At 66.6% G+C, this 57,007-nt stretch carries 49 protein-coding genes and 3 pseudogenes (1 of these 52 cut by a window edge); 21 read left to right on the top strand and 31 right to left on the bottom strand.

Features of this window, described 5'->3' with window-relative positions; translation table 11 throughout:
• Nucleotides 1-854, top strand: the 3' portion of a protein-coding gene (locus ACFVJ3_RS02020) for a PucR family transcriptional regulator (RefSeq protein ID WP_378450458.1). 307 nt of this gene lie to the left of the window's left edge; 854 of the gene's 1,161 nt are visible here — the last part of the coding sequence; its start codon lies beyond the left edge, outside the window; the stop codon is at nucleotides 852-854.
• 44 nt (nucleotides 855-898) lie between these two features.
• On the opposite strand, the gene ACFVJ3_RS02015 is transcribed toward ACFVJ3_RS02020, so the two are convergent.
• From ACFVJ3_RS02015 to ACFVJ3_RS02000, 4 genes are all read right to left on the bottom strand, one after another.
• Nucleotides 899-2,161, bottom strand: coding sequence for a M20 family metallo-hydrolase (locus ACFVJ3_RS02015; RefSeq protein WP_378450457.1), 1,263 nt, complete (start codon nucleotides 2,159-2,161; stop codon nucleotides 899-901).
• A gap of 275 nt (nucleotides 2,162-2,436) precedes the next feature.
• A complete protein-coding gene (locus tag ACFVJ3_RS02010) occupies nucleotides 2,437-3,348 on the bottom strand; it encodes an NAD(P)-dependent oxidoreductase (protein ID WP_378450456.1) in 912 nt (303 codons plus the stop codon).
• A gap of 1 nt (nucleotide 3,349) precedes the next feature.
• Nucleotides 3,350-4,156: a class II aldolase/adducin family protein gene (locus ACFVJ3_RS02005; protein ID WP_378450455.1), complete on the bottom strand. Its 807-nt coding sequence runs from the start codon at nucleotides 4,154-4,156 to the stop codon at nucleotides 3,350-3,352.
• Nucleotides 4,157-4,190: 34 nt separating this feature from the next.
• Nucleotides 4,191-5,513 (bottom strand): MFS transporter, encoded by a 1,323-nt coding sequence (locus ACFVJ3_RS02000; protein ID WP_378450454.1) that lies wholly within the window; start codon nucleotides 5,511-5,513, stop codon nucleotides 4,191-4,193.
• Nucleotides 5,514-5,806: 293 nt separating this feature from the next.
• Between ACFVJ3_RS02000 and ACFVJ3_RS01995 the strand changes: the two genes are divergently transcribed.
• Nucleotides 5,807-6,967: a PucR family transcriptional regulator gene (locus tag ACFVJ3_RS01995; protein ID WP_378450453.1), complete on the top strand. Its 1,161-nt coding sequence runs from the start codon at nucleotides 5,807-5,809 to the stop codon at nucleotides 6,965-6,967.
• A 5-nt stretch (nucleotides 6,968-6,972) separates the two neighbouring features.
• On the opposite strand, the pseudogene ACFVJ3_RS01990 reads toward ACFVJ3_RS01995, so the two are convergent.
• Nucleotides 6,973-9,047 (bottom strand): annotated as a pseudogene (locus ACFVJ3_RS01990) (MMPL family transporter).
• Nucleotides 9,048-9,162: 115 nt separating this feature from the next.
• Here ACFVJ3_RS01990 and ACFVJ3_RS01985 point away from each other — a divergent pair.
• Nucleotides 9,163-9,476 (top strand): annotated as a pseudogene (locus ACFVJ3_RS01985) (MarR family transcriptional regulator); the annotation flags it as partial.
• Between the two features lie 8 nt (nucleotides 9,477-9,484).
• Here ACFVJ3_RS01985 and ACFVJ3_RS01980 read toward each other — a convergent pair.
• Nucleotides 9,485-10,288, bottom strand: coding sequence for a hypothetical protein (locus tag ACFVJ3_RS01980; protein ID WP_378450452.1), 804 nt, complete (start codon nucleotides 10,286-10,288; stop codon nucleotides 9,485-9,487).
• A gap of 97 nt (nucleotides 10,289-10,385) precedes the next feature.
• Nucleotides 10,386-10,928, bottom strand: coding sequence for a lipoprotein LpqH (locus ACFVJ3_RS01975; RefSeq protein WP_378450451.1), 543 nt, complete (start codon nucleotides 10,926-10,928; stop codon nucleotides 10,386-10,388).
• A 208-nt stretch (nucleotides 10,929-11,136) separates the two neighbouring features.
• Between ACFVJ3_RS01975 and ACFVJ3_RS01970 the strand changes: the two genes are divergently transcribed.
• The 7 genes from ACFVJ3_RS01970 (at nucleotide 11,137) to ACFVJ3_RS01940 (ending at nucleotide 19,554) form a co-directional block, all read left to right on the top strand.
• A complete protein-coding gene (locus ACFVJ3_RS01970; protein ID WP_378450630.1) occupies nucleotides 11,137-12,462 on the top strand; it encodes a hypothetical protein in 1,326 nt (441 codons plus the stop codon).
• Nucleotides 12,459-13,490, top strand: coding sequence for a hypothetical protein (locus tag ACFVJ3_RS01965; protein ID WP_378450450.1), 1,032 nt, complete (start codon nucleotides 12,459-12,461; stop codon nucleotides 13,488-13,490). Before ACFVJ3_RS01970 ends, ACFVJ3_RS01965 begins: the two co-directional genes overlap by 4 nt.
• A 1-nt stretch (nucleotide 13,491) precedes the next feature.
• Entirely contained in the window at nucleotides 13,492-15,018 is a 1,527-nt protein-coding gene (locus ACFVJ3_RS01960; RefSeq protein WP_378450449.1) for a tetratricopeptide repeat protein, read from the top strand.
• Nucleotides 15,019-15,261: 243 nt separating this feature from the next.
• Nucleotides 15,262-15,825 (top strand): alkyl hydroperoxide reductase subunit C, encoded by a 564-nt coding sequence (gene ahpC, locus ACFVJ3_RS01955; RefSeq protein ID WP_378450448.1) that lies wholly within the window; start codon nucleotides 15,262-15,264, stop codon nucleotides 15,823-15,825.
• A 174-nt stretch (nucleotides 15,826-15,999) separates the two neighbouring features.
• The gene (gene ahpF, locus ACFVJ3_RS01950) at nucleotides 16,000-17,592 is read left to right on the top strand and encodes an alkyl hydroperoxide reductase subunit F (protein ID WP_378450447.1); all 1,593 of its coding nucleotides are present in this window, start codon (nucleotides 16,000-16,002) and stop codon (nucleotides 17,590-17,592) included.
• Nucleotides 17,593-17,778: 186 nt separating this feature from the next.
• Complete coding sequence (locus ACFVJ3_RS01945) at nucleotides 17,779-19,050, top strand: CHAT domain-containing protein (protein ID WP_378450446.1); 1,272 nt, start codon at nucleotides 17,779-17,781, stop codon at nucleotides 19,048-19,050.
• A 90-nt stretch (nucleotides 19,051-19,140) separates the two neighbouring features.
• Nucleotides 19,141-19,554 (top strand): VOC family protein, encoded by a 414-nt coding sequence (locus tag ACFVJ3_RS01940; RefSeq protein ID WP_378450445.1) that lies wholly within the window; start codon nucleotides 19,141-19,143, stop codon nucleotides 19,552-19,554.
• On the opposite strand, the gene ACFVJ3_RS01935 is transcribed toward ACFVJ3_RS01940, so the two are convergent.
• Entirely contained in the window at nucleotides 19,519-20,730 is a 1,212-nt protein-coding gene (locus ACFVJ3_RS01935; protein WP_378450444.1) for an FAD-dependent monooxygenase, read from the bottom strand. The genes ACFVJ3_RS01940 and ACFVJ3_RS01935 overlap by 36 nt on opposite strands.
• A gap of 92 nt (nucleotides 20,731-20,822) precedes the next feature.
• Between ACFVJ3_RS01935 and ACFVJ3_RS01930 the strand changes: the two genes are divergently transcribed.
• Nucleotides 20,823-21,539 carry a TetR/AcrR family transcriptional regulator gene (locus tag ACFVJ3_RS01930; protein WP_378450443.1) on the top strand — a complete coding sequence of 239 codons (717 nt, stop codon included), beginning with the start codon at nucleotides 20,823-20,825 and terminating at the stop codon, nucleotides 21,537-21,539.
• 16 nt (nucleotides 21,540-21,555) lie between these two features.
• Here ACFVJ3_RS01930 and ACFVJ3_RS01925 read toward each other — a convergent pair whose 3' ends face one another.
• Both ACFVJ3_RS01925 and ACFVJ3_RS01920 read right to left on the bottom strand, forming a co-directional pair.
• Nucleotides 21,556-21,882 (bottom strand): hypothetical protein, encoded by a 327-nt coding sequence (locus ACFVJ3_RS01925; protein ID WP_378450442.1) that lies wholly within the window; start codon nucleotides 21,880-21,882, stop codon nucleotides 21,556-21,558.
• Nucleotides 21,883-21,946: 64 nt separating this feature from the next.
• Nucleotides 21,947-22,957 carry a GlxA family transcriptional regulator gene (locus tag ACFVJ3_RS01920; RefSeq protein ID WP_378450441.1) on the bottom strand — a complete coding sequence of 337 codons (1,011 nt, stop codon included), beginning with the start codon at nucleotides 22,955-22,957 and terminating at the stop codon, nucleotides 21,947-21,949.
• Between the two features lie 104 nt (nucleotides 22,958-23,061).
• On the opposite strand from ACFVJ3_RS01920, the gene ACFVJ3_RS01915 reads away from it, so the two are divergent.
• The 3 genes from ACFVJ3_RS01915 to ACFVJ3_RS01905 all read left to right on the top strand — a co-directional run bounded on the left by ACFVJ3_RS01915 (nucleotide 23,062) and on the right by ACFVJ3_RS01905 (nucleotide 26,484).
• On the top strand, nucleotides 23,062-23,358 hold the full coding sequence (locus ACFVJ3_RS01915) for a putative quinol monooxygenase (RefSeq protein ID WP_378450440.1): 297 nt from the start codon (nucleotides 23,062-23,064) through the stop codon (nucleotides 23,356-23,358).
• Nucleotides 23,359-23,440: 82 nt separating this feature from the next.
• A complete protein-coding gene (locus tag ACFVJ3_RS01910; RefSeq protein ID WP_378450439.1) occupies nucleotides 23,441-24,622 on the top strand; it encodes a zinc-dependent alcohol dehydrogenase in 1,182 nt (393 codons plus the stop codon).
• Between the two features lie 281 nt (nucleotides 24,623-24,903).
• Nucleotides 24,904-26,484 carry an FAD-binding oxidoreductase gene (locus ACFVJ3_RS01905; RefSeq protein ID WP_378450438.1) on the top strand — a complete coding sequence of 527 codons (1,581 nt, stop codon included), beginning with the start codon at nucleotides 24,904-24,906 and terminating at the stop codon, nucleotides 26,482-26,484.
• A gap of 13 nt (nucleotides 26,485-26,497) precedes the next feature.
• Here the strand turns inward: ACFVJ3_RS01905 and ACFVJ3_RS01900 are convergent, their stop codons facing one another.
• The gene (locus ACFVJ3_RS01900) at nucleotides 26,498-26,989 is read right to left on the bottom strand and encodes a MarR family winged helix-turn-helix transcriptional regulator (protein ID WP_378450437.1); all 492 of its coding nucleotides are present in this window, start codon (nucleotides 26,987-26,989) and stop codon (nucleotides 26,498-26,500) included.
• A gap of 158 nt (nucleotides 26,990-27,147) precedes the next feature.
• Between ACFVJ3_RS01900 and ACFVJ3_RS01895 the strand changes: the two genes are divergently transcribed.
• Entirely contained in the window at nucleotides 27,148-28,629 is a 1,482-nt protein-coding gene (locus ACFVJ3_RS01895; RefSeq protein ID WP_378450436.1) for an aldehyde dehydrogenase family protein, read from the top strand.
• A 26-nt stretch (nucleotides 28,630-28,655) separates the two neighbouring features.
• Nucleotides 28,656-29,759 (top strand): NAD(P)-dependent alcohol dehydrogenase, encoded by a 1,104-nt coding sequence (locus ACFVJ3_RS01890; RefSeq protein ID WP_378450435.1) that lies wholly within the window; start codon nucleotides 28,656-28,658, stop codon nucleotides 29,757-29,759.
• Here the strand turns inward: ACFVJ3_RS01890 and ACFVJ3_RS01885 are convergent, their stop codons facing one another.
• Complete coding sequence (locus ACFVJ3_RS01885; RefSeq protein ID WP_378450434.1) at nucleotides 29,760-30,716, bottom strand: AraC family transcriptional regulator; 957 nt, start codon at nucleotides 30,714-30,716, stop codon at nucleotides 29,760-29,762. It abuts the gene before it with no gap.
• Nucleotides 30,717-30,917: 201 nt separating this feature from the next.
• On the opposite strand from ACFVJ3_RS01885, the gene ACFVJ3_RS01880 reads away from it, so the two are divergent.
• A complete protein-coding gene (locus ACFVJ3_RS01880; protein WP_378450433.1) occupies nucleotides 30,918-31,073 on the top strand; it encodes a hypothetical protein in 156 nt (51 codons plus the stop codon).
• A 19-nt stretch (nucleotides 31,074-31,092) separates the two neighbouring features.
• Here the strand turns inward: ACFVJ3_RS01880 and ACFVJ3_RS01875 are convergent, their stop codons facing one another.
• The 9 genes from ACFVJ3_RS01875 to ACFVJ3_RS01835 form a co-directional block, all read right to left on the bottom strand.
• A complete protein-coding gene (locus tag ACFVJ3_RS01875) occupies nucleotides 31,093-32,388 on the bottom strand; it encodes a Glu/Leu/Phe/Val dehydrogenase (RefSeq protein ID WP_378450432.1) in 1,296 nt (431 codons plus the stop codon).
• A 56-nt stretch (nucleotides 32,389-32,444) separates the two neighbouring features.
• Complete coding sequence (locus tag ACFVJ3_RS01870; RefSeq protein ID WP_378450431.1) at nucleotides 32,445-33,116, bottom strand: 4-carboxy-4-hydroxy-2-oxoadipate aldolase/oxaloacetate decarboxylase; 672 nt, start codon at nucleotides 33,114-33,116, stop codon at nucleotides 32,445-32,447.
• Nucleotides 33,117-33,149: 33 nt separating this feature from the next.
• Nucleotides 33,150-34,358 carry an aspartate transaminase gene (locus tag ACFVJ3_RS01865; protein WP_378450430.1) on the bottom strand — a complete coding sequence of 403 codons (1,209 nt, stop codon included), beginning with the start codon at nucleotides 34,356-34,358 and terminating at the stop codon, nucleotides 33,150-33,152.
• Between the two features lie 139 nt (nucleotides 34,359-34,497).
• Complete coding sequence (locus ACFVJ3_RS01860; RefSeq protein ID WP_378450429.1) at nucleotides 34,498-35,562, bottom strand: L-idonate 5-dehydrogenase; 1,065 nt, start codon at nucleotides 35,560-35,562, stop codon at nucleotides 34,498-34,500.
• An 8-nt stretch (nucleotides 35,563-35,570) separates the two neighbouring features.
• Nucleotides 35,571-36,326, bottom strand: coding sequence for an SDR family oxidoreductase (locus tag ACFVJ3_RS01855; protein ID WP_378450428.1), 756 nt, complete (start codon nucleotides 36,324-36,326; stop codon nucleotides 35,571-35,573).
• A gap of 95 nt (nucleotides 36,327-36,421) precedes the next feature.
• Nucleotides 36,422-37,771, bottom strand: coding sequence for an MFS transporter (locus ACFVJ3_RS01850; protein WP_378450427.1), 1,350 nt, complete (start codon nucleotides 37,769-37,771; stop codon nucleotides 36,422-36,424).
• Nucleotides 37,768-38,811, bottom strand: a complete 1,044-nt coding sequence (locus tag ACFVJ3_RS01845; protein ID WP_378450426.1) for a biotin-dependent carboxyltransferase family protein — start codon at nucleotides 38,809-38,811, stop codon at nucleotides 37,768-37,770. Before ACFVJ3_RS01845 ends, ACFVJ3_RS01850 begins: the two co-directional genes overlap by 4 nt.
• Entirely contained in the window at nucleotides 38,804-39,526 is a 723-nt protein-coding gene (locus ACFVJ3_RS01840) for an allophanate hydrolase subunit 1 (RefSeq protein ID WP_378450425.1), read from the bottom strand. The genes ACFVJ3_RS01845 and ACFVJ3_RS01840 overlap by 8 nt, the downstream gene beginning before the upstream one ends.
• On the bottom strand, nucleotides 39,514-40,332 hold the full coding sequence (locus tag ACFVJ3_RS01835; protein ID WP_378450424.1) for a LamB/YcsF family protein: 819 nt from the start codon (nucleotides 40,330-40,332) through the stop codon (nucleotides 39,514-39,516). Before ACFVJ3_RS01835 ends, ACFVJ3_RS01840 begins: the two co-directional genes overlap by 13 nt.
• Nucleotides 40,333-40,602: 270 nt before the next feature.
• Here ACFVJ3_RS01835 and nac point away from each other — a divergent pair, with 270 nt between their 5' ends.
• Nucleotides 40,603-41,520 carry a nitrogen assimilation transcriptional regulator NAC gene (gene nac, locus ACFVJ3_RS01830; RefSeq protein WP_378450629.1) on the top strand — a complete coding sequence of 306 codons (918 nt, stop codon included), beginning with the start codon at nucleotides 40,603-40,605 and terminating at the stop codon, nucleotides 41,518-41,520.
• On the opposite strand, the gene ACFVJ3_RS01825 is transcribed toward nac, so the two are convergent.
• The 10 genes from ACFVJ3_RS01825 to ACFVJ3_RS01780 form a co-directional block, all read right to left on the bottom strand.
• Entirely contained in the window at nucleotides 41,514-42,443 is a 930-nt protein-coding gene (locus ACFVJ3_RS01825) for a D-isomer specific 2-hydroxyacid dehydrogenase family protein (RefSeq protein ID WP_378450423.1), read from the bottom strand. The genes nac and ACFVJ3_RS01825 overlap by 7 nt on opposite strands.
• A gap of 26 nt (nucleotides 42,444-42,469) precedes the next feature.
• Entirely contained in the window at nucleotides 42,470-43,243 is a 774-nt protein-coding gene (locus ACFVJ3_RS01820) for an SDR family oxidoreductase (protein ID WP_378450422.1), read from the bottom strand.
• Nucleotides 43,240-43,773, bottom strand: a complete 534-nt coding sequence (locus tag ACFVJ3_RS01815; protein ID WP_378450421.1) for a gluconokinase — start codon at nucleotides 43,771-43,773, stop codon at nucleotides 43,240-43,242. The genes ACFVJ3_RS01820 and ACFVJ3_RS01815 overlap by 4 nt, the downstream gene beginning before the upstream one ends.
• A gap of 127 nt (nucleotides 43,774-43,900) precedes the next feature.
• Nucleotides 43,901-46,123, bottom strand: coding sequence for a thiamine pyrophosphate-dependent enzyme (locus ACFVJ3_RS01810; RefSeq protein ID WP_378450420.1), 2,223 nt, complete (start codon nucleotides 46,121-46,123; stop codon nucleotides 43,901-43,903).
• 124 nt (nucleotides 46,124-46,247) lie between these two features.
• Nucleotides 46,248-47,225, bottom strand: coding sequence for a LysR family transcriptional regulator (locus ACFVJ3_RS01805; RefSeq protein ID WP_378450419.1), 978 nt, complete (start codon nucleotides 47,223-47,225; stop codon nucleotides 46,248-46,250).
• Nucleotides 47,219-47,965, bottom strand: coding sequence for a hypothetical protein (locus ACFVJ3_RS01800; protein ID WP_378450418.1), 747 nt, complete (start codon nucleotides 47,963-47,965; stop codon nucleotides 47,219-47,221). Before ACFVJ3_RS01800 ends, ACFVJ3_RS01805 begins: the two co-directional genes overlap by 7 nt.
• Nucleotides 47,962-49,260 carry an MFS transporter gene (locus ACFVJ3_RS01795; RefSeq protein WP_378450417.1) on the bottom strand — a complete coding sequence of 433 codons (1,299 nt, stop codon included), beginning with the start codon at nucleotides 49,258-49,260 and terminating at the stop codon, nucleotides 47,962-47,964. The genes ACFVJ3_RS01800 and ACFVJ3_RS01795 overlap by 4 nt, the downstream gene beginning before the upstream one ends.
• 125 nt (nucleotides 49,261-49,385) lie before the next feature.
• Nucleotides 49,386-51,143: a thiamine pyrophosphate-binding protein gene (locus tag ACFVJ3_RS01790; protein ID WP_378450416.1), complete on the bottom strand. Its 1,758-nt coding sequence runs from the start codon at nucleotides 51,141-51,143 to the stop codon at nucleotides 49,386-49,388.
• A 45-nt stretch (nucleotides 51,144-51,188) separates the two neighbouring features.
• Nucleotides 51,189-52,346, bottom strand: a complete 1,158-nt coding sequence (locus ACFVJ3_RS01785; protein ID WP_378450415.1) for an NAD(P)/FAD-dependent oxidoreductase — start codon at nucleotides 52,344-52,346, stop codon at nucleotides 51,189-51,191.
• Nucleotides 52,347-53,177: 831 nt separating this feature from the next.
• Nucleotides 53,178-54,101, bottom strand: a complete 924-nt coding sequence (locus ACFVJ3_RS01780; protein WP_378450414.1) for a LysR family transcriptional regulator — start codon at nucleotides 54,099-54,101, stop codon at nucleotides 53,178-53,180.
• A gap of 100 nt (nucleotides 54,102-54,201) precedes the next feature.
• Here ACFVJ3_RS01780 and ACFVJ3_RS01775 point away from each other — a divergent pair, with 100 nt between their 5' ends.
• From ACFVJ3_RS01775 to ACFVJ3_RS01765, 3 genes and pseudogenes are all read left to right on the top strand, one after another.
• Nucleotides 54,202-55,353 (top strand): Glu/Leu/Phe/Val dehydrogenase, encoded by a 1,152-nt coding sequence (locus ACFVJ3_RS01775; RefSeq protein WP_378450413.1) that lies wholly within the window; start codon nucleotides 54,202-54,204, stop codon nucleotides 55,351-55,353.
• Between the two features lie 28 nt (nucleotides 55,354-55,381).
• Nucleotides 55,382-56,785 carry a 2-oxoadipate dioxygenase/decarboxylase family protein gene (locus ACFVJ3_RS01770; protein WP_378450412.1) on the top strand — a complete coding sequence of 468 codons (1,404 nt, stop codon included), beginning with the start codon at nucleotides 55,382-55,384 and terminating at the stop codon, nucleotides 56,783-56,785.
• 25 nt (nucleotides 56,786-56,810) lie between these two features.
• Nucleotides 56,811-57,007 (top strand): annotated as a pseudogene (locus ACFVJ3_RS01765) (aldehyde dehydrogenase family protein); the annotation flags it as partial.

Here is a 57,007-nt window from a genome sequence, read left to right as displayed (position 1 = left end):
TTCTGTGGTCGGGACTGCTGTCCACGGCCGGCCGGAGTGAAGCGCACGTGCTCGCCGCGCACGCCGAGGAGGTGTGGAACGTCGTCGACACCTTCGCCCGCTTCGCTCTGGCCGCGTACCTGGCGGAACAGGACCAGTTGACCCGCGAACGCCAAGACCTCCAGCGGCAGCAGATCAGCCTCCTGTTCGACGCCGTCGGCCAGTTCGAGGTCAACCATGTGCAGATCGCCCGCGCTCTCGGCGTCTCGGTGTCGTCCTACTACCGTGTCGTGGCAGTGCCCAGCGAGTCGGCGGTGACGCTGCGGCACAATATCGACAAGGCGCACTTCACCGAACGGGTCTTCACGCACGAGCAGGGGCGCCACCTCATCGCGTTCTGGCAGATTCCCGCCACCTCACCGATGGTGGTGACGACCCGTGAACTGGCGCTACTCGACAAGGTTCGAGCGGCGGTGGCGCCGATCGCCCGCGCGATCGCGGACATCCCCCTGGCAGCGCTGGCCGCGAGCAGAATGGTCGATCAGCTCGGGCCGGACGAGGAACGCGTCACCGATCTGAAGGCCTCGTGGCCGATGCTGGCGAAGACGTATATCGCCGAGATCGGTTGCGATCTAGGGCAATACGTTCTGGTCCCTCTACGCGAGGCGACCGAGCGGGAGAACGAGCGGCTGCTGGAGACAATGGCGGCCTATCTGCACACCGGCAGCCTGCTGGGAACGGCCTCGACCATCTACTGCCATCGGAACACCGTGCTGAACCGGCTTCACCGAATCGAGGAGCTGACCGGGCTCGACATCACGAAACCGGCCGACGCGGCGCTCGCCATGGTCGCGCTCGCGGCGCAGCAGAGCTGAATCAACCGCGCCGGCTGGGCCGGCGCGGTTGATTCGGATTCCGATTACGCGGTCTCGTCGAGTTCTCCGACGGCGAGGCGGCCGACCACCTCGGTCAACAGGTCCACACCGGCGCACACATCGTCGTCGGTCGTGAATTCGTGCTCGTTGTGCGAGATTCCGTCGACGCTCGGCACGAACAACATCACCGTCGGAACAACATCCTTCATGTTCACCGAATCGTGCCCGGCGACAGTCATGATCTGCCGATATGTCAGACCCAGGTCTTCCGCGGCGGCCATCGAGAGCTTCACACCCTCGGGCTGGTAGCCCGCCACTCCCCAGGAATGCGCGGTGGCTTTCTCGATGCGCACCTGAGCGCGGGATTCGATCTCGGCGAACCGGGCCATCAGTCGCTCGTTGGCGAGATCGACGACCGATTCGTTCGGCGATCGCAGGTCGAGGTGCATCCGCACTTCCCGGGCGATGACGACCGGGGAGTTGGGCTCGATGGTCATCTGGCTGACGGAGGTGTGCAGCGGCGCGGCCGCGAAATCCTCCGCCAGCTCGCGCGCCGCCACCACCAGCAGGGAGGCACCGAGGAGCGCGTCCTGCCGATCGGGCATCGTCGCCGACCCGGTATGGGACTGATCGCCGTGGACCACCAGTTCGTACTTCTGCGCCGCCCACGTGGAGTCGACCACGCCGATGGTGATTCCGTCGTTCTCGAGATTTCGGCCCTGCTCGATGTGGATCTCGGCGTATGCGGCGGCCTGCGGTCCGGCACCCGATCCCAGGCAGCCGACACTGGACAGTGCCTCCGCGACCGAGACTCCGTCGCGATCGGTGGTCGACAACGCCTGCTCCACATCGAGTTTGCCGGTGAAGACGGAACTGCCCATCATGCTCGGCTTGAACCGGCAGCCTTCCTCGTTGAACCAGTTGACCACCGCGAGGTTGTACTTCGGCGCGATGTTGCCCTCCCGCCACTTCTGCGCGACGCGCTGAGCGGCGTGCGCAGAGGCGAGCACCCCGTACGCGCCGTCGTAGCGGCCACCGAGCGGCTGACTGTCGAGATGCGAGCCCGTCAGAACATAGGGGGCACCGGGATGGATTTCCAGCAGGCCGAACTGGTTGCCTGCACGATCGTATTCGACACGAAAGCCTCGGGCGACGAGCCACTCGGCGAGCCAGGCCCGCTGGGCCCCGTCGGCATCGGTGGCGGCCTGCCGGTCGACGCCGCCACCCGGTGTCGCGCCGAACTGTGACAACTGCTCGAAGTCCGCGACCACGGAACGATCCAAATCGGTCTTGCTGGCGGTGGTCATGTGGATTCCTCCCGGGAGTGGATCTGCGTCCGCCGGCCCCGGCGTCCGGGTAGCGGAGTCGACATCGTGTGCGACTGCGGATGCATCAATACAAGCACGTCCAGGCATGATTTCGGGATGACGAACCTCAACCGGTTCGCGCAGGATCGTTGTGCATTCCCACAGGCATCCCCTGCGGCGGATTCGCTCGGGCGTGACACGTATGCCCACCCACACGACTTGCGTCGTGTGGGTGGGCATACACATGTCTTCGACCGCTCAGGCTACCGGTCCGGTTACTCCGGAAGCGCTGCCACAGCCTCGGCGAACATGCGGAACGGGGCGTGGATCGACAACTCGGAGATCCACGCTGCGTGTGGTGTGATGACCAGATTCGGTGTGGAGGAGAGAACGTGACCCTCGGCGGGCGGTTCGGTCCTGAGCACGTCGACCGCGGCTCCCGACAGGTGGCCGGAGCGCAACGCGGCGTCGAGGGCCACTTCGTCGACGATTCCGCCGCGAGACACGTTGACCAGATAGCTGTCCCGCCGCATGGACCGCAGCGCCGGTGCGTCCAGCCGGCCCCGCGTCTCGTCGCTCAACGGCACGTGCACGGACAGAACGTCGCTGGTGGTGATCAGCTCGTCCCAGCTCACCTGTGTGTAGTCCGGAAAGTCTCCGCCGATCGGCCCGCGCGAATGTATCTGCACACGCATGCCGAGGGCATGTGCGCGGTGTGCGACCGCACGCCCGATCGCACCGAAACCCCAGATCCCCAGGGTTGCACCACGTACGAACCGGGGACGGGGGGTGCCCACCGTCCAGCCGCCGAGGTGAACCGATCGGTCGAGGCGGTGCGTCTGGCGGAGAAGCCCGAGGACGAGCGCCGTGGTGTGGTCGGCGACCTCGTCGGTGCAGTAGCCCGGGGTGTTCGTGACGGTGATACCGCGGCGGCGTGCCTCCTCGACGTCGAGATGATCGGTGCCGGCGGACGTCGCGGCGAGCAGCCGCAGATTCGGGACCCGATCCAGGTCCTCCGGCCCGACCTGAGCGGTCTCCGGATTCACCGCCATGGCGATGACGTCGTCACCGTGCGGCAGGTGCGGCAACACGTCGAGCATCCAGAGGTCCGGCAGCAGTGCGGGATCGGCGACGAGCGTACCGACCCCGTCCACCACCACGGCACGGCGTTTCGTGTTGTGCGCCATCTCAGGACCGGTAGTCCGGGGCGATGCGATCGACCAGACGCAGCAGCGCAGACCAGGCGAGGTCCCAATTGTCGCTGTTGTCGTGGTCATCGGTTGCGCCGACTCGGTTTTCGTTGTTCAGCTGTCGAGCGGTGTGCTCGCAGACCTCCGGCGAGGGAACGATCAGTTCCTGGCCGGTGGACTGCGCTGCGACCTGCATCTCGCATGCCCGCTCGAGATAGAACATGCGCAGGAAGGTCCGGCGCGCGCTGTCCCCCACCGTCAGGAGGCCATGGTTGCGGAGGATCATCGCGTTCTTGTCACCGAGGTCCGCGACGAGTCGGACCTTCTCCGCATCGTTCAGTGCGACACCCTCGTAGTCGTGGTACGCGATCCGGTTGTAGAACTCCATCGACGTCTGGTTGACCGGCTGAAGGCCGTTCTTCTGAGCTGCCACCGCACAACCGTTGCGGGAGTGGGTGTGTAGCACGCAGTGCGCATCGGGCCGGGCGGCGTGGATGGCACTGTGAATGACGAACCCGGCCGGGTTGACCCGGTACTCCGACGGGGTGAACAGCTCGCCGTCGAGACCCACCTCGACGAGGTTCGACGCGGTGATCTCCTCGAACAGCAGTCCGTACGGATTGATCAGGAAGCGAGGTTCCTCGCCCGGAAGTCGTTGTGAAATATGACTGAAGATGAGATCGGTCATCCGGAAGTGCGCGACGAGGCGGTACACGGCCGCCAACTCGACGCGCAGGTCCCATTCGCTCTGCTCCTGCGTCGCGGCCGGGCCGGACGCGGGAATCTGCTGCTCTGCTGTGCTCATGACGACTGTTCCTTCTGTGGGTCGAGAGTGAATGTCAGTGCTTGAGGCCGTCTTCGACAACACTCCATCGCGGTGCGAGAACGCCGCCGGCCAGAGCGATCACGCCGATGGCAACGAGAATGATCGCTGCGGGCCAGAGGTGGTCGCCGGTGACGGTCAGCACGGCGGTCGCGATCAACGGGACGCAGCCGGATACCAGTCCGGCGATGTTCGACGAGACGGCGACGCCGCTGTACCGCACCTTCGCGGGGAACAGACTGGTGAGTACGGCCCCGCTGACCGCGTACGGATAGGACACGGCAGCAACGCCCACGCTCATCCCGAGTACCACGAGTAAGGGGTTCGCGGTGCCGATCGCCCAGAAGATCGGGAACGCGAGGACCATTGTGGCGATGGCACCGCCGATCACTACGCGACACGAACCGAATCGCGAACCCCATCGTCCGCCCGAGATGATGACGGGAATCTCGATCACCGCCGCGATGACGGTCGCAAGAAGAAGCATCGAAGCTTCCAGGCCGAGAACCCGCTTGCCGTAGCTGATGATGAACGTCGTGATCAAGTAGAAGCCGCCTGCGCCGATGAGCATGACGGAAGCACCGACGAGCAGCTGCCGCCACGCCCCGACGAACACCTGGCGCAGTGGTGCCTCCGCAACGGCATCCTCCTCCTGCAAGGCCTCGAATTCGGGGGACTCCTCGAGTTGACGACGGATCAGGATGGACACTCCCAGCAACGGCAGGGCCAGCAGGAAGGGAATGCGCCAACCCCAGGAATCGAAGACGTCCTCCGACAGCAGGGCCGAGGTCAGGAAGAAGGCACCCGAGGACAGGATCGTGCCGACCGGGGATCCGAGCTGCGGGATGGACGCGTATTTCGCCCGTTCCTCCGGTGAGGCGTTCTCGGCTGCAATCGTGACCGCACCGCTCCACTCGCCTCCGACGGCCAGTCCTTGAAGCACGCGCAGCACGATGAGGGCGATCGGCGCGATGACACCGATCGAGTAGTAGTTGGGCAGCATGCCGATCAGCACGGTGGCGACCCCGATACCGACGATGGTGGTCATCAAGATCTTCTTGCGACCGATCCGGTCGCCGAGCCATCCGAACAGAAGTCCACCCACCGGACGCGCAACGAATCCGACCGCCAGCGTGCCGAACGAGGCGAGCGTCGCCGTCAGCGCGTTGTCGGAGACGAAAAACTGCACATTGAACACCAGCGCGGCGGCCGTGGTGAACAGAAAGAAGTCGTACCACTCCATCGCCGTTCCCACGAATGCAGCGAACGCCACGCGACGGGACGTGTCTCGTGGAATCGGGGTCGGGGGGCCGACCTGTCGGGTTGCCGAGGGGCTCATGGTGTTGCTCCGAATGTCGCGGGTGAAGGGCAGGAAAGTCCAATTGGCGTGTCTTCAATCAAACCGCACCCCGCAGCAGGAGGAAATCGCAATCTGCCTCGAGGAAGGGCAGGATTATTGTGTATGTGCATAATGTGACGGCGAAGGAGCAACGATGTCGGTCGAGCTGCCCCAGGTGATTCGCCCACCGCGACGAGAGCCGATGAACGAATCTCCAACGACGTGTTACCCCGATGCTCGAATCGGAGATCTCGACGAAACCTGACCGCAAACTCGGGCGAAAGGACGTTGCCGTGAGAAACCTCGCCAAGCGGAAGCAGGAGACTCTGCCTCGTTGGCGTGAACTGATCGTCGGAACCATGCGCAACACGGACGATCTGGCTGCCGCCTTCCTCGACAGACTCGAATCTGTCGAGGCCTACCAGTCCGGGCTGGTCGACCAGGGCGGTCTGCGCGATTCCGCTCGCGAGTCGATTCGGTTGATACTCGAAGCCGTCACCGCCGGCGCGACGACGACTCAGCTCAGTTCGCTGCCCTCGGACCTGGGTCGTCTGCGCGCGCGGCAGGGAATACCCGTCGAAGATCTGGTCACTGCGGTCCGTCTCGACTTCGGCATCATCTGGTCTGCTCTGCTGTGGCGCGCGAACTCGGCAGACATGGCCGTCCTCGCGTTGCACGTCGACAGCCTGTGGAACGTGGTCGACGACTACGCTCGCGCCGTCCACCAGAGCTACCTCGAGGAGAAGGCCGCGATGGCCGCCTTCACCCGCGACGAGCAGCAGACGTACCTGGCGGAACTGTTCGGGCCGGCAGGCCTCGTCCCCAGCAAGATCGAACAGATCGCCCGGGCGCTGAAGGTCGACGCCGACGCGACGTTCCGAGTCGTCGTCGTGGATCCCGAAGCATCCCAGGCAGTGCACAGGATCGCGAACACTCTCGCGGCCGGTGGCGAACAACTCTTCGTCCTGAATCAGTCCGGCCGCGTGGTGGTTCTGTGGCCGGCGCCGCGGACACCCACCCGGGGGCTCGAGACACAGCATCGGCAACTGCAGGACGTGGCCGGCGGCATGGTCGCGGCGGTATCCGGCCTCGCCGCGGTACCGGCGGCCGCGAACACCGCCCACGAGATCTTCCGGACGATCCGCCCCGACGAACACGGCCTGACGACGCTGACGGACGCGTGGGCCCGGGTCACCAAGGGCCGGCTCGACGATCAGACCGATTTCTCGGCCCACCTACTGTCCGGGCTCGCCTCGATCACCGACGAGGAACGCGAACGCATCCTCGAGACCGTGCGCGCCTACCTCGCGACGGGAAGCGTCACCGACACCGCGGCGCAATTGTTCTGCCACCGCAACACGGTGCTCAACCGGCTCGGCAGATTCGAGAAGCTGACGAGCCTGAACGTCACCGTGCCCGACCAGGCAGCACTGGCACTACTCGCGTTGGCGTGACGCGCTCACGTACGACTCGAATCCAATTCAGGCTCCGCAGAGACGTTCTCGTCGGCCTCCGATGCCGACGCGAGCTTGCTCGGCCACCAGATCTTCTGCCCGATGTCGACGGTGAGGGCGGGCACCAGGAGTGACCGCACGAGGAGTGCGTCGAGGAGCACACCGAACGCCACGATGAAGGTGATTTGCGCGAGGAAGATCAGCGGGATCACTGCGAGCGCCGAGAAGGTCGCCGCCAGAACCACTCCCGCCGACGTGATCACTCCGCCGGTGACGGTCAGGCCGCGGAGCGCTCCCCGGCGCGTGCCGATGCGCCGTGCCTCTTCCCGGCCCCGGGTCATGAGGAAGATGTTGTAGTCGATTCCGAGGGCGACGAGGAACACGAACGCGAACAGCGGGACGACGGGGTCGGCACCCGGGAACCCGAAGATGTGCTCGAAGACCAACGACGAGATGCCCAGCGTCGCAGCGAAGGACAGGACCACCGTTCCCATCAGCAGCAGCGGCACGAGTAGCGAACGCAGCAGCAGGCACAGGATCGCGAACACCACGAGGATCACGACGGGGATGATCAGGGTGCGGTCACGCGTCGACGTGGTCTTGGTGTCGAGGTCCGTGGCGGTGGTGCCACCGACCAGGGCGTCGGCGCCGTCGATCGGGTGTACGGCGTCACGCAGGCGGACGATGGTGTCCTCGGCCGCGAGGGAATCGGCCGGATCGGTCAGAGTGGCTTCGATCGCCACCCGGCAGTCCACCACCAGTGGGTCCTGCGTGCCGGGGGTCGACAGCACGGTGATGTCGCCGACCCCGTCGACCCGGGCAGCGTCGACCACCGCGTCGCGGGAGCCCTCGTTCGCGATGATCACCGCCGGCGAACCGGAACCGGCGTCGAAGTGGTCGCCGAGGATCTGCTGGCCCGCAACGGAATCGACGTCGAGAAGGAACGTCTCGGACTCCGCGACCCCGCTCGCCTCGAACTGGGGCATCAGGAGCGCGAAGAGCACCAGCACCAGGCCGGACGCCACCCAGAATCGGCGCGGGTGCGCACCGATCCGCGCCGCGAGCGCGGCCCAGAACTTGTGGTCTGCGGCCTCGTCCTTCTCGGCGTGCCGCGCGTCGAAGGCGGGCCGGGTCGGCCAGTACGCCGTCCGGCCGAGGAGCACGAGCACCGCGGGGAGGTACGTCATGGACGCGACGAACGACGCCGCGATGCCGATGGCCGCCACCGGTCCGAGTCCGCGGTTGGAGTTGAGATCGGACAGCAGCAGGCAGAGCACGCCGGCGATGACCGTGCCCGCGGAGGCGGCGACGGGTTCGAGCGTCGCCCGCCACGCGGTCCGCATCGCGCGGTACTTGTCCTGCTCGATCCGCAGTTCCTCGCGGTAGCGGGACACGAGCAGCAGTGCGTAGTCGGTCGCGGCGCCGAATACCAGGATGAACAGGATTCCCTGGCTCTGCCCGTTCAGCGCGATCACGCCTGCGTCGGCGAGCAGGTAGACGAGGAGACTCGACAGTCCCAGCGCGAAGACGGCGGAGGTGATCATCGCGAACGGGGGGATCGGACTGCGGTAGACGACGATGAGGATGAGGATCACGACGACACCAGCCACCAGGAACAGCAGCCCGTCGATGCCTGCGAACGCCGCGGACAGGTCCGCCACCTGACCGGCGGGCCCGGTGACGAGGACGGTGAGACCTCCCGGTGCGGCGCCGAGCGCGTCCCGGAGTTCCGTGACACTGTCGCCGACCTCCCCCGAGCTGTCGACGGGCACGAACATCTGCAGCGCCCGACCGTCGACGGACGGGATCGGCGGCGACACCTCGTCACCGAACCCCTCCGAACCGGCGAGGGAGGCCGCGGTTCCCGAGAGGAACTCGGTGTCGGTCGCGGTGATCCCCGACGTCCGCTCGGCGACGACGATCGCGGGCACGAACCGCGTGTCGATGAAGCCTTCTGCAGCGCGGACACCTCGGTGGCCTCGGCCGACGCGGGCAGAAACGACGTGCTGTCGTTCTGGACCATGGAGAGTTTGCCGGCGAACGGACCACCGAAACCGCCGACGGCCAGCCAGACGATCACCAGCAGGGCTGGCAGAATCCACCGAAGGCGACGAACCGGGCGTGGGCGGGGCAGTTGTGGTCACGTGCTCTCCAATGCGGGACGGTTCGACGACCGGATGCCCGGATTGCGATGTTCGATCTCCGACCGGCCGGCCTCGCAACGGGACATCGCGAAGGCCTCGCGGGTGACGGACCAGACCATCAGCCGCACCATCGACCGACTCGAGCGAACCGGGCACGTCACCGGGAGATCGATCCGCGCGACGAGCGGCGCAAGCGGGTCGCGATCACCGAGTCGGGTCGCGCGATCTACCGCCACCTACTGACCCTCGAGAAGGAGGATGCGGCCCTCACCGCCGCGGTCGGTGACGTCGGGTCGCTGCGCGACCAACTCCTCCTTCTCGTCCGGTCGCTGGGACTACCGCCCCGGGACGGTGCCGGGGACTGATCCCGTCATTACACGTTCGCCGGCAGGGCGATGACGACCTCCTGCTCGTTCCCCGGCAGATAATGGACCGTCACCACCCGGCCGACCTGGACGTGCCCGACACTGCGCGGCGGCAGGAACTTCTCGACACGCGTCGTGAACGTCGTGCCGTCGGGCCGCGTGACCACCAGCCCGAGATCGACCTTCGAGTTTCCGTCGCGGATCTCGCCGGGCACACTGAGCGACTGCACCACCGCCTGCGCGGGAACGCCGCGGGCCGCGATGTCGAGCTTGCCCGGGGTGGTGAGGCCCTGACGAATCATGGATCGGTTCAACGCGTCCTGCGCCGTCGACGTGTCTCCCGAGCGGTCGATCTCGACCTTGTCGGTGCGGCCCGGCAGGTAGCGGACGGGGAGAACGACACCCGGACGGAGAAGCGCCAACTCGGTCAGCGGCACGATCATCCTGGCGTGCGATTCGAAGATCGTGCCGTCGGCGCCCTCCACCACGAGGTCGATCCGCACTTCCGGTTGATCGTTGAGCGTCATCCCCGTCTGACGCACCGACCGCACCGTCCCGATCCCGACCGCTCCGTGCCGGAACGCGGCACTGTTGCGTCCCGTGAACGCTGCCAGCACGCTGTCGCCGGTGACGGCGAAACAGACCACGACCACGCTGACCGCGACGATCGGCCAGATCATCTGCGGGCCGACCCACGACAGCGCTTCGATTCCGTAGTTCGACCGTCCCCGATCGCCGAGGCAGTACCACAGGTAGTAGCCGACCGACCCGACGAGAAACACCAGAGCGGCGGTGCGCACGAGCTTCTTCATGATGTGTCCTTTCCGTGCCTGAACTGGGGTGGAAGAACTGGAGGGACGCGCGCGAACTCGGTTGCCGCAACTTCGCGCGCGTCCCCGGCGAGCCGGCTCAGCCGCCCACGACGGTCGAGCATGCGAACGTGATGTCGAACTTCGCCGAACTCGGCGCGGTCGGGTTGCTCATGTCGGGCGCACCGACGCCTTCACCGGTGACCGTGTAGATATCGCCGTCTTTCACGACCGTCGCGGAGCCGCCGGGCATTCCCTGCCCGAAGCCGAGGGCGTACGGGAGGCCGTTCGACCCGCCCTTGCTGCCCGCGATTCCGACGGCCTGCACCGTGTCGGTGCCGGTGATCGTCGCGGAGACCGCCAGGTCGCCGTACGTCGCGTTGGCGGTGTCCGCCAGTGCCAACGCCAGCATGTCGCCCTGCTTGGCGCAGGTGGCGTCGAAGTCCGCGTCCAGTGCCTTACCGTCGACCGCGGCCGAGGACGCACCCGCCGGGCTCGCGGCGGCCGGGGACTGTTCGGAGCTTCCACCACCGGAACTGCTGTCACTGGTGTCGCTGCAGCCCGAGACGAGCAGGGCGACAGCGGCGACCGCCACGATGCCGGCGGTGTAGACGCGCTTCTGAGTCCGAACGATCTTGTTCATGATCCGTCCTTCACGTTTCGTGAGGGGCGCACGGCGCCCGTCGTCGATTCCTTCGGCTCGCGGACTGGAGCCGATGTGAGAAAGGTAGGAACTACTCGTGCCCTACCGATCCCAGATTTGTCGACACGTCGACGGGGCATCCCTGCGGTAACCTGCTCGAATGCGGACGGCATCGAGGAGCTCAGTGGCTGCTCGGCGACCGCGGGCGATGGTCCTCGACGAGGTGTGGCGCGAGCTGGACGGCGTCGAACCGCTCAGTGGGCCGGACGGCGGACCGCTGAGCCGCACCGTGAAACTGATCCTCGATCCGCTGGTCATCCGCCCGGTGCAGAACCCGCTGTGCGCCGGTCCGATCGTCTCGTCCGACGGGGCGCAGTTGCTCGCCACCCGGGTGCACGCCTCCGCTGACGCGCTCCGGGCCACCGCCGCCTGGTTCACCCTGCTCAAACGGGTTCGCCGGGCGCTGCGGATCACGGACGGCAACCCCCAGGACCTGTACTTCCAACGCTGTTTCGAACTCGCGACCGGTTCGGGCGCCCCCGACCCGCTCCGGGACGAATCCGTCGCCGAGGACACGCTGCGCAACGTGCACGATTTCGCGGCCGGCCGCACCACTCAGGCGTTGAAAGCGCACATCACCGACCCGGCGCGGGCACGCGAACTGAACGCTCTGATCGACGTCGCGTGGGGACGGCGACCGCTGTCGGGCGCGGCCACCGGCGACCACACCGCCGAGATCGACATGGTCCTCGACGCCTGTCCCGGGGCGCGCCTCGAGCAGGACGGTGACAACGGGCGGTGGGCTCTCGACAGCCTGGTCGCCGGTCATGCGGGCACTCACCACGGGATTGCGTTGTGGACGACCGAGGTCTCGGCTCACCGGTTCGGCCTGACGGTGCATCCCCTCCCCGGACCGCCACGTCTCGGAACGTCGGCGTCCACTACGGCGCTCGCGCTCCCGTTCGACCGGTCCGTCTACGAACGCGTCTTCACGGTGCTCCGCGCGTCGACCGATCGTGCGGAGCTGCCACCGATCCACGAACTGGTCACCACCGAGATCGCCCGAAGCTGCTCGCCCTGGGCGCTTCTCGACGAGTCTCTGCGGGTCGCGGCGACGACGGGCGCCGCACTGGCGACCGGTCTCCGCCCGATCGGAACGGCGTCCTCTCCTGCGGCCACGGACACGACCGCCGTCCGGGTGATCAACGGCCGCTGGCGACGGGAGGCGTACGTCCTGCAGGCACGCCGCCTCATGGTGAACGCCGACGCCGCGTCGCTACCCGAAGCGAATCCGCTGACGGCCATCGCCGCCGAACTCCTCGAGCCCTGGCGGCCCTACCTCCGCCGCCTGTGGGTCCGCCTCCACGGCCGCGACGTGCGCGAGTTCTCCGTCCACGAACCGGACGAGCTCTGGGACCTCCTCGACGGGGTGGCGCGATCGGTCATCCTCGATCACCGCATGCGGGTCAAGCAGGCGCTCAGCGCAATTCCGCTCGCTGATGCGGCGGCTGCTGCCGAATCGAGGGCGAGTTGACGACCGGCACGGTGCGGATCGAGCGCGCGCCCGACGGGGTCTGGATCATCGCCCCCGGCGACGCACCGAGCGTCCTCGACGACGCCGCAGGCATCGACGTGGCAGTACTGGAGGTCCACGGCGGGCACCTGTCGTGGAGTGTGCTCGCAGACCACACGGTCCCGGTCGCGGTGCTCGACGACGTCGAATCGGCACAGAACTGGGTGTGGGCCGTGTTCGGCGCGGAAGTCGCGCTCGCCGTGGCGGCCGGCTCCGGACGCGACGTCACGGTCGCGCCGGCAAGACCCCGGGTGGCTGCAGCCGCACGGCGACTCGCGTACGCGCACTGGGCGGCGCGGTGGTGGCCGACCTCGACGGTCGACGCCGTCCCGCCGCTCGACGAGGGGCTGTTGAACGGCGAGATCGCCACCCTCGTCGAGAAATGCGATCTACTCGTCGACGGGGACGACGCCGTCGTGCCGACCGGCCCGGTCCTCGCCGACCGTCCCGCGCGGGCAGACGACTACGCCCTCGCGGCCGGCGCGGCGGCCGCGACGCTGCCGAGCACGCTCGTCCTGGCGCGGGGTACCACCGGATCCGACTGGCGCCGGTACCCACCCGGGCTCGTCGACGCGTCCGAGCGTGCGGTGTCGTGGGAGGTGGTGCGCGCCGCCGGGAGCACGACCGTGCGGGTGAATGTCGTTGCGATACCGGGTCTCTCCGAACCCGTTCCGGAACATGTGCGTCCACACGCGCTGCTCGGCACCGCTTCGGGCACCGTCGACGTCGCGCTGCGACTGTCGGGGGATGTCTGGTTCGGCGAGTCGGCCGCACCGCAGGGCTCGGAGGCGGGGGTGTCCGTGGACGTGTATCTGCCCGGGTTCGGCGTGAACGGTTCCGCGGACGGTGGCGGCCCGGAGGTCCGGGAGCGGGTTCGGGCCCTGGTCCGCCGGCGGCTACGTCGGGCTTCGGAGATGGCGGCGGACGACGGGTCGGACGCATCCCTGCTCGCCGAGACAGCGGCGGCTGCCTCGGATTCGGACTTCTGACGTGGGAGAACAGACGCTCGGCCCGGACGAAGCGCGTGACCTCCTCGCCACGGGGGCCGCAGCGTATTCGCGGGGAGACGTCGGCGAGGCACTCCGGACGTTCGAGCAGGTTGCCCGATCGACCACCGGCGATTTTCGGACGAGCGCGATCATCAACGCGGCCAGTATGTCCGACGAGCTGGGCGATCACACGAGGGCCGTCGAACTCTACCGGGAAGCCCTCGCGGCAATGCCGGCCGACGCGATCCGGATGCGTCCCGCGGCGCTGGTCAACCTGTCGCAGGCATTGCAGCACATCGGCGACCTCGACGGCGCACAGGACGCGCTCGAGCAGGCGCGGGGACTGCTCGCGGCAGCCGACGATCAGGGCGACCTGCGGGTAGCGTGCCTGCTGTCACTGACCGCGGTCGCGATGCACCGGCAGCAGTGGGCGCACGCGGCCGACATCGCCACCGAGTCCCTCGACGCGGCAGTGCGCTTCGCCCCCGCGCTGGCGGGTCACCCGCTCATGAACCTGGCCGCCATACACTTCGAGACCGGGCGCTTCGACCTCTCCGACGACTTCGCCGGGCAGGCGCTCCACGCGTTCGAGGCCGCGGGCGGCGTCAACGCGGTCGCCGAAACGCAGCAGAACCTGGGCATCATGCACGTCCGCTCGGGGCGACCCGACGACGCGGAGCCGCTGCTGCTGTCGAGCCAGACGTATTTCGAGCGCGGCGGGATCGGCCACCGGGCGGGGATCGGATCGAAGGTGCTGGCGTTTCTCGCCGAGGGCCGGGGCGACACCGAACGCGCGACGACACTCTATCGCCGCAGCCTCGACTATTTCCGGAGTTCCGGAGCGGTACTCGACGTCGCGGACGTCGAGACCCGTCTCGCCACCGTCGCCTTCGGCGAAGGGCGACCCGACGAGGGAGAGAGACTGCTCGCCGCCGCGTTCGACACGTACCGCGGGCTGGGGCTCGGGCTGCACTGTGCGCAGGTCGACTTCTGGCACGCAGCCCTCCTCGAGTCCGCGCTCACGGCCGCCGACACCCCCGACAGCGCCGTGCTGGCACGCGCCACCGCGCTCGCCGTGCCCGCGGCGATCGCCATCGACGCCGTGCGGTACACACTCCCGAACGGGCGTCAGCGTGAGCAGTGGAACCGCGAGATCGCCGATCCGGCGATGCAATTGGCGTTCCGGCTCGCGTACACCTCGGGTGACGCGCGCCTGGTGGCCGATCTCGTCGAAGCGCAGTGCGCGGGGACGACGGTGGACGTCGGCCGGGCCGGGCACAGCACGCCGGCGCGCCTCCCCCTGGAGTTGCCGGACCTTCCCCCGGCCGGCGCGACCGTCACCGAGGGTTCGTTCCTGCTCGGCGCCGCACTGGCCGGAGTCGCGGCCGGCGCCGGTCTGCCGGTGCCCCTTCCTCCGCGGCTCGGCGTGACGCCGGATGGGCGGATTGCACTGGGTACCTCGATCGCGGTCGCCGACGAACGCTATGGGCGCGAGGTCCGCGACAGCCGGGTGGTGCCCGCATCGTGACCTCGCCCGTCGAACTCCGCTTCCATTCCCTACGAGGACTTTCGGTGCAATGAGTGTCGCGGTCGTCACACCGTGCGTCCGTCGGTGTGGGTGGTGTGTGGCACTGACCTGCAACGCTGCCGATTCGGCGCCCATTGATAGCCCCATCCAATCTATCGAATAGGTCTCATAGATTGGACCTATTCCAATCTGCTGGATAGCCTCGTCGCTATCGACTTCCCGTCTCCACGAATAGAGGTTTCAATGGCCCTGGTCAACACGCAGATCAAGCCCTTCGCCGCGAACGCCTTCAAGGACGGCGCGTTCATCACCGTGTCCGCGGACGACATCAAGGACAAGTGGGCGGTCTTCTACTTCTACCCGGCCGACTTCACCTTCGTCTGCCCGACGGAACTCGGCGACCTCGCCGACCACCACGAGGAACTGCAGCGACTGGGCGTCGAGGTCTTCTCGGTGTCCACCGACACTCACTTCACGCACAAGGCGTGGCACGGATCTTCCGACACCATCGGCAAGATCAAGTACGCCATGATCGGTGACCCGACCCAGGAGATCAGCAGGAACTTCGAGGTCCTCCGCGAGAACGAGGGACTGGCCGACCGCGGCACCTTCCTCGTCGACCCCGACGGAGTCATCCAGTTCACCGAGGTCACCGCAGAAGGCATCGGGCGCAACGCCGCCGAACTCGTTCGCAAGGTCAAGGCCGCTCAGTACGTCCGGTCGCACCCGGGCGAGGTCTGCCCGGCCAAGTGGGAAGAGGGCGAAGAGACCCTCGCCCCGTCGCTCGATCTCGTTGGCAAGATCTGACGCAGCACAGTCGTACCGCAGGCACGGGCTCAGGTCTCCTGAGCCCGTGCGGCGGTTCCCGGTGCTCAGCTCCCGTGGGGGCAAATCGGTGTCGCACCAACACCTTCCGGACCACCTGAACCAAAATTTCCGGTTTCCGATCCCTTGTCCTCCCGATCGATGGAGTAGATTCTCATGCTCGAAGCCTCGCTTGCCGGCCAACTGAAGTCCCTGCTCGAAAAGCTGACCCTGCCGATCGAGCTCGTGTCCTCACTCGACGACGGACCCAAGTCGGTCGAACTCGCCGAACTGCTCACCCAGATCGCGGCGATGTCGGAAAAGATCACCTACGAACGCCGCGACGACGACACGCGACGCCCGTCGTTCGCGGTCCGCCGCAGCGGCACGGACATCGAGGTCCGCTTCGCCGGCATCCCTCTCGGCCACGAGTTCACCTCGCTCGCACTCGCTTTGCTCCAGGTCGGCGGCCACCCGTCGAAGGAGGCCCCCGAGCTGCTCGAGCAGGTCCGCGACCTCGACGGCGACTTCCACTTCGAGACCTACTTCTCGTTGTCCTGCCAGAACTGCCCGGACGTGGTGCAGGCCCTGAACCTGATGTGCGTGCTCAATCCGCGCATCAGCCACGTCGCGATCGACGGCGCGCTGTTCCAGGACGAGGTCGACGGCCGCCAGATCATGGCCGTGCCGACGGTCTTCCTCAACGGCGAACTCTTCGGCTCCGGCCGGATGAGCCTGGAGGAAATCGCCGGCAAGCTCGACGTCGGCGCCGCCGACCGCGCAGCCGCCGCGATCGCCCAGAAGGATCCGTTCGACGTGCTCGTCGTCGGAGGCGGTCCGTCCGGCGCCGCGGCCGCGGTATATGCCGCGCGCAAGGGAATTCGCACCGGAATCGCCGCTCAGCGCTTCGGCGGTCAGGTACTCGACACCATGGCGATCGAGAACTTCATCTCCGTTCCCTACACCGAGGGTCCCCAGTTCGGGTCGGCGCTCGAGAATCACGTCCGCCAGTACGGCGTCGACATCATGAACACGCAGCGGGCCGCGAAGCTCGTGCCTGCCGCCACCGAGAACGGCCTCGTCGAGATCGAGCTGGAAAGCGGTGCTTCTCTTCTCGCACGCACGGTGATCCTGTCGACGGGTGCGCGGTGGCGCTCGATGAACGTGCCCGGCGAGGACATGTACCGGAACAAGGGTGTGACGTACTGCCCGCACTGCGACGGACCGCTGTTCAAGGGCAAGCGCGTCGCCGTGATCGGTGGCGGTAACTCCGGAGTCGAGGCCGCGATCGATCTCGCAGGAATCGTCGAGCACGTCACTCTCGTCGAGTTCGACTCGGTGCTCCGCGCCGACGAGGTGCTGCAGCGCAAACTGCGCAGCCTCCCGAACGCCGACATCCTCCTGAACACGCTCACGACGGAGGTCCTCGGGGACGGAAACAAGGTCACCGGCCTGACCTACCAGGACCGCTCGACCGATACCTCGCACACGCTCGACATCGAGGGTGTCTTCGTCCAGATCGGCCTCCTGCCCAACACCGAGTGGCTGGCCGGGTCGGTCGAGTTGTCCGATCGTGGCGAGATCGCGATCGACGACCGCGGCCAGACGTCGGTGCCCGGCGTGTTCGCCGCCGGCGACTGCACGACGGTGCCGTACAAGCAGATCGTGATCGCCGCTGGTGCCGGGGCAACGGCAGCACTGAGCGCATTCGATCGGCTCATCCGGACGGGCGTCCCCGCCGAGGATTCCACCGCCGCAACGGTCGGATAGCTCCGCCGAGGTCGACGAGCCGTGCCTGCATGTCAGGCACGGCTTTCGGCTTTCAAATCGACCCGCGTGCCCGGTACACACGCCACGACCTGGGTGGGTAGGGGATGCTGGGACGGTGCCGACTCACCTGTGTCACCTGCTGACCGTTCCGCGACAGTACGTCCGCGACCGCCGGGTGGCGGGCGCATGGTGACCTCGCACGAACAACCGACCGCGATCGTGCGGATGGCCGACGCCGGCGATCTGTACACGTCGTGGCGGTGGACCCACGACTCGCATCCCGGCGGTGTCGGCGTCGCACCCGCCGCGCAGGTGGACGAAGCCCTCGCCGCATTGGCCCGGGCCCTGCCCGACCTCACGGATCCGCAGGGACTGCACCACGCGCTGACGGCGGGCGGTTTCTCCGCCTACGAGTCGGAGCATGATCTGGCTCAGCTTCTTTCACGCACATTCGTTCCGTTCGTCCTCGCGCAGCAATTGCACGACCTGCTCGCCCGCGGTGTGCGGCCGCACCTCCGGATCCAACCGTCGCCCCGCGTCGCTCAGGTGCCGTGGGAACTGATCGCACCCGACGCCGGGCTGCGTCTCGTCGACATCGCCGATGTCAGCCTGCTGGCTCCGCTCAGCATCGTCCACTCGCCCGGCCGACCGGTCCGAACCTGGGCGCACACCCGGCAACTCCCGGTCGTCGCGGTGCTCGACCCGCGGGTGCCGGGCTTCCGTGCGGATTCGGAACTCGGCTCGGTCCTGGGGCGGATGGCCGCGGACAACCCGCTGTCGCAGCGGGTCGCGACGTACGCCGACGAGGGCCGGCTGCTCCCTTCCGTGGACGGTTCGACGGACTGTTTCCGCCGCGAAGACGTCGACCGGGAGTGGCTCGGTGCAGCGTTGCGTGAGGGTGCGGGCCGGCTGGTCTACGTCGGGCACGTCACCGCGGCGGCACCCGAATCCGGTCAGAGCGAGCACGCCGAACTGCACCTCGCCTGCGCCGCGGACTCCGTCGGGTTCGCGGAGCCGACCCGCGCCCACCGGCCGTTGTCCGCGAAGGACCTTCTGCTGGGAACGCACACGCTCACGGCCGAGCCGATCCGCGGCGCGGAGTTGTGGCCGATCCCGAGCAGGGTTGCGCTGATCGCCTGCGAGAGCGGCGGTGACCTGCGGTTCAGCGAGGCACTCGGACTGGTCTCCGCGATGATCGCCGGCGGGGCGGAACTCGTCACCGCCAGCCGCTGGGCCCTGCCCACCGACCTCGCGTTCCAGCGCATCGCCGGCGCCGCATCGCACGCGCGGCCGCTGCAGGACGCAATCTGCTCGATCGACGCGGCGCACGAACTGCCCGACGCGGTCGGCGCCCTCTGCGACTGGCAACGCGACCGGGTGGCCGCCTGGCGGGACGAGCGGACGATCGAGCACTCACCGGTGCTGTGGGCGGCGTTCGCGACGGTCTCGACGCACTGATCCGCCTCGGCCGTCCGTTCCCCACATCGTGTCGGCCGGTCGTTGTACCGTCGTTGCTGTCGGTTCCGGCACGAAGAAGGAGCATGTCCCATGACCTCTCGGCTCAACCCCTACATCAGCTTCGACGGCAACGCGCGGCAGGCAATGGAGTTCTACAAGGACGTCTTCGGCGGCACCCTTGCGTTGAACACGTTCGGTGAATACGGCGCGCCGGAGGGCGAGGGCGCAGACAAGATCATGCACGCCATGCTCGAGTCGGACAACGGCTACACGCTCATGGGTGCAGACACCCCGCCCGGTATGGAACACAACCCGGGGACCAACATCGCGGTGAGCCTGAGCGGAGACGACGGCGACGAACTCCGCGGCTACTGGGCCAAGCTCGCCAACGGCGGATCCGTGTCCGTGCCCCTGGAGAAGCAGATGTGGGGAGACGAATTCGGTGCCTGTACAGACAAGTTCGGCATTTCATGGATGGTCAACATCGCCGGCACACCAGGCTGATCGCAGCGCCGGGTAGTCCTGCAGATCGATGTCGGTGGCGAAGGAGTCGGTCAGCTTCATCATCAGGCCGAACAGGAACGTGGACTTGAACGTCCAGTTTCGCAGCCTGATTCGAGTCGCCGACTTCGGCGCGAGAAACGGTCCGGCGCTGCCCTTGCGGGCGATCTTCGCGTACCCAAGCATCTGCTCGTTGTAGCGTCCGAACGCCACGCGGTGGTCGGCGTCGGCGGCAGCGAGCTCACCCGCCAGTACATACGCACCCACGAGGGCGAGTCCGGTCCCGAAGCCGCCCAGCGTATTTCCGTACGCGGCGTCGCCGACCAAGGCCACACGGCCGGCGGTGTAGGTATCGGTCTCGACCCTCGCGATCGAGTCGAGGTAGAAGTCAGGCGCGTCGTCCAGTTGCGCGAGCAGGCGGGGCACGCGCCAACCCGCATCGGCATACGCGGTGGTCAGCATTCGTTTCTGCTGGGTGATGTCGGCGCGGTCGTACTCGATCTTGTCGGAGGCGAAGACGAACAACTCCGGAGCCTTCGGTCCACCGACGACGGCCATCCGTCCCGGCTCGTTGTACATCAGTCCCGTCCCGCGTTCCCTGTCCGGCGATTCGTCACTCGCCGAGCGCGTGGTCCCGACGACGGCGTAGTAGTACCCGAGGAATCGGACGAACTCGTCCTCCGGCCCGAACCGGTGCCGGCGGACGGCCGAGTGGATGCCGTCGGCGCCGAACACCAGGTCGAACCGGCGTGCGTCCGACTTCTCGAACGTGACGTCGACGCCCGAGTCCGTGTCGATCAGAGCGGTGACGGAATCGCCGAAGAGGTACTCGCACGAATCCGCGGTGCGCCGGTAGAGGATCTCGGTCAGGTCGCCCCGCAGGATTTCGACGTCGCCGCCGACGAATTCCCCGGGGATGGTCGCCAAGTGCCTGTCGCGTTCGTCGACGATTAGGAGGTCGGTCTTCCCGGTCTGCCTGAGGTGCACGTCGTCGAGTATTCCCATCCTCTCCAACACTTTTCGGTGAATCTCCCCCTTGAAGTCGACGGCCTGGCCGCCGAGCCGGAGGTCCGGTGCCCGCTCGACGACGGTGACGGCGTATCCGCAGCGGCTGAGCCAGAACGCCAGAGCAGGCCCGGCGATGCTTGCACCCGAGATCAGGACGGTTCTATTCGGCATGGGAGCCTCCACGGATTAATTGCGTCTGACGGACGCAATTCAGTGTATGGTAGACACTATTCCGGATCAAGAGTCGGCCCGGAGGAGCGCAGATGGTCACCCAGCCCCGTACCGCCGAGCTGCTGTGGGGATCGTCGGAGAGACCGAAGCGGGGACCGAAACCTGCGCTGAGCCTCGCGCAGATCGTCGCCACCGCGATCTCGATGGCGGATGCCGAGGGCCTCGCCACGCTGTCGATGCAGCGCCTCGCAGAGGACCTCGGGTTCACCAAGATGTCCCTCTACCGCTACACCCCCGGCAAGGCGGAGTTGACCGCCCTCATGCTCGATGCCGCTCTCGGACCCGCGCCCGACCTGTCCGAGATCGACGGCGGCTGGCGCGCTGCGCTCCACGAGTGGGCTCTCCGGATGTGGGCGGGCCTCCGGCGGCATCCGTGGGTAGTCGACGTCGCGGTCGGTCCGCGAGTGCTGGGCCCGAACGAACTGGACTGGCTCGAAACCGGCCTCGAGGCGCTGCGCGACACCGGACTCACCGGCGGGGAACGCCTGGACGCGGTGGTCCTGATCACCGGCCACGTGCGCAGCCTCGCTCAGCAGACGACGGCACCCGGCGCCGAAACCGACACACCCGAGAAGTCCCTGAACGCGATCATGACGGGAATCCTCGCCGACCACGCCGACCGCTACCCCCAGGTGACAGCCGCGTTCGCGTCGGCCAGCTCCATGTCAGGGCAGGACGACGCGCTGGAATTCGGCCTGGCTCGGATCTTCGACGGTCTCGCCGCCCTCGTCTCGGCCCGCGCCGAATAGCAGAGTGCGGGGGCCCTCAGCTCGCCTGCGGTTTCAGGTCGCCGTAGTAGGTGTGCGCCTTGCCGGCCAGGAGCCACAGAGGGGCGGACGCCTCGTCGTCGGACAGATAGCCCTTGTCACGTCCGTCCGCCAGGTACTGGGAGCGCACCCACTCCTCCATCGCCTCGGTCGACTGGTCGGGCAGCCCGTAGATCTGCGCGACCGCGCGGTGAAGTTGTTCGTCGTCGACGGTCATTCCCTGCGGCTGCTTTCGCAGATTCAGCGCCTTGTCCGTCTCCCCCGCCCGGTGCAGGTGCACGATGTGGAACGCCATCTCGCACACGAACGGCTGATTTCGATTCACGATGCTCCTCTCCGTTCGTCACCATCGATCGTCCCGCCCGAGTCCGTCCGGCGCCAGTGCGCAACTACCGACCGGTCCGCGCTCCCCGCCCGCTCCTCCTATGTTCGGGACCGAATGACGCATTGCCACGCCGGATCTCGGTTGTGCTCGTGTGACGCCGACGGTGAATCAGCGCGCGGAGTGTGGCCGAGTTCTGGTAGCCCACAGCGGACGCGATCGTGTCGACGCTCTGCTGTGTCGTGCGCAGGAGGAACGTCGCCTGATCGAGTCGGATCTCCTGAACGAATTCCACCGGCGACATACCCAGCACAGCGGCGGTGGTGCGTTGCAGCGTTCGTTCACTCACCCCGATCGCGTGTGCGACCGCGTTGATCGGCAACGGTTCCGCGAGGTGATCGCGAATCCACCGTTCGAAGGCGGTCATCGTCGGATCGGCGGTAGCGAGCAGGGACGGCACCGCGAAGATTGCCTGCGAGGGCCGGTCGCCGATCAGGAGGTACCGCGCGACGAGATCCGCCAGCGCGGGGCTGTTCTGCTGGACGATCGTCAGCGCGAGATCGATGTGTGCGAACGCCGCCCCGGCCGTCGTCACCCGGTCGTCGTGGATGAGCGTGCGCCGCTCGTCGAGGTCGACGCGGGCATAGCGGGCGCGGAACGCCGGCCCGAGCCACCAACTCGTCGTCGCGGTCAAGCCGTCGAGCACCCCGGCCTCGGCCAGGAAGAACGTCCCGCTGCAGGCCGCGGCGAGGGCAACCCCGGAACTGCGACCCTCCGCGACCCAGTCGAGGGCGGGATGCCCACGCACGACGTCGACGATCCGATCCGGCGTCTTCACCCCGACGGCGGGCATGACGAGGACGTCGGGCGGCTCGGCGACCTCCCTCAGCGGGGTGGTGGCCAGGACGAGTCCGTGACCGGTGCGGACCGACGATCCGACGGCGACCGGGGTGACCGTGAACGCCTGGTCACCGGCCTCCGCGTCGTCGCGCAGGGCGTCAGCCGTCGCCAGGACGTCGAGCATGACACTCAGACCCGAATCGAACATGCCGTCCACGGCGAGCACCGCGACTCTCATGACGGAAACGGTAACAAAGGTGGCGCGTCCGCCGCCCCGCTTGCCGCTCGTCGCCCATAGCGTCAGGGGTGGACGACGCCGGAAACCGATGAGGAGGAGACATCATGACGATCGACAGAGGAATACTGGCACTGCTCGAGGCCAAGCCCGGCAAGGGCGAAGAACTGGCCGCGTTCCTGGAGCAGGGACGCGCCCTGGCGGCAGAAGAACACGGCACCGTCACCTGGTACGCGTTCAAAGTCAGCGACACGACATACGGCATCTTCGACACGTTCGAGAACGAGGAAGCCCGGCAGGCGCATCTGACCGGAGCCATCCCCCAGGCACTGGGCAACGTCGGCCCCGAGCTACTCGCCAAGGACCCCGACATTCGTCCCGTCGACGTCATCGCCGTCAAGTAGCACGCACCCCGAGCACGGTTTACCGCCATCTCCCGTCGGGCACCCGAGTACGGACATCGGCCGATGAGAGGTTTGGTTCCCAGTGCGAGCAGTCACGTGGCAAGGCAAACGAAAGGTCAGCGTCGACACCGTCGCCGATCCGAAGATCCAACACCCGACGGACGCCATCATCAGGGTCACGACGACGAACATCTGCGGTTCCGATCTGCACCTGTACGAAACTCTCGGTCCGTTCATGGGACAAGGGGACATTCTCGGCCACGAACCGATGGGGATCGTCGAGGAAGTCGGGGCGGAGGCGGGCAACCTGAAGATCGGCGACCGCGTCGTGATCCCGTTCCAGATCTCGTGCGGCGACTGTTTCATGTGCAACTTGCAGCTGTACACGCAGTGTGAAACGACGCAGGTTCGCGAACAGGGCAAGGGAGCGGCGCTGTTCGGTTTCTCCAAGCTCTACGGCGAGGTGCCGGGAGGACAAGCCGAGTACCTGCGCGTCCCCCAAGCCCAGTTCACCCACATGAAAGTTCCCGAGGGCCCGCCGGATTCCCGTTTCGTCTACCTGTCCGATGTGCTGCCGACGGCGTGGCAGTCGGTCGAGTACGCCGCGATCCCCGAGGGCGGGTCGGTCACCGTGCTCGGCCTCGGACCGATCGGAGACATGGCGGCGCGCATCGCCCACCACAAGGGCGTCCGGGTCATCGCGGTCGACAACGTCCCTGAACGTCTTGCTCGCGCCAAGGCCCGGGGCATCGAAACCCTGGACCTGGACGAGCACGGCGGCGACCTCGCCGACGTCATCCGCGATGCGACCGACGGTCGGGGCACCGACTCGGTGATCGACGCGGTCGGCATGGAGGCGCACGGTTCACCGATCGGCAAACTCGCCCAGCAGATCGTCGGGTACCTTCCCGATGCGGTCGCGGCGCCCCTCATGCAGAAGGCGGGTGTCGACCGTCTCGGCGCGCTGTATTCGGCGATCGACATCGTCCGCCGCGGAGGCACCATTTCCATCATCGGCGTCTACGGCGGCATGGCCGACCCGATTCCCATGCTCACCTTGTTCGACAAGCAGATTCAGCTGCGCATGGGCCAGGCCAACATCAAGAAGTGGGTCGACGACATCATGCCGCTCCTCGGCGACGACGACCCACTCGGCGTCGACACCTTCGCCACCCACGAACTCCCCCTCGAACAGGCACCCCACGCCTACGAGATCTTCCAGAAGAAGCAGGACGGTGCGGTGAAGATCCAGCTCAAACCCTGAGCAACGCAGGCGCAAGCGGCGGTGGCCGGGGCTCCCTGACGGGTGACCCGGCCACCGCCGCCGTTTTGCGCAAACCGGATAGACCTCTCGGCGAGAAGCCCGCTGACCTGCACGGATGCCGACGAAATCCACATCACGCCCAGCGCATAGCGGATTGCCCCTTCCAGTGACGCCCCTCACACTTGTAAGCAAGGAAACCTGATATTCAGCGAACAGCTGTCGCAGGTCTTGCGTACGACCCGGCCGCCGCGAGGCGGCCGCCGAACGAGGAGCAGTCAAGAATGGCGCGAACCCTTCCCCCTGGCGTTTCCGACGAGCGATTCGACGCGGCGCTCCAGCGCTTCCGCGACGTCGTGGGTGACAAGTGGGTCCTGTCGACCGCAGACGAACTCGAAGCGTTCCGCGACCCGTACCCGGTCGGCGCTGCCGAGGCCAACATGCCGTCGGCCGTCGTCTCACCGGAGTCGACCGAGCAGGTCCAGGACATCGTCCGGATCGCCAACGAGTACGGCATCCCCCTCTCCCCGGTCTCGACCGGAAAGAACAACGGTTACGGCGGCGCCGCTCCGAGGCTGTCGGGTTCGGTGATCGTCAAGACCGGCGAACGGATGAACCGAATCCTCGAGGTCAACGAGAAGTACGGTTACGCACTGCTCGAACCCGGGGTCACCTACTTCGACCTGTACGAGTACCTCCAGAGTCACGATTCCGGCCTGATGCTCGACTGCCCCGACCTGGGATGGGGCAGTGTGGTCGGTAACACCCTGGACCGCGGCGTCGGGTACACCCCGTACGGCGATCACTTCATGTGGCAGACGGGGCTGGAAGTGGTTCTGCCGCAGGGTGATGTGATGCGGACCGGCATGGGCGCACTGCCCGGCAGCGACGCGTGGCAACTGTTCCCCTACGGTTTCGGCCCCTTCCCGGACGGCATGTTCACCCAGTCCAATCTCGGGATCGTCACCAAGATGGGGATCGCCCTGATGCAACGGCCGCCCGCATCGCAGTCGTTCCTGATCACCTTCGACAAGGAGGAGGATCTGGAGCAGATCGTCGACATCATGCTGCCGCTGCGCATCAATATGGCTCCGCTGCAGAATGTTCCGGTGCTGCGCAACATCTTCATGGACGCGGCCGCGGTGTCGAAGCGCACCGAATGGTTCGACGGCGACGGGCCGATGCCGGCCGAAGCGATCGAGCGGATGAAGAAGGATCTGGACCTCGGATTCTGGAACTTCTACGGCACCCTGTACGGACCGCCGCCGCTGATCGAGATGTACTACGGGATGATCAAGGAGGCGTTCGGCCAGATTCCCGGTGCCCGCTTCTTCACGCACGAGGAACGCGACGACCGCGGTGGACATGTGTTGCAGGACAGGCACAAGATCAACAACGGCATCCCCAGCCTGGACGAACTGCAACTCCTGGACTGGGTGCCCAACGGCGGGCACATCGGATTCTCCCCGGTGTCGGCGCCGGACGGGCGCGAGGCGATGAAGCAGTTCGAGATGGTCCGCGCTCGCGCCGACGAATACGCCAAGGACTACGCGGCGCAATTCATCGTCGGACTCCGCGAGATGCACCATGTGTGCCTGTTCATCTACGACACGGCGATTCCCGACGCTCGTGAGGAAATCCTGCAGATGACGAAGGTCCTCGTCCGCGAGGCCGCCGAAGCGGGCTACGGCGAATATCGCACCCACAACGCCCTGATGGACGACGTGATGGCGACGTTCGACTGGGGCGACGGTGCGCTGCTGAAGTTCCACGAGAAGATCAAGGACGCGCTCGACCCCAACGGCATCATCGCGCCCGGCAAGTCCGGTGTGTGGCCGCAGCGGTTCCGTGGCCAGAACCTCTGACGCCCCACGCGCCTCAGTGCGCGTGCGTCTCGGCCAGGGCGATCCGGCAGCGGCTGAGGTATCCGCGGAACGCCTCGCGCTGACGAACACTCATGTCGGCGAGCATCTGTTCCTCCAGACCGCAGATACTCGCGTCGTACTCGGCGAGAAGGTCCAGAGCCTCCGCGGTGAGGCTGGTGAGCATGCGGCGACGATTGGCGGGGTCGACGCGCCGGGTCACCAGCCCGCGGCGCTCCAGCGCGGCGAGCATTTCGCCCATCGTCTGCGCGGTGACGAAGGAGTTTCGTGCCAGCTCGGCGGACGACAACCCGTCGCGGCGGCGCAGGACCGTCAGCGCCGTGTACTGCAACGCGGTGATGGCCATCGGCCGCAGCAGGGCATCCATGTGGGACCGGATCGCCAGCTCGACCTGCTTGATCGCGTACAGCAGGGTCGGCGCGGAGTCGTGCGCGTACTCCCCGTCGAGCGGTGTCTCGTCGATCTCGTCCGGAAGGTCCGCCGCCATCGTCCACTTCTCCCCGCGCCTCGAGCTCGAGGCCCACGAACTCGGACCTCAGGTTTCCTGACGATCTTAGTTCGCCCGAGCCGGGTTCGACCGCAACGACAAACACCAGGAACCCTGCCGAACACGGTCGGCAGCTCACACGAAGCGAAGGCAGCGACATGACAGTCACCGACGACACCGCCGTCATCACCCGCCCGCAGATCGGGCCGCGCCAGTTGTTCATCGACGGGCAGTGGCGCGAGGCCGCTGCCGGGGGACGATTCGAGATCGTCGACCCGTCCACCGGGAATCCCGTCACCACCGTCGCCGAGGCGGACGCGAACGATCTCGACTCCGCCGTACGCGCCGCACGTGCCGCGTTCGACGACGGCCGATGGTCGGGACTGCCCGGCCGCGAACGGGCCCGGATCCTGCTCCGTGTCGCCGCACTCGTCCGCGAACGGGCCGACGAGATCGTCGCCGTCGAGAGCGTCGATGTCGGCAAGCCCGTCTCCCTGTGCCGACCGGTCGACGTGGTGACCACCGCCGAACAGTACGAGTACTGCGCCGCGCTCGCGCAGACCGCGGGCGGATCGAACCGGGAGACGCCACTCGACGCCCACGCCTACACTCGCCGCGAACCCCTCGGGGTCGTCGGGGCCATCACCCCGTTCAACTTCCCGCTCATCCTCAGTACGTCGAAGATCGCTCCCGCCCTGGCCGCCGGGAACACCGTGGTCCACAAGCCCGCGGAGGACACCCCGCTGAGCGCCCTGCTGATGGCGGAGATCCTCACCGAGGCAGGGGTTCCCGCGGGTGTCGTCAACGTCGTCACCGGCAAGGGGTCGACCGTCGGCGAAGCCCTGTTGCAGCACAAGGGGATCGACAAGATCGCGTTCACCGGATCGACTGCTGTCGGCCGGCACGCCGCGAGCGTCGCCGGAGAGAACCTCACACCCGTAACCATGGAACTCGGCGGCAACGCCGCGCACCTCGTCTTCGAGGACGCCGACGTGGACAAGGCGATCGGCGCGATCATCAAGGGCTTCGTGTTCAACACCGGACAGTTCTGCATGGGCGGCCCGCGACTGCTCGTGGCCCGCCCGCTCTACGAGACCGTGGTCGGCATCCTCGGCCAGGCCGTTCCCGGTGTGCCCGTGGGTGACCCGTTCGACCCGACTACCGTCGTCGGACCGATGGCCGGGGACAAGCACGTGCGGAAGGTCGAGGAGTACGTGCAGATTGCCCGCGCCGACGGTGGCCGCATCGTCGCCGGCGGCGAACGTCTGGACCTGAACGGCGGCTTCTTCTACGAGCCGACCGTCATCGCCGATCTCGACAACTCTTCCCGGGTGGTGCAGGAGGAAATCTTCGGACCGGTGCTGACGGTGCAACCGTTCGACACCGAGGACGAGGCGATCGCGCTGGCCAACAGCACCGAATACGGGCTCGCCTCGGGCCTGCAGACGTCGAACGTCGCCCGCGCCCACCGCGTCGCCGCCCGGTTGCAGGCCGGAATCGTGTGGGTCAACGACTGGGCGATGCTCGACCCCGCCGTCCCGTTCGGTGGCGTGAAGAACTCCGGATTCGGCCGCGAATACGGCCCGGAGGCCCTCGAGTCGTATTCCAAGGTCAAGTCCGTCGTCATCTCCCTCGCTTAGTGCGCACCCACCTTTCAGGAGCATCCATGATCACCAGCACCACTGCCGCCGTCGTCGAAACCGGCGGAGCGAAGTTCACCGTGTCCACAGTCGACCTCGACGAACCACGCCCCGACGAGATCCTTGTTCGTCTCGTCGCAGCGGGCCTGTGCCACACCGACCTGGGAGTGGCCTCGGGCGCGTTGCCGTTCCCGCTGCCCGGTGTGCTCGGGCACGAGGGAGCCGGGATCGTCGAGAAGATCGGCGCCGGCGTGACGACAGTCGACGTCGGTGATCACGTCCTCCTGTCGTTCAGCTCGTGCGGCTCGTGCGGGAACTGCCGCGACGGTCATCCGGCCTACTGCGCAACCTGGTTGCCACTCAACCTGATCGGGGGCGGGCGCGCTGACGGCACCAGCCCCGTCAGTCGCGGCGGCGAGGCTATCGGTGGGCACTTCTTCGGGCAGTCGTCGTTCGCCCGGCACGCCATCGTCGACGTACGCAGTGCGGTCAAGGTCGACCCGGACGCCCCACTCGACGTACTGGCGCCGCTGGGGTGCGGTGTGCAGACCGGAGTCGGGGCCGTGTGGAACGTGCTCAACCCCCGACCCGGGCAGACCATACTCGTCACCGGAGCGGGCGCTGTCGGGTTGTCGGCCGTGATGGCTGCGGCTCTGACCCCGGCGTCGAAGGTGATCGTCGTCGACCGGGTCCCGGCGCGGCTCGATCTCGCCCGCGAACTCGGCGCGACCCAGGTGATCAACGCTGCCGAGGTCGACACCGCCGAGGAACTGGCGAAGATCGTTCCCGGCGGCGTCGACGGCGCGGTCGAGACCACCGGCAACGTCGGGGTGCTGCGGACCGCGATCGACGCGCTCGCACCTCGCGGCACGGCCGTCATCGTCGGCGCACCCGCCTTCGGCACCGAGGTGCCGGTCGACGTCAACGCCATGATCCCGGGCCGCACCATCGTGGGTCTCACGCTCGGCGACAGCGAAACCCAGACTCTCATCCCCGTGCTCGTCGACCTCGTCAAGTCGGGCCGGCTGCCGATCGACCGCCTCATCACGCACTACGCGTTCGACGACATCAACACCGCCGTGGCGGACATGACCAGCGGCGCCTCGATCAAACCGGTCCTCCGGTTCTGATCAGGCGGGAGTAGTCGAACGCAGTGCCGCAGATGGGCTTTCACCGAACATCTCGCGGTACTGCCCGGCGAAGCGGCCCAGGTGGTTGAAACCCCACCGGTATGCGATCTCGGCGACGCCTGCCGTCTCGGGGTCGGCCGCCAGCAGGTCGCCGCGGACCTTCTGCAGCCGGAGGTCCCGTAGATAGCGCATCGGGGTGGTCTGCAACGACGTCTGGAACCCGTGTTGCAGCGCACGCAGACTCACCCCGACCGCGCCGGCGATCTCGAGGGCGGTCAACGGCTCGGCTGCGTGCGCCTCGACGTACTGCTTGGCGTGCTCGACCGCCGCCGGGCAGGCGGGGGCGACGGTCGCCGCCAACTGCTCGCTGTAGTCGTGCCGCGATGCCAGCAGCAGCGACACGATCACGCTCTGCGTCAGCGGCGCCAGCAGTAGCGGGTGACGGAAGAGCGCGTCGGTGTCGCGCAGTTGCACCGACAGTGCCTGCATGACTGACCACCACTGCTGCCCGTGCCCGGTGGTGATGTCCAACGCGAGGTCGAAGGCGATCGGATTGCGGATCGGGCGTCCGAGGAGCAGTGCGAGTTGCTCCTCGACGGCGCGGCGATCGATCTTCATCCCCAGGATCCGTCGGGTCTCCTGCCCCCAGCCCTGGAGCACCGATCCGCGGTCCGCGCGATACACGGCGGCGCACGACGGGGTCGCGATGATCCGTTCGGCGCCCGAACTCGTCTTCAACCGGCCACTCACCGGCACGTTGACCTGGTACCAGTCCTCGAGTTCACCGGTCTCGATCTCGACCTCGGTGTCGTAGGACAGCCAGCCCATCGTGACGGGACCCAACTCGGCAGCATCGAGGTGTATGCCGAAGCTCCGCTGGTCGCCGAGAACTTCCACGGAATGCGGATAGAAGAGCCGCCCGCCCACGTGACGCGCCTCCTCGACGTCTCGGCTCACGAGAGAGACAGACGCTGGGCTGCCGACAGAGGTGGACATCCCACAATGAGACCAGAGTCACATCATGATTGCAAGGTTTCCTTACCTTGAGGTCTGTCAAGGAGAGTCTTTGAACCGTCCGTTCGGGCAGTACCCGGATCAGCCGGTCCGGGGGCATACTTTCCCGGCTCGGGGGTTTCCGCAGACGATACGGAGAAACTGATGCTCGACCGGCTGTACGCCGCCGTCCTCGCCGTCGCCGGCCTCGGCTACGGGGGATACATCCTCCTCGACGAGCTGATCGGCGGCTCGGACACACCCGGCGAGGACGAACATCGTCTCCGCGAAGAATCCTCCAAGCAGGTGTTCACGGCATAATCGCTCCGTGGGACGGCAGTCAGGGAAACAGGCCCCGCGCCTCGTGCGCCTCCGCGACCTGCCCGACGCCGATGACGTGGGCAGCGCGACGCAGCGTCAGGGATTTCTCCGCAACGAGGGCCCACACGCTACGCGAGGCGTTCTGCATGAACACGCAGAGCTTCCGGTCCACCTCGGCACCGGTCCACGAGAACGCCTGCAGGTTCTGGACCCATTCGAGGTACGACACGACCACCCCGCCGGCGTTCGCCAGAATGTCCGGGACCACGGTGACGCCGTTGCTCTGCAGGATGGCGTCGGCCTCGGGTGATGTCGGCCCGTTGGCGCCTTCGACGATCATGCGGGCGCGGACATCGGCGGCATTGTCCGCGGTCAGGACGCCGTCCATCGCGGCGGGAACCAGAACGTCGACGTCGAGGCCGAGGAGTTCCCGGTTGGTGACGGAGTCCGCGTCCGGGTAGGTCGCGAGGGATCCGCCCGCCGCGACCCACGCCTCGAGGTTCGGGATGTCGAGTCCGCCTGCCCGGTAGCACCCTCCGCTGATGTCGGACGCCGCCACCACGCGGCAGCCCTCCTCGGCGAAGAACCGCGCGGCACCGGCACCGACCTTGCCGAACCCCTGCACCGCGACAGTGCGTCCCGTGGGGTCGATGTTCTGGTGGCGCATCGCGTCGAGTGCGGCGAGCACGACCCCGCGGGAGGTGGCGCCGGCGCGGCCGTTCGATCCACCGACGGTGAGCGGCTTCCCCGTCGTGGCCCCGTGGACGGAGTAGCCCGCATTGACGGAGTAGGTGTCCATCATCCAGGCCATGGTGGACTCGTCCGTGTTGACATCGGGCGCGGGAATGTCTTTGTCGGGGCCGATGAACGGGAGGATCTCCTGCGTGTAGCGCCGGGTCAGCCGTTCCTTCTCCGACAGCGTCAGCCCCCGCGGATCGATCGCGATGCCACCCTTCGCTCCGCCGTAGGGCAGCCCGAGCAGCGCACATTTCCAGGTCATCCACATCGCGAGCGCCGTCACCTCGTCGATGTCGCTGTCGGGGTGGAACCGCACCCCGCCCTTGCCCGGCCCGCGCGTGAGGTTGTGCTGGACACGGTATCCGGAATAGACTTCGACGCTTCCATTTTCGCGCCGCAGCGGCACCGACACGGTCAGCGATCGCCGGGGAGTGGCCAGCAGCCGATACATGCCCTCGTCGAGACCGAGAATGTCCGTCGCATCACGCAATTGCGTCAGCGCGGCACGGTGGGCCAAAGCTCCCGGGGCAGCGCGATCCGGTGCCGAAACCGGTGGAGCCAAGTCTTGAACAGTCATGACCTACGCCTTCGTCGTGGAACTCTGATGGACCTCTGCGGCGGGGAGCGGCCGGCTCACTGGTCGACGGTGAGACCCTTCGCCTCGAGCACTTGGGCGAGATTGCTGACCTGGATCGGGGTTTCGCCCTTCTTGTACCGCTCGATGTAGGCGGCTTCGGCGGCGTCGCGCTCACGGGAAGCGTCGATGGCGAACTGGACCTCGTCGCGTCGGACCACGACCACTCCGTCGCAGTCACCCTTGATCACGTCGCCGGGATAGATGATCTGGCCGCCGAACACCAACGGCTGGTTGACGGGACCGAGGGATTCCTTCACCGTCCCCTCGATGCACACGTGCTTGGAGAAGACGGGAAACCCGAGTTCGCGGATCTCCCGGCTGTCCCGCACTCCGCCGTCCGTGACCAGTGCGCTGATGCCCCGGGCCACGCACGCATTGGCCAGCACGTCACCGAACTGTCCTGCGGGCTGATCGCCGGAGGACACGACGAGCACGTCACCGGGTTGCGCGTAGCTGATGGCGACCTGGAGCATGATGTTGTCGCGCGGATGGCACACGACGGTGAAGGCCGTTCCGCAGAACGACATGTCGCGATCGATGGGCTTGATCCCCGAATCCAGTGCGCCCTTGCGGCCCTGCGCCTCGTGGATGGTGGCGGCCGAGTAGGCGCCCAGTCGGTCGATCGCGGCCTTGTCGGCGCGGTCGATCTTGGTAGTGACGTGAACCATGTTGTCTCCGTATGTCGTGTATGGCGGGTGGGATCAGCTGAGCGACGCGACGGCCTTCTCGACCGCGGCGGCCGCGTTCCTGAGCACGTCCTCGGACGTGGCGAACGAGACGCGGAAGTACGACTGGGCGCCGTACGCGGAACCCTGGATGGTGGCCACCGACGCGTGGTCGAGAAGGAAGAGCACCACGTCCTGGTCGTTCTCGAGCAGCGTGCCGTCGGGAGTCCGTTTGCCCACGAGGCCCGCACATCCGACGAACAGGTAGAACGCGCCCTGCGGCAGTACGGGTTCCAGACCGTCTATGCCGGAAAACAATTCGAAGCTGACGTCCCGCCGGGCGCGATAGCTCGCGACGGACGTGGTGACGAAACTCTGATCCCCGGTGAGGGCCTCGGCCGCGGCGGCCTGGCTGATCGACGAAGGGCAGGAGGAACTCTGCGACTGCAGCTTGTTGATCGCTCCGATCAGCCCCTTGTTCCCGACGCCGTACCCCAGGCGCCAGCCGGTCATCGCGTAGGCCTTCGACACACCGTTGGTGACCAGGATCCGATCGCGGAGGTGCGGCGCGGCCGACAACAGGTTCGGAACGGGTGAGTCGGTGAAGACGATCTCGTCGTAGATCTCGTCGCACAGCACGTTCACGTGCGGGTTCCGGTCGAGAACCGCTGCCAGTTCCGCCAGTTCCTGCCCGCTGTACACCGCGCCCGTCGGATTCGACGGTGCGTTGAGGATCACCCATTTCGTCGCGGGAGTGATGGCGGCGGCGAGCTTCTCCGCGGTGAGCAGGAACCGGTCGGACTCCGGGCAGTCGACGACGACGGGTGTTCCGCCGTGGACGGTCACCATGTCGGGATAGGACACCCAGTACGGTGCGGGCACGATCACCTCGGTGCCCTCCTCCACCGTCGCCATCAGCGCCAGGAAGATGACCTGCTTGGCACCTCCGCCGACGGTGATCTCGTTGTCCGCGAACTCGACACCGGTCCGGTCGAGCATCCGCTTCGCGATCGCGTCCCGCAGTGCGGGAATGCCGTTGACAGGGGTGTACTTGGTGAGACCGGATTCCATCGCCGCGACGGCAGCCGCCTTGATGTGGTCCGGCGTGTCGAAATCGGGCTCTCCGACCGTCAGGTCGAGGATCTCCCGCCCCGACGCCCGGAGCTCGCGAACCCGTTGCGCAGCTGCCACACTCGGTGACTCACGCATCTGGTCGACTCGTGCTGCAGGGACGAAGGTGGACATTGTTCCTCCTGGTAGAGGGCGTGGGATCGAAAGAAGCCGGGAAGTCGGGCGGTACCTTCACACCCAGGCTATCGGGGGCACATCGCGCCTGTACAAGACCGATTACTTGTCGGGTGATAGCCGTTCGGCATGGCTGGAATCAGAACGCCAGCAACACCTTCGCGGACGTGGACGCGTCCTTCGCGACGGCGAAGGCCTCGAGGCCGTCCTCGATGCCGAACTCGTGACTGATCACCGGTTCGACGTTCAGGCTGCCGTCCGCCAAAGCGGCTAGTACTGAATCGATCTCGTCGTTGAATCGGAAGGAACCGACGAGTTCGAGCTCCCGCGTGATGACGAGCGAGAGCGGCGCAGGTTGAAGACCCGTCGGGAGCAGCCCGAGCATCACGACTCTGCCGCCGCGCGTCGCGCCGCGAATGGCCGACTCGAGCCCGAAGCGGTTGCCGGAGCACTCGACCACGATGTCGGCGTCGACGGCCGCGATGCTCTCGGCGTCGGTGGCGTCCAGGGTCCGGTCGGCGCCGAGCGCCCGTGCGACGGTGAGGGGATACTCGTGCACGTCGACTGCGGTGATCTCGCGCGCACCGGCCCGCCGAAGGACCGCCACCACGAGGGCGCCGATGGGCCCACACCCGATGACGAGAGCGCTCTTCCCGGATACGCCGCCGGCGCGGGCCACGGCATGCCATGCGACGGCGGCGGGTTCCGCGACGGCGGCGGTGCGCAGCGGAAGGTCGGCCGGCAGCGGCCGCAGCATCCGGGACGGCAGAACTGCATACTTCGCGAATGCCCCTTCGGTGTGGGGGAATTGCGCTGCACTACCGAGGTAGGTGCATCCCGGCGAGAGGTTCGGGCGATCCTCGGGGAACCTGGCGCCGCGACCGCCGGGGGTGGCGGGATGCACGGCTACACGTTCACCCGCTGCGGGACCGCTCCCGTCGGCCGCTCCCTGCACCACCGTTCCCACCACTTCGTGGCCCAGCAGCATGGGCGCCTTCAGAATCGACTCACCCGCCGCCCCGTGCGTCCAGTAGTGCAGGTCGGATCCGCAGATCCCGCCGTAGGCGATCTCGACGATCGTCTCGGATGATTCGGGCCGGCGCAGCGGCACCGATTCGATGCGCAGGTCACCCGCGGCGTGCGCCACCACCCCGAGGGTCTCGGTCGGAGGCGGAGCGCCGGACTCGCGCTGTGCAGTGTTCACCGCGGGCCTCAATCGTTGCGCCGGATGAAGTCGAGTCCACCCGGTACCTGGAATGTGGGCATGATTTCGATCAGTCCGAGATTGACGTGGCGCGGGGCGTCGATCGCGAATTCGATCGTGTCGGCGATGTCCTTGGTCGTGATGGATTCGAAGCCCTCGTAATACGTCTTCCACGCTTCCTTCATCGCCTCCGGCGACCCGCCGAGGTTGCGTCCGAAGATCTCGGTTTCGACTCTGCCCGGGCAGATCTCGGTCACGCGGATGCGCTTGCCGATGGTGTCGTTGCGCAGTTGCCGCGAGATCTGGTGCACCGCGGCCTTCGTGGCGTGGTAGGCGGTGTGGCCGTAGAAGTTGTACAGGCCGGCGATGGAGCTGATGTTGACGATGTGGCCGAGGTCCCGCTCGACCATTCCCGGCATCAGCAGCCGGCACAGGTGCAGCACCGCACGGAGATTGACGTCCACCATGGCGTCGACCGACTCCGCGGAGGCATCCAGGATGTTGCCGGTGGCCGACACTCCCGCGTTGTTGATCAGCACGTCGATCTCGAGCCCCTCGACGGCGGCGCTCAAAGCGTCGATGTCGGTGATGTCGACGGCGAGCGGGATCATTCCCGTCTGGTCCGCGACCTCGTCGAGCCGTTCCTTGTTGCGGGCCACACCGTAGACGGTCAGTCCGCGTTTGGTCAGGATCTCGGTGACCGCCGCACCCATTCCGGTGTTGGCACCGGTGACGAGTGCCGCCCGGTAGTCGTTGAATGGCATAACGCTCCCTTGCCTTGCTGGTGGTGGTGGTGAAAGTTGGTACAGCCCGGTGGTCTTCGAGTCGTCAGGAGACCACCGGGCCGAGTCTGGATCCGTCAGAGCGTGTCACGGAGAGGCACGTGCGCCCGGTCGGTAATGGTGCTGACGGCGATGAGGGTTCCCACCGCGGTGACGACGGCGTAGACCGCGGGAACGTAGATTCCGAACTGAGGAATCAGCCAGGTCATGAGCAGGGGCGCCGTGCCGCCGAAGACCGCCGAGGAGATGTTGTAGCCCAGCCCGTACGCCGAGTACCGGACCCGGGTGGGGAAGAGTTCCACGATGAGGATGTGGATGACGGCCGTGTGACCGGCGAAGATCACCGCCATGATGCACGCCCCGAGCACCGCGAGCACGAAGTTGCCGGTCGCGATCAGGGCGTAACAGGGGATGGCACCGATGGCCATGGCGATCGCCGCGCCGGCGATGACCTTCTTGCGGCCGACGCGGTCCGAGAGAGCACCCATGAACGGAATGGCGATGCAGATCGCCACCAGACTCGCCGCGGTCACGAGCAGGGCGGTGCCGGTCGAGAACCCGATGTTCTGACCCTTGAGGAACGTCGGCATGTAGGAGAAAAGCACGTAGTATCCGGAGCCGTTCATAAGCGGGATGAACAGCGCGAGCAGCATCGCCTTGCGGTGCTCGGGGGTCGCGAACGCTTCCTTCAGCGGGTTGCGGGACAGTCCGCCTTCGGCCTTGAGCTTCTCGAAGTTCGGGGTGTCGCTGATGGCCCGGCGGATGTACCAGCCGATGATGCCCATCGGGATCGCGACGAGGAACGGCACACGCCAGGCCCAGCTGGCCGGTCCGCCGCCGTTGATGGCGGCCTCGTTGAGCCACGGTGACATCGCGAACGCGACCAGCGTGCCCGTGAGCAGGGCCAGGAAGGACGCGATCTGTGCGTAGCTGGTGATGAGTCCGCGCTTGCCCTCCGGTGAGTGCTCGGCGAGGAAGGTCATGGCTCCCGCCGCCTCACCGCCCACGGAGAATCCCTGCAGGATGCGCAGGAGGATCAACAACGCGGGTGCGGCGATGCCGATCGCGGCGTAGGTCGGGAGAACACCGATCCCCGCGGTGGCGACGCTGATCAGCATGATGACGAAGACGAGCATCTTCTGCCTGCCGATCCGGTCCCCCAGGATCCCGCAGACGACCGCGCCGAGAGGTCGCACGAAGAACGAGATCGCGTAGCCGGCGAAGACGAGCATCAGCGCGTCACTCGACTTGGAGACGTCGAAGAAGACGATGGCCAGGGCGGTCGCCATGAAGGCGAAGATGCCGTTGTCGTAGAGCTCGACGAAGATGCCCACGCAGCCTGCGAGAACGACTTTGCGTAGCTGGCGGGGTTGCACCTCGTGATCGGCCGTGTGCCCGGCCGTGTCGGGTGAGATCGCGTTGGTCATGCTGACTCCATCTGGGGTACCGAGCTGTGCTGGGCGGATGTCGTTTCTGTGTGAAGGGGGATCTGAAGACTGGCGAACGCGTTCGCCACGCGGGAGCGGAGGAGCCCTATCGAGCGGCGTTGTGTCCGGTAGGCGTCCACGGCGTCGGGGACGGTCACCTTCCTGAACCGGACCTCCTGGCCGGGGCGTGCCTGGCCGAGCTGGGACAGGGCGGTGGCGGTCACGACCGCGAGCACCGGGTATCCGGCGGTCACCCCTCGTCCACGATGCAGAACGAGGATCTCGTCGCCGGCGGGAACCTCGACCGCACCGATCGGCACTCCGCGGGAGAGCACCTCCGTCGACCGGTCCCGCCTGGGGACGGGGCTACCCGGATCGGTCGGCGTGAGGCGGAGACCGATGTGGTTCGAGTTGTCGCCGATGACGAAGGGGGTCTCGAACAATCGGGTGGCGGTCGCGCCGAATTCGTGCACGTCGGGGCCATCGGTCACGTCGATGGTCCAGCACCCGGTGAAGGCCGCGGGCCGGGCGCCGAGCCGGAACAGCGGCATCCGGAAGTGCGGGTGGTCGATCGGCGGTCCGTCGACGTCGATGCCGACGGACTCGCCGACCGTCAGTTGCCGGCCGAAACCGAGAACCGAGTCGGGGGCGCAGCTACCGAGCAGGTAGGGCGCGTCGATCGTTCCGTGCACGGCGAGGTAGACCCTGAGCCCGTCGCGGATTCCGCGGACGGTGAGTTCTTCGCCCGCGGTCCACACGAACGGCTCCCACTGTGGGCGGGTGACACCCCCGACCCGCACCTCCGCCGGCGCTCCGGTCACCGCGACGAGCAGGTCGATGCTCGCGACGGCGCCGAAGTCCATCGCGACGAGCTCGAGCAGAGGCGCCGTACGCGGGCTCCCGACCAGTGCGTTCGCCACGTCGGCGCTGTACTGGTCCGAGGCTCCGCCGGTCATCTGACCGAACCGCGACGCGCGGAGCCGGCCGAGGTCCTGGATCGAGGTCAGGCCGGGTGTCGTGACGGTGATCGATTCAGCCATGCCGGACCCCCTCGTACGTCGACCACTCGGCCGCGGTGATCGGAACGAAGAGGAACGTGTCGCCGGGCCGGAAGTCGGACAGTGGGTCGGTCGCCGGGTCGACGATGGTCAGCGGTGTTCGACCGATCACCGGCCAGCCTCCCGGAGCGGGACGCGCAGAGACGACGGCCTGCCTGCCCGCGACTGCGACGGCGCCTGCCGGTACGTGCGGCCGCGGAATCGTGCGGCGGGGGACGGGCCGCGGGAACGCGGGACCGTCCAGCATCGGGGCGCCGCCCGGGGAACCGAAGCAGCGCATGGTCAGTGGGCCGGCACCGTGCAGTCGGATCACCTCGGCGGGTGAGAGTTCGAGGTGTGCCGCCACCTCGTCGAGGTCGGGGCCGAATTCTCCCCCGTAGACGACCGGGATCTCGAACTGCCGCGGGCCACGCGCCGCGGCATCCGCGGGGAGCTCGATCAGTCGTTCGACGTGCGCACGAATGGCGTCGTGGGTGGTTGCACCACAATCGAATTCGACCAGCAACGCGTCGTACGTGGGAATGATGCCGGTGACCGCGACCTCGTCGCCGCGTGCGTCGAGCGCGGCGGCGACCGTGTGGACCACCCGCCAGCGCTCCTCCGCATCCGAGGACAACGACGTGAGACGTACCGCGGAGTCTCCGCAATCCGAGAGGACGAACTCCCGGTGCGGCCGGATGCAGGTCACGCCGGACACGACGCGGACTCCTTCTCTTCCTTGGCCGCGAGAACCTCGGTCACCGGGGCGATGACAACACCCGCCCGCAGGAGCGCGTCGCGGATAGCTCGCGCGTTGCGTACGGCGTCGGCGCCGTCACCGTGCAGCAGCACCGTGTCGGCCTCGATCGGGATGCGCGTGCCGTCGACGGCCTCGACGACACCCTCGGTGACCATCTGCACCGTGCGCGCCACCAGAGTGGCCTGGTCGTGGATCACGGCACCGGCCTCGGACCGCGGCACCAGGGTGCCGTCCGAGCGGTACGCGCGGTCGACGATGGCGACGATGGCGACGCGAATCCCGCGGTCACGGGCGTGGTCGGCGAGTTCACCGTCCTGGGCCAGCACGATCAGCCGCGGGTCGAACGCTTCCACCGCATCGACGACGGCACGTGCGTAATCCGCCCGCGTCGCGACGAGATTTCCCAACCGACCGTGCGGTGCGATGTGCGAGAGCGTCGTGCCGTGCGAAGTCGCGAAGGCGTGCAGCGCGCCGAGTTGGTACAGAACGTCCGTGCGGACCTCGTCTGCGGTGAGGTCCATCGCGCGCCGGCCGAACCCTGCGAGGTCGGGAAAGCTGGGGTGCGCGCCGATGCCGATTCCGCGGGCGACGCATCCTCGGACCGTGGCGTCCATGGTCCTGGGGTCACCGGCATGGAATCCGCACGCGACGTTGGCGGACGTCAGCACGTCGAGCAGCGCGTCGTCGTCGCCCATCGTCCAGGCGCCGAAGCTCTCGCCGAGGTCGGCGACGAGATCGATCTTGACAGTCACGGTGCCTCCCATGGGGACCTGCAGTGGAACCGCTGGTGCAGTTCCTGTGAACTTTCGATGTAAACGGACGCTACGCAGGATCCGGTTCGGGCGGTTAATACCTGTTTTACGTGAGGCGATAACGAACGTCTATGGTGTTTGAACAGCGGCGATGCAAAAAGGGAAGAACAGCGCCTCGCATTTGGCTACAGCGGTGTTTCCGCCCGGCAACCTTGTCGAAACCGCGGCGTGCGTGCGTCGCCGCATTGTCAGAAAGGCAGATCGCTCGTGGATACCCGACGCTTGTTCTCATTCGTCCGCATCGTCGACGCCGGAAGCATCACGCGGGCGGCCGACATCTTGCACATCGCCCAGCCGGCACTGAGCCAGCAGATGACGGCGCTGGAGACCCACTTCGGTCAGCAGCTGCTGATCCGCAGCAAGCAGGGAGTGGAACCCACCGATGCGGGGCGCGCGCTGTACCGGCACGCGCAGGTGATCCTGCGGCAGGTGGAGAGCGCTCAGGCCGAGGTGAGCGTCGTCGGTCGAGAACTGGCGGGCGGTGTCTCCGTCGGGCTCGCGCCCTACAGCACCGTGAGTTCCATCGCGTTACCGCTGCTCACCGCGGTGCGGTCGCGGTACCCCAGCATCCTCCTGCACATCAACGAGAACTTCGGCGGCGTGCTGAGCGAGGCCATGATGACAGGCCGCATGGACATGGCGCTGCTCTACGACGCCGGGCCGATCAAGGGCGTCAACTTCGAGCGTCTCCTCACCGAGGAGCTGATGGTCGTCGCGCCGGCAGGCACCGGTCTGCCCGGGGACACCGGGACCGCCGTCGCCATCAAGGACCTCGTCGACCTGCCGCTGCTGCTGCCGGGCCCGATGCACACCATCCGCAAGGTGGTGGAGCAGGCCTACGAACACGCCTTCGAGCACGCGCGGGTGGTCGGCGAAGTGGAATCGGTGACGCTGATGGCGCAGGCGGTCCGAAACGGCCTGGGCGCGACGGTATTACCGTTCTCGGTGGCACGCCGCATCATGAATGTGGAGAACCTGGAACTCCGCCGGATCGAACCGTCGATCGAAGTCCAGGTCTCCCTCGGAACACCCGCCAATCAGCCGCTCTCGGGACCTGCCGAGGCGGTACGCGAGGTGGTGCGCAGCGTCGTCGCCAACTACATCAGGACCAGTTCGGAAGCCGAGCGAGGGATTCAGTAACCCCGGCTCGGGTCGATCGGCGCCATCAAAGGCGCTCCGGCAGCGAAGCGTTCGACGTTGGACTCGACGTGATCGGCAAGCAGCCGCGTCAGACCGGTCGCCGGATTCGCGACGTGCGGCGTGATGATCGCGTTCGGCAGGGTCCAGAGCGGGTGTCCGTCGGGAAGGGGTTCGGGATCGGTGACGTCGAGGGCGGCGCCGCCGATCGATCCGGTGCGCAGCGCGTCGACGAGCCCCGCGGTGTCGATGAGGGAGCCGCGTGCCACATTCACGATCCATGCCGTCGATTTCATCTGCGCGAGCGCGGCCTCGTCGACGATCTGCGCGGTCGCCGCCGTCGCCGGTGCGGCGATGACGAAATGGTCTGCTCTCGACCAGATTTCCGACGTCCGATCGGACGGCAGCGTCTCGACGGCACCCGGGACCGGGGTTCCCGAACGGGTCACGGCCAGCACCCGAACGCCGAACGCGTCGAGCAGCGGGATCATCGCCCGGCCGATGCCACCGCACCCGACGATGGCGACCGTCGCCCCGCGCAGGGTGCCCACCTGCGGGTCGAACTCGGCCTTGCGCCACGAGGTCGCGCGCACCTGCTCGGTGAGGGCGCGGACCCCGGCCAGGAGCAGCAGAACTCCGTGTTCCGCGACGTTACCGGCGTAGGCGCCGGCCGCGGACGTCCAGGTCCGGTCGGTGTCGACGATCCCGGCGGAAATCCACGGCTCCACACCCGCCGAGGGCAGCTGCACCCACCGCACCGAGTCCGGCAACTGCGCGGGGAACGTGTCGGGACCCTGCGCCCACACCACGGCTTCGGCGTCGGCAAGCGGCGTGAGTACGCCTCCGCCCCGCTCGATCCCTTTCATGAGGGCGGCGTCCGGATTCGGTCCGAGGTGGATACGAGGCGTTGCGGTGTTCGGCATCATGGTCTTTCGAGTCGGTCGGGTGGGGATCACACTACGGCGGTCAGGCCGCCGTCGACGTACAGGATCTGGCCGTTGACGAAGTCCGACGCCGGCGACGAGAGGAAGAGCAGTGCGCCGACGAGTTCCTCCGTGCGCCCCCACCGCCCGGCGGGCGTGCGCTTGGTCAGCCACGCACTGAAGTCGGCATCGTTCACGAGCGCCTCGGTGAGCTGGGTGTCGAAGTACCCGGGTGCGATGGCATTGGCCTGCAGCCCCAACGGTGCCCAGTCGGCGCACATTCCGCGCGTGAGCATCTTCAGCCCACCCTTGCTCGCGGCGTACGGGGCGATGCCCGCCCGGCCGAGTTCACTCTGGACCGAACAGATGTTGACGATCTTCCCGCGCCCCCGCCGGACCATCGCCCGCGCGAACTCGCGGCCGACGAAGAACGCGCTGCTCAGGTTGGTGTCGAGTACGCGACGGAAGTCGTCGTCGCCGAACTCGAGCAGTGGGCTGCGGTGCTGGACGCCGGTGTTGTTCACGACGATCTCGACGGGACCGATCTCGTTCTCGACCCGCTGCGCGGCGGCGGCGACCTCGGCGGGAGCGGTCACGTCGAAGGCGCAGGTGTGGACTGTCGCACCGGTGGCGCGGACGATCTCGTCGCGGCTGCGGGCGAGGGCGTCGGCGTCGCGGCCGTTGAGCACGACCTCCGCACCCGCCTCGGCGAGTCCGTTGGCGAGTGCGAAGCCGATTCCCCGACTCGACCCCGTGACGAGCGCGATCTTGCCCTCGACATCGAAACTCCCGTGCGAACTCACTGTGTGACAACCTTTCGTTCTTCGTGCAGGTATTCGGCGGCGGCCCGTGCGATCACGTCGGGTGCCGGATCGACGTCCAGGACCACTCCGAACTCGTCGGCGTCGAACGGCTCGAGGAGCGCGAACTGGGAATTGAGCAGGGCAGGCGGCATGAAGTGCCCGTTCCGCGCCTGCATCCGGCCGTGGATCACGTCCCGATCCCCCGTGAGGTGGACGAACAGCACCGGGTCGGAGACGTCGCGGAGGATGTTCCGGTAGCTCCGCCGCAGCGCCGAGCACGCCACCACACCACGGCGTCCCTGATCGGACAGCTCCTGCAGCCGGTCACGGACGACTGCGAGCCACGGTGCCCGGTCGTCGTCGGTCAGCGGGATACCGGCGGCCATCTTCTCGACGTTCGACGGCGGATGCAGGTCGTCGGCGTCGAGGAACCAGTGGCCGGTCAGTTCGGAAAGTTGCTGCGCGACTGTCGTCTTCCCGCAGCCGGTCACCCCCATCACCACGATGTGGGGTCGCTGATCGCCACTCATGAAATGTTCCTGTCCGCCGGTGTAGAGAGATGCAGTTCGAACATGCCCGACCGGACAACAGCTTGGCAATGGCGGAGGGGATACCGGTTGACGTTGCCGTCATAGCGAAGCGCGAGGGATGCGGGCGCTAGCGGCTCACGAGTTTGACCGCCGCGGCCTCGATGGTCTCCTCGGAGAGCAGGACCTCGAGTGCGGCGTCGCCGAGCGGGATGAAGCTGTCGTCGCTCGTGACGCGTGCGAGTACTCCGGTGAAGCCGTCGTCGACCAACGCCGCGACCACACCTTCGGACACACCTCCCGACTTGCGGGTCTCGTCGACGACGAGCACCCGGCCGGTCGCGTTCGCCTCCCGGACGATGTCGTGGACGGGTAGCGGTGCGAGCCAGCGCATATCCACCACGCGCGCAGCGATGTGCGCCTGTTCGAGCCGGCGGGCGACCCGCAGGCTCATACGTACTCCGTTGCCGAACGTGACGATGGTCAGGTCGGTGCCGTCACCGTAAGTGCGAGCGGAGCCGATCGGCACGTGGTTCTCTGCCTGCTTCACAGGATCCGGATACGATGCCAGCCACTGCTCGTCACCGTCCTCGTGCAGATCCCGGGTGTGGTACAGCGCAATGGGTTCCAGATACACACACAGCGCCCCGGCGGTGCGGGCGGCCGCGGCGCACGTGTGCATCATGGCCGCAGCGTCGTCAGGGCGTGCCGGCGACGCCACGACGATGCCGGGAATGTCGCGCAGAGCGGCGACCGCATTGTCGTTGTGGAAATGCCCGCCGAACCCCTTCTGGTACCCGTATCCGGCGACCCGCACCACCATCGGGTTGCGGTACTGGCGGTCGGAGAAGAACTGCAATGTCGCGCCTTCCCCGCGGATCTGGTCGGCGGCGTTGTGCAGATAGGCCAGGTACTGGATCTCCGGGATGGGCAGCAGACCGGACACCCCCGCGCCCAGCGCGAGTCCCAGGATCGCCTGCTCGTCGAGAAGCGTGTCGAACACGCGCGCCGACCCGGCCTTCTTCATCAGGCCACGAGTCACCCCGTAGACCCCGCCCTTGCGGGCGACGTCCTCCCCGAACACCAGCGCCTCGGGGTATCGGGCCAGCACGTCGAGCAGGGCACGGTTGATCGCGAGACCGGTGGTCAGCGGACCTTCCTCCTCGGGAAGCGGTGATCCGATGAACTGCGCGCGACGGTCCGGGTCGACGCGCTCCGGCACGGTCGCGGCGGCCTGCTCGGCACAGTCGGCGAGGGGTTTCATCACCGCCGCGGGACTGTCGAGCTGCGGCAGCTCGCCGACCTGTTCGGCCAGTCCGAGGACCTCGGCGCGCTTCTTCTCGTAGCGGTCGAGGATATCGGTCGGGCTCAGGTGTCCTCGCTCGACCAGTAGTTTCGCCGTGCACAGCACCGGGTCGCGGTCGAAGTCGGCGGTGATCTCGGCGGACGTCCGGTACGCGGCCTCGACATCGGAGCCGGCGTGACCCATCAACCGGACGGTGCGCAGGTGCAGGAACGCGGGCTTCCGGTGCCTGCGGACCCAGTCGGCGGCATGCTTCGCCGTTGCGTACGCCGCCGGCAGGTCGGAGCCGTCCGCCTCGAAGTACTCGAGTCCCGCCCGGTCACCGAAGTTCGCGGCGATCCAGCCCTGCGGTGTCTTGGTGCTGATCCCGATCCCGTTGTCCTCGCATACCAGCAGCAGCGGCAACGGCAACCCCTGGTAGGCGGCATGCACCGCGGTATTGATGGCACCGACGGCCGTGGAGTGGTTCGCGGACGCGTCCCCGAAGCTGCACACGGCGACTGCGTCGGCCGGCCACGGCGAGGGCACGTGCAGCTTCTCCGACCGGGCGATCGAGAAGGCGACCCCGACAGCGCGTGGGAGATGTGAAGCGATGGTGGAGGTTTGGGGAATGATGTTGAGGTCGCGGCGGCCGAACACCTTGTGCCTACCACCCGATATCGGTTCCTCCGTCGCCGCCACGAGTCCGAGCAGGACGTCGCGCAGCGGATCACTGCCGTCCACCTGCCGCGCCCGCGCCAAGAAGAAGCCACCGGAACGGTAATGCAGCAGAGCGGGATCGGTAGGTCGCAGCGCGGCCGCGACGGCGGCGTTGCTCTCGTGCCCGGACGAGCCGATCGTGTAGAAACCCTTACCTCGCGACCGCAACCAGCGGGCCGCCAGATCGAGATGCCTGCTGCCGACCTGGGCGTCGAAGAGGTCCAGAGCGCCCTGCACCGACAACGGTGACGGCGGCTGGATCGGATCCTCCGGACGGACACCGGAGCGACTCTCCCCGGGGACCAGCCCCGACACGACAGAGGTGAAGTAGTCGTCGATCTGTTCGGCCATTCCTAGATCATCCTGTGGCGCCGATCAGCGGGCAAGGGTCGCAGGATCAGAGTCTCGATGCCTCACAGTAAGGTCGACTGTTCCTCACGCCGATCAAAGGCTCTGAGCAGTAGTCTGATCCGGTTCAGGAACTGCGATCCCCGAAAGTGAGTGCGATCGGCGAATCGAGACGTGAGCTGAACGCTCTACTCGTCCATGCCAGGAAATCATCGGAGGCTTCGTCGAGTGCCTGGATGGCGGCGCCGATCAAGGGGTTGGTGTCAGACTTACGGTATGCGGCGTAGACCCGTCGACGGGGAGCGGTGGGTCCGATTCGACGAAGCTGTATCGAGCGGTCGATACCGAGGGCCAGGGCGGGGACGATTGCCAGCCCCAGTCGCTCCTTGACGAGACCGCGAATGACGTCGAAGTCGTTGCTGGTGAACAACACTTGCGGCGCGAATCCGGATGCGGCACAGATCCGGTAGAAATTCTCCGAGCCGTCCGAACCCACTCGATTCGTCACCCACGGTTGTTCTGCCACTTCGGTGAGTTCGAGGCGGTCCTCCGATGAACGGGTGCCCTGGCCGCCTTCGATCACCACCAACTCTTCGTCGAGAATGGGCCGCATCGTGACGTCCTCGGGCCAGGTCCGCGGTACCAACCCGTATTCGAAGACGAGGCCGAGATCGACCTTTCCCTCGGTGATCGCCGAAGTCATCCCATTCTGAAGCAGCCCGTCGTCTTCGACGGTGATGTCGGCGCCGGGATGGGTGGCTACCAAGCGGGCGAGCGCCTTCGGGACCAACTGGGCGCCGACAGTTCCCGACGCGCCCACTCGTAGCCTTCCCCGGGTACCGAGCGCATAGGTTCGCATCTCGTCCTCGGCCTCGTCGCTGCGCGCGACGATGGCGTCGGCATGGTTGACCAGCGCGACACCTGCCGGTGTCGGCCACAGGCTGCGCGGCCCACGCTCGAACAGAGCGACACCCACAGATTTCTCCAACGATGCGATCTGCTGCGAGACTGCGGAGGTGGTGTAGCCGAGTTCCTTCGCCGCCGCGCTCAAGGAACCTGCCTTGATCACCATCTGCAGCGTGTGGAGATGAACGACATTCAGCATGGCGCGGTCGCTCGCGATCGTCGGCTCCCGCGGCGCATCCAGTCGATGAGGGTGACCGCGTCCCACACAGGTCGCTCGGTAGCTGCACCAATCGCGTCTGCATACGGTGGAAGGTTGGTGCACTCGAGGACGAATGCGCCGATCTGCGGGGTGCGCGCAACCGCGCAACGAGCGAGTTCGACGATCTCGCGTTCCACTAGCCGGGGATCGAGCACGACAGCCTCGGCCACCAGGGCCGCATAGGTGTGTTCGGTGTTCTCGAACCCTACAACGTCGATCCGATCACGACTGTCGGCGCCGATGCCGACTGATTCGAAATGCCGATCCGACAACGTGCTCGCGTTGGCGGTGAGTACGCACAGTCGCTGCTCCGGCTTCAGGAGGCTGAGCACGAGCGGAATCTGCAACAGGCTCGACGTCGCAAGCGGGACGGCGACCGAGGCGGCGAGTTCCCGCTGGTAGATCGCCAGAAACCCGCAACTCGTGGAGATTGCCGACACTCCGGCGTGTTCGAGCGAGCGCGCCGTGTCGACGAACTTCTCACACAAACCGGCCCCGGACTGCTCGACGACCTGTGTGTTACGGGCATTCGGGGTGACCGCGAAAGCTACCGGGTAGGGATAGCTCTCGCGGTTTCCCACATCGCCGATCGGTCGTGCAATCGAGTTGTCGAGCATGATGATTCCGACCTCGTTGTCGGCATCCTGATCAGACGACTGGTTCGGGGATGAAGACGTCATTCTTCCGCCAAGTCCACTCGGTAGGTTTCCCGGAGGGCCAGCACACACGCCAGAGAGATCACTGCCCCGATCATGACGTACCACGATACCGCCAGGGTTGCTCCGGTTGCGCTGACCAGAGCGCCGGCGACCAGGGGTGCTGGTGCGCCCGACACAACGGACGATCCCTGATACGCGATCGAGCATCCGGTGTAGCGGTAACGGGTCGGATACTGCTCGGTGTACACCGGACCCTGGATAGATCCCGGGAGGGCCCACCCGAAGACCAGCCCTGCCGCGATCGCGGCGATGATGACGATGTTGTTGCGAGTGTCGAGCAGCCAGAAGAAGGGGATGGCGTAGAGCCCGATGAACAGCGTTCCCGCTGCATAGACGGGACGACGGCCGTACCGATCGGACAGTGCCGCGTAGATGGGCATGACCAGCAGACACGCGGCGGCACCGACCAGCACGCCCGTGAGCGGGACCGACCGTGAGATTCCCAGTTCGTTGGTGACGTATACGAGGGAGTACACGGTGAAGAGGAAGTAGCCGATCGTGGCCGCGAACTGGACGAAGATTAGAAGGAACGTGACCTTCTTCTTGTTCTTCCACACCTCGCCGATGGGCCTCTGTACTATCTCGTCAGCTTCCCGAATCGCCTCGAAGTGCGGCGTCTCCTGCTGTTTCATTCGCACGTAGAGACCAACCCCGACGATGAGCGCACTCAGTAGGAACGGGACACGCCAACCCCAGCTGAGGAACTGTTCCGTGGGTAGCAGGCCGAACAACGCCAGCATCCCGGCGGAGGCGAGTTGGCCGGCCGGTACACCGAGTTGGGTAGACACCGCATAGAATCCCCGTTTGTCGGTCGGAGCTGACTCCATGACCAGCAACGACGCTCCGCCCCATTCGCCGCCCATCGCGATGCCCTGCAGAACGCGCAGGAGTACCAGGATGGCGGGCGCGACGATTCCGATCTGCGCGGAGGAGGGAAGACATCCGATCAAGAATGTGCCCGCGCCCATCATCAGCAAGGTTGCGACGAGGGCGCTCTTGCGGCTCACTCGGTCGCCGATCTGGCCGAAGATCAGGCCGCCGAGTGGGCGGAAGAAGAACGCAACACCGAAGCTGGCCAGTGAGATCAGCGTGCCGGCGGTGGTCCCCAGCCCGTCGAAGAAGACGTTCGGGAACACGATGGCAGCGGCACTACCGTAGAGAAAGTAGTCGTACCACTCGGCCGATGTGCCCAGAAAACTGGACTTCGCAGCCTGAATGGCTGTTTGCCGGTCGACTACTTTGTCGGCTGCGTTCACTTCGGCATCGTCAGCAGGGTGGCCTGTAACAGGAACTGTAGACATGGTGAGCTCTCTTCGCGGAGACGTTCATGAACGTGATGGTATTTCCAAATCCGGTATCGATGCACCACACGGGTCGGTCATCAGTAAACCGGCCTTCCCTCAGCTGTACCGTCGAGCGCAGCCTGCCACGGCGCCACCGGCGGCGGCGCGTCCTTGTGCTCGGGAACCTGGACGTGAATCACGGTTGGCCCCTCGCGGTGCAAAGATTCGCGTGCCAGCTTGTCGAGTTGGCTCAGGTCGCTCGCGAGGTATCCCGGCAGACCCATGCCGTGTGCGAGAACTGCGGGGTCGATCGGCCCCGGTTCGGTGGCGAAGTACTGGCGATCGAGGAACAGGTGCTGGAGCATCTTGATCCACGCGAAGGACACGTTGTCGAGTACGACGTAGGTGATCGGAAGGCCTAGTCGCTCGGCGGTCTCCCAGTCACCGATTCCCATGGCGAGACTGCCTTCGGTCGTAACACACAACACCCGCTCACCCGGGTGCCCGATCGCGATACCGATCGCCGCGGAGATCGAGTAGCCCATCGGACCGTGGCCGCGCGGGATCACCACCCGCCAGCCGTTGCCGTCGGCTTCCCAGTAGGCGGAGAGATTGGGGGTAGGGGTGCCGGGGTCCGCAGCAACCCAAGTGCCTGCCCCGAACACTTCGTGCAGTTTCCGGATGACATCGCGTGGGTGAATCTTGCCCTCGGCGACGGTGGTCGACTCGGTCGCGAGGCGACTGGCCCATTCGCGTTTGCGATCCGCGATCCAGGACTCTCGCACCGCTCGAGTCTCCGGCCCGACCGGCTTGATGTCTTTGATGAGCTGGCCCAACACGGTCGCGGCGTCGCCCGCCAGCGGAACACTCTCTTCGAAATTGCGCCCCGCGCGGGAGCGGTCCGAGTCGATCTGAGCGACCCACTGTCCGCTTCTTCGGACGATGGTGAAGCCGTTGGTATCCGTGGAGTTGGCGCGACTACCCACGATCAGCACCGCGTCGCTGTCCGTGAGGTAGTCGTTGGCGTATCCGCGGCTTCCGTTACCGCCGGCGATGCCCAGCGACAAGGGGTGATCCTCGGCGAGCGCGCCCTTGCCGTGAATGGTGGTCGCGACGGGGATACCGGCACGTTCGGCGAACTCCCTCAGCGCTTTCCACGCACCCGAGGTGTGCACTCCGCCGCCCGCCAGGATAGCGGGGCGATCGGCGGTGGCCAGTCGTTCGGCGACCCGGGTCACACGATCCTGCACCGCAGGGTAACGATCGGCCGGAAAATCCGAGGTGCCGGCAGGCACCGGAACATCGGCGGACTCGTCCAGAACATCCTCGGGCAGAACGAGTGCGACTGGCCCCGGACGACCGGTCACTGCGACCTCGAGCGCTTCGCGCACCAGTTCCGGGATCTCGGAAGCGTGTTGCGCGGTCTTGCACCATTTCGTGACTCCGGCGAACAGCGCCTCCTGATCGATCTCGGTAATCGCGCCCGACCCTCGGCTCGAACGGTGAATGTCGGTGGTGAACGCCAACAACGGAATCGATGACGCCATGGCCTCACCGAGTCCGCTCGCGAGGTAGACGGCACCTGCCCCGCTCGATGCCTCACAGACACCGACTTTCAAGTGGGTGCGTGCGTAGCCGTCGGCCATGTACGCGGCGTGGCGCTCGTCTCTCGCGAGCACGTGCCGCACTTCCTCGCTGCGACGGCGTAGCTGTTCGTAAACGACGACGCCGGTGTCTCCCGGAACACCGAAGATCGTCTCTACTCCGTTACGGACGAGTGCATCGACGAGCAACTCTGCGCCCGACCGAACGGTCCGAGCGGAGACTGATGATTCGACGAAATCCTGGACAGTCATATGGAAATCTCCTCGAGGAATGGGTTGGTGGGTGGAGAGCCGGCCTCAGAAAACCGCGTTCTCGAGTTCGCCTGCGAGCGGTGCCGCGAAGCGGGACAGAGCCAGCGTGCTCAGATCGATGTCGGAACGACCCGTCAGAAGCTGCTGTGTGATGGATTTGCCGACTGCGGGAGACTGCATGAAGCCGTGGCCGGAGAAACCGGCGGCGATGAACAACCCGCCGACGTCGTCGGTTGCCCCGACGATCGCGTGATCGTCCGGAGTCATCTCGCGAAGACCGGCCCATCCGCGAGTGACCTCGAGTCCACCGAGTTCCGGGAAGCGGTAGGACAGCGCCGCTGCCAGTCCTTCGACGCGGTCCCAGTCCACGGAGGCGTCCTCGGTGGAGGGGACCCCGCGGTCGTTACCACCGACCACCGCGCCGCCGCTCTTCTCCGGGTGAAGGTAGGCGCCGGTCGCCATGTCCACCGTCAAAGGGAGGCTGCCGTCGATCGACGCGATGGGAGCGGTCGCGAAAGCCTGCCGCGAATGCGGAAAGACCGGGATGTCGAGCCCACACAGTGCGCCGACCCTGCGGCTCTGCGGCCCGGCTGCGATCACCACTGCCTCGGCCTCGATGTCGCCGCGCGAGGTCATCACACCCTTCACCGCACCGTCTGCGCCGACAGCGATGTCGAGGACCTCGGTGTTCTGCAGAACCGACACACCGTGACGGCGTGCAAGGTGCAGATATCCGGCCACCGCGTCGGCCGGCGAGGCGGACCCGTCCTGGGGGGTGTAAGTCGCCGACACCAAGTCGTCGACCCGCACATTCGGAAAAACGTCGCAGATCTGACTCGGCTCGAGAACCTCGACCTCCACACCGAGGGAGCGTTGGAGAGCGACATTCTTGCCGAACGCCTCGGACGTCGCCTCGTCTGAAATGAGGAACAGGTAGCCGTGTCGACGGAAATCGAGAGGACGTTCAGTATGTGATTCGAAGTTCTTCCAGAACTCGATCGAGTGCTGCACGAGTTCGATGTTCACTCGAGACGAGAATTGATGCCGGATGCCACCGGTCGCGTATGCCGTAGCGCCTTCGCCCACGAGTGTGCGTTCGACGATGGTGACGTCGCGGTACCCGCTGAGGCTGAGGTGGTAGGCGATGGATGCGCCGATTATGCCGCCACCAATGATGACGATTCGGCCGCCGTTGAGAGTCATGTGTTCACCTGATCCAGTTGTATTCGAAAGACGGGCGACGACGTGAGCGGTGTGTACCGATACGCGTTTCGCCAAAACCTTTGTCGCCGAGCGATTCAGTGATGTCGCGTTCGTCTCTGTTCTTACGCCACGACGTGATGCGGCAACAAGCGGTTGAGCTTCGAGGATTCTGCACGTGAGATAAAGCTGTGGTGCCGCTCACACGTCGGGTCCGGTCAATCCGGTCGCCGTGAAACCTTTCGATCACACATGGGCAACAGATGGCAGAAAGAACAGGCAATCGGACAACATTCGCTATCTGCGCGTAACGCGAACGGCACTGTAAGGCGCTGAGATCCAGTTCCGCTGTATAGCTCGTAAAGAAGATGTGTATCTCGGAAATTGACTCCGCAGTTCGATGGTGCAGGCACGACGAGCACGCCGACGCGAGGGAAAGCGTGCCGTGAGCATGCCCGGAAGCGGACTCGCGGGTAATTCTGGATCCGAAGGCTCACGACGACGTGTGGGTCGCTGTCGCGAGCAGCAATGGCCGCAGGCGGTCCGCGACGCATCCGAGCAGGCGACCGCCATCGCCGAGCACCTCGACTGACGTGCCGCCTCCAACGCCGTAGCGTCACCATGACAAATACTGCGGTCACGGTGCCTCGACGGGCCTCAATGGCGACGGGCAAGCCCTGGACCTGCATTTTTCACCGTTAAGCAGAACTTGGCCTGAGGCTCACCAGGTCGGTCGCTCCAGCACTTTCAGTCGTCCGCCCGGTCATGCATGGTTGATGCATCGGTGACCACGCGCAGGCTACGGAAGGGATCACGGTGGATAGTTCGAGACGTTCAGAGCGCCGCCACGGTGACGTACCGACCCCAATCGTGCGTGGTCACCGTTTCCACGAAGGAGTCGACGACCACCGGTATCAGCGGGTTGCTGGGGTTCCGACGGTGAACCAACGCTACCGTGCGGCGCGCCCAGGGAGAGTGCAGCGGCACGATGGACACAGTCGGGTGGTCGAGGATTCCCAGTGCGGGGACGATCGCCACTCCGAGCCCCGCGCCGACGAATTCCGTGACGAGATCGTAGTATTCGGTTCTGAGGTTCAGCTCGGGGACGAATCCCATATCCGCACAGATGCGGTACATCGTAAGCTCACCGGCGGTGCCGGCGCCGCTCGAGATCCACTGCAACGTGCTGGCACGTTCGATGTCCGCCGCCTCACGAATCCCCTCATCGGAGGGGCTCAGAAATACCAGATCCTCTACGATCAACGGCTTTTCGACTACCGCGTCGGACCATCGCTGCTGCAGCGCCGCGTACTCGTAGGTGAACGCGATGTCGAGTTCGCCGGATTCGATCATGGGCACGGTGTCCTTCGGCTCCCCGATCCGAAGGGAAACCTCCACTGCAGGATGGGTCTCCCGCAGGTTCGACAACGCCGACGGCAGAATGCGTGCACCCGCGGTCGGGAAGCATCCGACGCGGAGCCGACCGGTACGCCCGGTGGCGATCCCCCGCACGTCGGCGTCGAGTTCGTAGAGCTCGGCCAGAACTCCCCGAGCGCGTTCGGTCAGCATTCTCGCCATCTCGGTGATCTTGACCCCACGCGCCTCACGATCGAAAAGACGCATACCGGACGCTCTTTCGAGCGCCTCCATTTGCTGCGACACCGCCGAAGCCGTGTATCCGAGCTCGCGAGCCGCCGCCGCGAACGATCCGGTCTCGGTCACCACTTCGAGTGTCCGCAGATGAACTGGGTTGAGCATGTCGCGTCATCCTTCGAGTCGAGAGCAGACGTCCACGATATCGCCGTCGGCCGGAACCGGTCGACGGTCAAACACTACGCAGCACAGGAGCACACAGATCATGACCGACCTACTCTCGCAGATCGACGACTGGGGTCCCGAGAAAGTGGTGGTCGTTTCCGACCGCCGCTCGGGTATGAAAGGCGTGCTCGTCATCGACAACACGGCCCGGGGAATCGGTAAGGGCGGAACGCGGATGAGCCCTACCGTCACCGTGGCCGAGATCGCACGCCTCGCACGGGTGATGACGTGGAAATGGGCAGGCGTCGATATGTTTCACGGCGGGGCGAAAGCGGGAATCGCCGGCGATCCGAACGCAGCGAACAAGGAAGAGATCCTCCGGGCCTTTGCCCGCAAGCTTTCCAACGAAGTACCACGCGAGTACGTACTCGGGCTCGACATGGGACTCACCGAGAACGACGCGGCCATCTTCCAGGACGAACTCGGCGACCGCGGCGCGGCGGTCGGCAGCCCGCACGAACTCGGCGGCGTTCCCTACGATCGGCTCGGTGTCACAGGCTTCGGTGTGGCCGAGTCCGCTCAGGTCGCCGCGGAACGCCGGGGCATCGACCTCGGCAACGCACGGATCTCCATCCAGGGCTTCGGCGCGGTAGGTTCTGCCGCGGCCGAGCGCTTCGCCGCATTCGGATCCACGATCGTGGCCGTGTCGACGTCAGTGGGCGCCCTTCACGACCCTAATGGCCTCGATGTTGCTTTGCTGCTGAAACTGAAAGCAGATTTCGGTGATCACCTGGTCGAGCACTACCCGGGCGCGACCGTCCTGCCCGCGGGGCGTGAGATCTTCGTCGACTGCGACGTCCTGGTCCCTGCCGCCTTGCAGGACGTCATCGACGAACAGTCCGCCCGCGAGGTCAAGGGGACGCTGGTCGTCGAAGGCGCCAACCTGCCTGCCAGCCCGCAGGCACTGAAGGTATTTGCGCGCAACGACGTACTGGTCGTTCCGGATTTCGTCGCCAACGCCGGAGGAATCGTGGCGGCCGGTGTCGCCATGGAGGCTCGCTACTCTCCGTTCCGCCCGGAAGGAAAGGCCGTACTCGACCTCGTCTCCCAGCGCCTTCGGGCCAACACCAACGAAGTTCTCGACGAGGTCGCGGCGCACGGCGCCCTGCCACACGATGCCGCTCGTCGTATCGCCCAGTCGCGGGTGCGTGCCGCGATGGTGGCGCGAGGTCAGATCCGCGCGAACGCATGACCGCGACACCGATCGGAGCATGAGAATTATGACCGTAATCCCCACATGGCAGCTGCGGGCGCGATTCGCGGCCGCATTGTCCTCGATGTATGGCCGTGAGGTACCGGCCTACGCCACACTCGTCGACGTGTGCGAGGACATCAACACAGCCGTCGTCGCCGGCCGCGACGACGCGGAGCGGCTCGGCGACATCGGCCGGGTGACGGCCGAGAGACACGGCGCGATCCGCGTGGGCACTCCCCGGGAACTCCGTGAGGTCGGCACGATCTTCGCCGGTTTCGGTATGCACCCCGTCGGGTTCTACGACCTGCGCGACGCAGCGCGGAGCGCAGTTCCGGTCGTGTCGACGGCCTTCCGGCCGGTGGACGCCGACGAACTCGCGCGCAACCCGTTTCGCGTGTTCACGTCGATGCTCGCGGTCGACGATCGCCGCTTCTTCTCCGAAGACCTGCAGAGCCGGCTCGAGACGTTCCTCGGTCGACGCACACTGTTCGGCGAGGAACTACTCACGATGGCCGAGCGTGCCATCGCCGAACACGGTCTTCCCTCCGCCGAGGCCGATACGTTCGTCCACTTGGCGACCTCCGCATTCGAGTTGTCGTCCGAACCGACCGATCGTGCGTGGTACACCGAACTCGAGCAGGTCTCGGCCGTGGCCGCCGACATCGGCGGAGTCACACGAACCCACATCAATCACCTGACCCCGCGTGTCCTGGACATCGACGAGCTCTACACCCGGATGCAACGACGGGGCCTGAAGATGATCGACCAGATCCAGGGCCCGCCGAGATGGAACGGCCCCGACGTTCTGCTCCGGCAAACCTCGTTCCGAGCCCTCGCCGAGCCCCGCAAGTTCCGTGAATCGAACGGAGAGGTCGTCGACGGCACGCTGCGGGTGCGCTTCGGTGAGGTCGAGTCGCGCGGAATCGCGCTCACTCCCCGCGGTCGGGAACGCTACGACGCTCTCATGGCGGAGACGGATGCCGCCGCACGCCACGGTTCGGCGTGGCAGGACGCCGGCCGGTCGGTGTGGGACGCCTCCGACTTCCCCACCACGGAAGCCGGTCTCGAGGAAAAGGCGCTCGCGTATTTCACGTACCGCGTGGGCGACGTGCACTCCCCGTCCGGTGTGGAGGATCGCGATCCGGCCGCACTGGTTCGGTCGGGAGCGCTGGTGGCCACACCGATCGTGTACGAGGACTTCCTTCCGCGCAGCGCGGCCGGGATCTTCCAGTCGAATCTGTCCGGCAACGGTACGAAGGACACGACGAATACCGGCGCCGACTACACCATCGACTGGTTCGCAGGCGCTCTCGACCGGGAAGTGCACACCCCCGAGGCGCTGTATCGCAAACAGCAGGACGCGTCGCTCCGAGAAAGCCTGACACATCTCGGAATTGAACACCGGCACCTGAACACGACCGCTGTATAGAACTGAAACCGACTTGGAGACAAACATGAACACGAATTTTCCCGCTCCCGGACTTTTCGCCGAGGAAGCGACCGCGATCCTGTCCACGCTCGGTGCCGACGTTGCCGACATCGGCGGCACCGGGGATGTGGTGTCGCGGAGTCCGATCAATGGTGAGGTCATCGGCCGGCTGCAGGCCAGTACCGCGCGCGAGGTCGACGACGCGATCACGTCGGCGGCAAG

Source organism: Rhodococcus sp. NPDC127593 (genome assembly GCF_042671975.1).
Classification (GTDB): Bacteria; Actinomycetota; Actinomycetes; order Mycobacteriales; family Mycobacteriaceae; genus Rhodococcus_F.
This window is presented reverse-complemented; position numbering and strand designations above follow the sequence as displayed.

What these genes read in the sequence shown, in the direction of transcription:
- ACFVJ3_RS02005 (WP_378450455.1), bottom strand. Translation starts at nt 4,156, where the DNA reads ATGAGCACAGCAGAGCAGCAGATTCCCGCGTCCGGCCCGGCCGCGACG.
- ACFVJ3_RS01870 (WP_378450431.1), bottom strand. Translation starts at nt 33,116, where the DNA reads ATGGTTCACGTCACTACCAAGATCGACCGCGCCGACAAGGCCGCGATC.
- ACFVJ3_RS01930 (WP_378450443.1), top strand. Translation starts at nt 20,823, where the DNA reads ATGGTCACCCAGCCCCGTACCGCCGAGCTGCTGTGGGGATCGTCGGAG.
- ACFVJ3_RS01880 (WP_378450433.1), top strand. Translation starts at nt 30,918, where the DNA reads ATGCTCGACCGGCTGTACGCCGCCGTCCTCGCCGTCGCCGGCCTCGGC.
- ACFVJ3_RS01945 (WP_378450446.1), top strand. Translation starts at nt 17,779, where the DNA reads ATGGTGACCTCGCACGAACAACCGACCGCGATCGTGCGGATGGCCGAC.
- ACFVJ3_RS01775 (WP_378450413.1), top strand. Translation starts at nt 54,202, where the DNA reads ATGACCGACCTACTCTCGCAGATCGACGACTGGGGTCCCGAGAAAGTG.
- ACFVJ3_RS01785 (WP_378450415.1), bottom strand. Translation starts at nt 52,346, where the DNA reads ATGACTCTCAACGGCGGCCGAATCGTCATCATTGGTGGCGGCATAATC.
- ACFVJ3_RS01790 (WP_378450416.1), bottom strand. Translation starts at nt 51,143, where the DNA reads ATGACTGTCCAGGATTTCGTCGAATCATCAGTCTCCGCTCGGACCGTT.
- ACFVJ3_RS01895 (WP_378450436.1), top strand. Translation starts at nt 27,148, where the DNA reads ATGACAGTCACCGACGACACCGCCGTCATCACCCGCCCGCAGATCGGG.
- ACFVJ3_RS01850 (WP_378450427.1), bottom strand. Translation starts at nt 37,771, where the DNA reads ATGACCAACGCGATCTCACCCGACACGGCCGGGCACACGGCCGATCAC.
- ACFVJ3_RS01865 (WP_378450430.1), bottom strand. Translation starts at nt 34,358, where the DNA reads ATGTCCACCTTCGTCCCTGCAGCACGAGTCGACCAGATGCGTGAGTCA.
- ACFVJ3_RS01905 (WP_378450438.1), top strand. Translation starts at nt 24,904, where the DNA reads ATGGCGCGAACCCTTCCCCCTGGCGTTTCCGACGAGCGATTCGACGCG.
- ACFVJ3_RS01970 (WP_378450630.1), top strand. Translation starts at nt 11,137, where the DNA reads ATGGTCCTCGACGAGGTGTGGCGCGAGCTGGACGGCGTCGAACCGCTC.
- ACFVJ3_RS02010 (WP_378450456.1), bottom strand. Translation starts at nt 3,348, where the DNA reads ATGGCGCACAACACGAAACGCCGTGCCGTGGTGGTGGACGGGGTCGGT.
- ACFVJ3_RS01835 (WP_378450424.1), bottom strand. Translation starts at nt 40,332, where the DNA reads ATGGGAGGCACCGTGACTGTCAAGATCGATCTCGTCGCCGACCTCGGC.
- ACFVJ3_RS01975 (WP_378450451.1), bottom strand. Translation starts at nt 10,928, where the DNA reads ATGAACAAGATCGTTCGGACTCAGAAGCGCGTCTACACCGCCGGCATC.
- ACFVJ3_RS01800 (WP_378450418.1), bottom strand. Translation starts at nt 47,965, where the DNA reads ATGACGTCTTCATCCCCGAACCAGTCGTCTGATCAGGATGCCGACAAC.
- ACFVJ3_RS01810 (WP_378450420.1), bottom strand. Translation starts at nt 46,123, where the DNA reads ATGGCCGAACAGATCGACGACTACTTCACCTCTGTCGTGTCGGGGCTG.
- ACFVJ3_RS01780 (WP_378450414.1), bottom strand. Translation starts at nt 54,101, where the DNA reads ATGCTCAACCCAGTTCATCTGCGGACACTCGAAGTGGTGACCGAGACC.
- ACFVJ3_RS01845 (WP_378450426.1), bottom strand. Translation starts at nt 38,811, where the DNA reads ATGGCTGAATCGATCACCGTCACGACACCCGGCCTGACCTCGATCCAG.
- ACFVJ3_RS01825 (WP_378450423.1), bottom strand. Translation starts at nt 42,443, where the DNA reads ATGATGCCGAACACCGCAACGCCTCGTATCCACCTCGGACCGAATCCG.
- ACFVJ3_RS01770 (WP_378450412.1), top strand. Translation starts at nt 55,382, where the DNA reads ATGACCGTAATCCCCACATGGCAGCTGCGGGCGCGATTCGCGGCCGCA.
- ACFVJ3_RS01935 (WP_378450444.1), bottom strand. Translation starts at nt 20,730, where the DNA reads ATGCCGAATAGAACCGTCCTGATCTCGGGTGCAAGCATCGCCGGGCCT.
- ACFVJ3_RS01920 (WP_378450441.1), bottom strand. Translation starts at nt 22,957, where the DNA reads ATGAGAGTCGCGGTGCTCGCCGTGGACGGCATGTTCGATTCGGGTCTG.
- ahpF (WP_378450447.1), top strand. Translation starts at nt 16,000, where the DNA reads ATGCTCGAAGCCTCGCTTGCCGGCCAACTGAAGTCCCTGCTCGAAAAG.
- ACFVJ3_RS01815 (WP_378450421.1), bottom strand. Translation starts at nt 43,773, where the DNA reads ATGAGTGGCGATCAGCGACCCCACATCGTGGTGATGGGGGTGACCGGC.
- ACFVJ3_RS02000 (WP_378450454.1), bottom strand. Translation starts at nt 5,513, where the DNA reads ATGAGCCCCTCGGCAACCCGACAGGTCGGCCCCCCGACCCCGATTCCA.
- ACFVJ3_RS01805 (WP_378450419.1), bottom strand. Translation starts at nt 47,225, where the DNA reads ATGCTGAATGTCGTTCATCTCCACACGCTGCAGATGGTGATCAAGGCA.
- ACFVJ3_RS01855 (WP_378450428.1), bottom strand. Translation starts at nt 36,326, where the DNA reads ATGCCATTCAACGACTACCGGGCGGCACTCGTCACCGGTGCCAACACC.
- ahpC (WP_378450448.1), top strand. Translation starts at nt 15,262, where the DNA reads ATGGCCCTGGTCAACACGCAGATCAAGCCCTTCGCCGCGAACGCCTTC.
- ACFVJ3_RS01915 (WP_378450440.1), top strand. Translation starts at nt 23,062, where the DNA reads ATGACGATCGACAGAGGAATACTGGCACTGCTCGAGGCCAAGCCCGGC.
- ACFVJ3_RS01940 (WP_378450445.1), top strand. Translation starts at nt 19,141, where the DNA reads ATGACCTCTCGGCTCAACCCCTACATCAGCTTCGACGGCAACGCGCGG.
- ACFVJ3_RS01980 (WP_378450452.1), bottom strand. Translation starts at nt 10,288, where the DNA reads ATGAAGAAGCTCGTGCGCACCGCCGCTCTGGTGTTTCTCGTCGGGTCG.
- ACFVJ3_RS02015 (WP_378450457.1), bottom strand. Translation starts at nt 2,161, where the DNA reads ATGACCACCGCCAGCAAGACCGATTTGGATCGTTCCGTGGTCGCGGAC.
- ACFVJ3_RS01900 (WP_378450437.1), bottom strand. Translation starts at nt 26,989, where the DNA reads ATGGCGGCGGACCTTCCGGACGAGATCGACGAGACACCGCTCGACGGG.
- ACFVJ3_RS01875 (WP_378450432.1), bottom strand. Translation starts at nt 32,388, where the DNA reads ATGACTGTTCAAGACTTGGCTCCACCGGTTTCGGCACCGGATCGCGCT.
- ACFVJ3_RS01890 (WP_378450435.1), top strand. Translation starts at nt 28,656, where the DNA reads ATGATCACCAGCACCACTGCCGCCGTCGTCGAAACCGGCGGAGCGAAG.